General features: G+C 67.4%; 59 protein-coding genes and 1 other RNA gene (2 of these 60 cut by a window edge). 38 read left to right on the top strand and 22 right to left on the bottom strand.

Features of this window, described 5'->3' with window-relative positions:
* The 4 genes from G6N35_RS00460 to G6N35_RS00445 form a co-directional block, all read left to right on the top strand.
* Nucleotides 1-779 carry the 3' portion of an aldehyde dehydrogenase family protein gene (locus G6N35_RS00460; protein ID WP_163802313.1) on the top strand. Its footprint begins 691 nt before the window's first position, so 779 of the gene's 1,470 nt are visible here — the last part of the coding sequence; the start codon falls outside the window, past its left edge; it ends in the stop codon at nt 777-779.
* Nucleotides 776-1,891 carry a CaiB/BaiF CoA transferase family protein gene (locus G6N35_RS00455; RefSeq protein ID WP_163802312.1) on the top strand — a complete coding sequence of 372 codons (1,116 nt, stop codon included), beginning with the start codon at nt 776-778 and terminating at the stop codon, nt 1,889-1,891. The genes G6N35_RS00460 and G6N35_RS00455 overlap by 4 nt, the downstream gene beginning before the upstream one ends.
* A complete protein-coding gene (locus tag G6N35_RS00450) occupies nt 1,888-2,691 on the top strand; it encodes a gamma-glutamyl-gamma-aminobutyrate hydrolase family protein (RefSeq protein ID WP_163802311.1) in 804 nt (267 codons plus the stop codon). Before G6N35_RS00455 ends, G6N35_RS00450 begins: the two co-directional genes overlap by 4 nt.
* A gap of 109 nt (nt 2,692-2,800) precedes the next feature.
* A complete protein-coding gene (locus G6N35_RS00445; protein WP_163802310.1) occupies nt 2,801-4,321 on the top strand; it encodes a PucR family transcriptional regulator in 1,521 nt (506 codons plus the stop codon).
* Nucleotides 4,322-4,354: 33 nt separating this feature from the next.
* Here G6N35_RS00445 and G6N35_RS00440 read toward each other — a convergent pair whose 3' ends face one another.
* From G6N35_RS00440 to G6N35_RS00405, 8 genes are all read right to left on the bottom strand, one after another.
* Nucleotides 4,355-5,092 (bottom strand): gamma-glutamyl-gamma-aminobutyrate hydrolase family protein, encoded by a 738-nt coding sequence (locus tag G6N35_RS00440; protein WP_163802309.1) that lies wholly within the window; start codon nt 5,090-5,092, stop codon nt 4,355-4,357.
* Nucleotides 5,089-5,802: an ABC transporter substrate-binding protein gene (locus G6N35_RS00435; RefSeq protein WP_163802308.1), complete on the bottom strand. Its 714-nt coding sequence runs from the start codon at nt 5,800-5,802 to the stop codon at nt 5,089-5,091. The genes G6N35_RS00440 and G6N35_RS00435 overlap by 4 nt, the downstream gene beginning before the upstream one ends.
* Nucleotides 5,799-7,184: a glutamine synthetase family protein gene (locus G6N35_RS00430; RefSeq protein WP_163802307.1), complete on the bottom strand. Its 1,386-nt coding sequence runs from the start codon at nt 7,182-7,184 to the stop codon at nt 5,799-5,801. Before G6N35_RS00430 ends, G6N35_RS00435 begins: the two co-directional genes overlap by 4 nt.
* A gap of 25 nt (nt 7,185-7,209) precedes the next feature.
* Nucleotides 7,210-8,418 (bottom strand): NAD(P)/FAD-dependent oxidoreductase, encoded by a 1,209-nt coding sequence (locus tag G6N35_RS00425; RefSeq protein WP_163802306.1) that lies wholly within the window; start codon nt 8,416-8,418, stop codon nt 7,210-7,212.
* Nucleotides 8,418-8,606, bottom strand: coding sequence for a ferredoxin (locus tag G6N35_RS00420; RefSeq protein WP_163802305.1), 189 nt, complete (start codon nt 8,604-8,606; stop codon nt 8,418-8,420). The genes G6N35_RS00425 and G6N35_RS00420 overlap by 1 nt, the downstream gene beginning before the upstream one ends.
* Nucleotides 8,607-8,640: 34 nt before the next feature.
* A complete protein-coding gene (locus G6N35_RS00415; protein WP_163802304.1) occupies nt 8,641-9,843 on the bottom strand; it encodes a cytochrome P450 in 1,203 nt (400 codons plus the stop codon).
* A 66-nt stretch (nt 9,844-9,909) separates the two neighbouring features.
* A complete protein-coding gene (locus G6N35_RS00410; protein WP_163802303.1) occupies nt 9,910-10,668 on the bottom strand; it encodes a PDC sensor domain-containing protein in 759 nt (252 codons plus the stop codon).
* Entirely contained in the window at nt 10,665-11,405 is a 741-nt protein-coding gene (locus tag G6N35_RS00405; protein WP_246224151.1) for a FadR/GntR family transcriptional regulator, read from the bottom strand. The genes G6N35_RS00410 and G6N35_RS00405 overlap by 4 nt, the downstream gene beginning before the upstream one ends.
* Before the next feature lie 160 nt (nt 11,406-11,565).
* On the opposite strand from G6N35_RS00405, the gene G6N35_RS00400 reads away from it, so the two are divergent.
* Nucleotides 11,566-13,071, top strand: coding sequence for an APC family permease (locus G6N35_RS00400; RefSeq protein WP_163807378.1), 1,506 nt, complete (start codon nt 11,566-11,568; stop codon nt 13,069-13,071).
* A gap of 9 nt (nt 13,072-13,080) precedes the next feature.
* Here the strand turns inward: G6N35_RS00400 and G6N35_RS00395 are convergent, their stop codons facing one another.
* Nucleotides 13,081-13,692 carry a TetR/AcrR family transcriptional regulator gene (locus tag G6N35_RS00395; protein ID WP_163802301.1) on the bottom strand — a complete coding sequence of 204 codons (612 nt, stop codon included), beginning with the start codon at nt 13,690-13,692 and terminating at the stop codon, nt 13,081-13,083.
* 66 nt (nt 13,693-13,758) lie between these two features.
* Between G6N35_RS00395 and G6N35_RS00390 the strand changes: the two genes are divergently transcribed.
* The 3 genes from G6N35_RS00390 to G6N35_RS00380 all read left to right on the top strand — a co-directional run bounded on the left by G6N35_RS00390 (nt 13,759) and on the right by G6N35_RS00380 (nt 17,262).
* Nucleotides 13,759-14,484, top strand: coding sequence for a hypothetical protein (locus tag G6N35_RS00390; protein ID WP_407664497.1), 726 nt, complete (start codon nt 13,759-13,761; stop codon nt 14,482-14,484).
* A 4-nt stretch (nt 14,485-14,488) separates the two neighbouring features.
* Complete coding sequence (locus tag G6N35_RS00385) at nt 14,489-16,435, top strand: YhgE/Pip domain-containing protein (protein ID WP_163802300.1); 1,947 nt, start codon at nt 14,489-14,491, stop codon at nt 16,433-16,435.
* Between the two features lie 62 nt (nt 16,436-16,497).
* A complete protein-coding gene (locus tag G6N35_RS00380) occupies nt 16,498-17,262 on the top strand; it encodes an ABC transporter permease (protein WP_163802299.1) in 765 nt (254 codons plus the stop codon).
* Here G6N35_RS00380 and G6N35_RS00375 read toward each other — a convergent pair.
* The gene (locus G6N35_RS00375; RefSeq protein WP_163802298.1) at nt 17,195-19,210 is read right to left on the bottom strand and encodes a heavy metal translocating P-type ATPase; all 2,016 of its coding nucleotides are present in this window, start codon (nt 19,208-19,210) and stop codon (nt 17,195-17,197) included. The two genes, G6N35_RS00380 and G6N35_RS00375, sit on opposite strands and share 68 nt — an antisense overlap.
* An 89-nt stretch (nt 19,211-19,299) precedes the next feature.
* Between G6N35_RS00375 and G6N35_RS00370 the strand changes: the two genes are divergently transcribed.
* Entirely contained in the window at nt 19,300-19,626 is a 327-nt protein-coding gene (locus tag G6N35_RS00370) for an ArsR/SmtB family transcription factor (RefSeq protein WP_163802297.1), read from the top strand.
* A gap of 55 nt (nt 19,627-19,681) precedes the next feature.
* Here the strand turns inward: G6N35_RS00370 and ssrA are convergent.
* Nucleotides 19,682-20,050: a transfer-messenger RNA gene (ssrA, locus tag G6N35_RS00365) on the bottom strand.
* A 252-nt stretch (nt 20,051-20,302) separates the two neighbouring features.
* Here ssrA and G6N35_RS00360 point away from each other — a divergent pair.
* Genes G6N35_RS00360 through G6N35_RS00350 form a run of 3 tightly spaced genes read left to right on the top strand, consistent with a single transcriptional unit; the run spans nt 20,303 to nt 23,121 of the window.
* On the top strand, nt 20,303-20,851 hold the full coding sequence (locus G6N35_RS00360; RefSeq protein ID WP_163807376.1) for a TetR family transcriptional regulator: 549 nt from the start codon (nt 20,303-20,305) through the stop codon (nt 20,849-20,851).
* 9 nt (nt 20,852-20,860) lie between these two features.
* On the top strand, nt 20,861-21,943 hold the full coding sequence (locus G6N35_RS00355) for a DUF1214 domain-containing protein (RefSeq protein WP_163802296.1): 1,083 nt from the start codon (nt 20,861-20,863) through the stop codon (nt 21,941-21,943).
* Nucleotides 21,940-23,121, top strand: a complete 1,182-nt coding sequence (locus tag G6N35_RS00350) for a sulfotransferase family protein (protein ID WP_163802295.1) — start codon at nt 21,940-21,942, stop codon at nt 23,119-23,121. The genes G6N35_RS00355 and G6N35_RS00350 overlap by 4 nt, the downstream gene beginning before the upstream one ends.
* 10 nt (nt 23,122-23,131) lie before the next feature.
* Here the strand turns inward: G6N35_RS00350 and G6N35_RS00345 are convergent, their stop codons facing one another.
* From G6N35_RS00345 to prfB, 7 genes are read right to left on the bottom strand one after another with little or no spacing between them, the layout of a single operon-like run.
* Entirely contained in the window at nt 23,132-23,977 is an 846-nt protein-coding gene (locus tag G6N35_RS00345) for a DMT family transporter (protein WP_179967431.1), read from the bottom strand.
* A complete protein-coding gene (gene smpB, locus G6N35_RS00340; protein WP_163802294.1) occupies nt 23,974-24,480 on the bottom strand; it encodes an SsrA-binding protein SmpB in 507 nt (168 codons plus the stop codon). The genes G6N35_RS00345 and smpB overlap by 4 nt, the downstream gene beginning before the upstream one ends.
* A 2-nt stretch (nt 24,481-24,482) precedes the next feature.
* On the bottom strand, nt 24,483-25,379 hold the full coding sequence (ftsX, locus tag G6N35_RS00335; protein ID WP_163802293.1) for a permease-like cell division protein FtsX: 897 nt from the start codon (nt 25,377-25,379) through the stop codon (nt 24,483-24,485).
* Entirely contained in the window at nt 25,380-26,069 is a 690-nt protein-coding gene (ftsE, locus tag G6N35_RS00330) for a cell division ATP-binding protein FtsE (protein ID WP_163807374.1), read from the bottom strand.
* A 35-nt stretch (nt 26,070-26,104) separates the two neighbouring features.
* Nucleotides 26,105-26,596 (bottom strand): Rv3103c family proline-rich protein, encoded by a 492-nt coding sequence (locus tag G6N35_RS00325; protein WP_163802292.1) that lies wholly within the window; start codon nt 26,594-26,596, stop codon nt 26,105-26,107.
* The gene (locus G6N35_RS00320; protein ID WP_163802291.1) at nt 26,593-27,561 is read right to left on the bottom strand and encodes a mechanosensitive ion channel family protein; all 969 of its coding nucleotides are present in this window, start codon (nt 27,559-27,561) and stop codon (nt 26,593-26,595) included. The genes G6N35_RS00325 and G6N35_RS00320 overlap by 4 nt, the downstream gene beginning before the upstream one ends.
* Complete coding sequence (gene prfB / locus G6N35_RS00315; RefSeq protein ID WP_163802290.1) at nt 27,548-28,666, bottom strand: peptide chain release factor 2; 1,119 nt, start codon at nt 28,664-28,666, stop codon at nt 27,548-27,550. The genes G6N35_RS00320 and prfB overlap by 14 nt, the downstream gene beginning before the upstream one ends.
* Nucleotides 28,667-28,852: 186 nt before the next feature.
* Here prfB and G6N35_RS00310 point away from each other — a divergent pair, with 186 nt between their 5' ends.
* A complete protein-coding gene (locus tag G6N35_RS00310) occupies nt 28,853-30,217 on the top strand; it encodes an FAD-dependent oxidoreductase (protein WP_163802289.1) in 1,365 nt (454 codons plus the stop codon).
* A 9-nt stretch (nt 30,218-30,226) separates the two neighbouring features.
* Here G6N35_RS00310 and G6N35_RS00305 read toward each other — a convergent pair whose 3' ends face one another.
* Complete coding sequence (locus G6N35_RS00305; protein ID WP_246224148.1) at nt 30,227-31,399, bottom strand: MFS transporter; 1,173 nt, start codon at nt 31,397-31,399, stop codon at nt 30,227-30,229.
* Nucleotides 31,400-31,552: 153 nt separating this feature from the next.
* Here G6N35_RS00305 and G6N35_RS00300 point away from each other — a divergent pair, with 153 nt between their 5' ends.
* Nucleotides 31,553-32,104: a TetR/AcrR family transcriptional regulator gene (locus tag G6N35_RS00300; RefSeq protein WP_163802287.1), complete on the top strand. Its 552-nt coding sequence runs from the start codon at nt 31,553-31,555 to the stop codon at nt 32,102-32,104.
* On the opposite strand, the gene G6N35_RS00295 is transcribed toward G6N35_RS00300, so the two are convergent.
* Nucleotides 32,101-32,424, bottom strand: coding sequence for a hypothetical protein (locus G6N35_RS00295; protein ID WP_163802286.1), 324 nt, complete (start codon nt 32,422-32,424; stop codon nt 32,101-32,103). The genes G6N35_RS00300 and G6N35_RS00295 overlap by 4 nt on opposite strands.
* A gap of 23 nt (nt 32,425-32,447) precedes the next feature.
* Here G6N35_RS00295 and hisN point away from each other — a divergent pair, with 23 nt between their 5' ends.
* From hisN to G6N35_RS00280, 3 genes are all read left to right on the top strand, one after another.
* A complete protein-coding gene (hisN, locus tag G6N35_RS00290; RefSeq protein WP_163802285.1) occupies nt 32,448-33,242 on the top strand; it encodes a histidinol-phosphatase in 795 nt (264 codons plus the stop codon).
* A 92-nt stretch (nt 33,243-33,334) separates the two neighbouring features.
* Nucleotides 33,335-34,717, top strand: a complete 1,383-nt coding sequence (locus tag G6N35_RS00285) for an acyl-CoA dehydrogenase family protein (protein WP_163802284.1) — start codon at nt 33,335-33,337, stop codon at nt 34,715-34,717.
* A 28-nt stretch (nt 34,718-34,745) separates the two neighbouring features.
* Entirely contained in the window at nt 34,746-35,960 is a 1,215-nt protein-coding gene (locus G6N35_RS00280) for an acyl-CoA dehydrogenase family protein (protein WP_163802283.1), read from the top strand.
* On the opposite strand, the gene G6N35_RS00275 is transcribed toward G6N35_RS00280, so the two are convergent.
* Nucleotides 35,961-36,815 (bottom strand): oxidoreductase, encoded by an 855-nt coding sequence (locus G6N35_RS00275; RefSeq protein WP_163802282.1) that lies wholly within the window; start codon nt 36,813-36,815, stop codon nt 35,961-35,963. It abuts the gene before it with no gap.
* 166 nt (nt 36,816-36,981) lie between these two features.
* Here G6N35_RS00275 and G6N35_RS00270 point away from each other — a divergent pair, with 166 nt between their 5' ends.
* Nucleotides 36,982-37,350 (top strand): MarR family winged helix-turn-helix transcriptional regulator, encoded by a 369-nt coding sequence (locus G6N35_RS00270; protein WP_246224147.1) that lies wholly within the window; start codon nt 36,982-36,984, stop codon nt 37,348-37,350.
* Nucleotides 37,351-37,487: 137 nt separating this feature from the next.
* On the opposite strand, the gene G6N35_RS00265 is transcribed toward G6N35_RS00270, so the two are convergent.
* The gene (locus G6N35_RS00265) at nt 37,488-38,471 is read right to left on the bottom strand and encodes an esterase family protein (RefSeq protein ID WP_163802281.1); all 984 of its coding nucleotides are present in this window, start codon (nt 38,469-38,471) and stop codon (nt 37,488-37,490) included.
* A gap of 193 nt (nt 38,472-38,664) precedes the next feature.
* On the opposite strand from G6N35_RS00265, the gene G6N35_RS00260 reads away from it, so the two are divergent.
* From G6N35_RS00260 to nuoH, 20 genes are all read left to right on the top strand, one after another.
* Nucleotides 38,665-39,783, top strand: a complete 1,119-nt coding sequence (locus tag G6N35_RS00260; RefSeq protein WP_163802280.1) for a homogentisate 1,2-dioxygenase — start codon at nt 38,665-38,667, stop codon at nt 39,781-39,783.
* Nucleotides 39,783-40,967 carry an alpha/beta hydrolase family protein gene (locus G6N35_RS00255; RefSeq protein WP_163802279.1) on the top strand — a complete coding sequence of 395 codons (1,185 nt, stop codon included), beginning with the start codon at nt 39,783-39,785 and terminating at the stop codon, nt 40,965-40,967. The genes G6N35_RS00260 and G6N35_RS00255 overlap by 1 nt, the downstream gene beginning before the upstream one ends.
* 3 nt (nt 40,968-40,970) lie before the next feature.
* Entirely contained in the window at nt 40,971-42,209 is a 1,239-nt protein-coding gene (locus G6N35_RS00250; protein ID WP_163807372.1) for a CaiB/BaiF CoA transferase family protein, read from the top strand.
* Nucleotides 42,206-43,111: a hydroxymethylglutaryl-CoA lyase gene (locus tag G6N35_RS00245; RefSeq protein ID WP_163802278.1), complete on the top strand. Its 906-nt coding sequence runs from the start codon at nt 42,206-42,208 to the stop codon at nt 43,109-43,111. The genes G6N35_RS00250 and G6N35_RS00245 overlap by 4 nt, the downstream gene beginning before the upstream one ends.
* Nucleotides 43,108-43,479: an RNA-binding S4 domain-containing protein gene (locus G6N35_RS00240; protein WP_246224146.1), complete on the top strand. Its 372-nt coding sequence runs from the start codon at nt 43,108-43,110 to the stop codon at nt 43,477-43,479. Before G6N35_RS00245 ends, G6N35_RS00240 begins: the two co-directional genes overlap by 4 nt.
* Nucleotides 43,476-44,108, top strand: coding sequence for a TetR/AcrR family transcriptional regulator (locus tag G6N35_RS00235; protein ID WP_170313103.1), 633 nt, complete (start codon nt 43,476-43,478; stop codon nt 44,106-44,108). The genes G6N35_RS00240 and G6N35_RS00235 overlap by 4 nt, the downstream gene beginning before the upstream one ends.
* A gap of 17 nt (nt 44,109-44,125) precedes the next feature.
* The gene (locus tag G6N35_RS00230; protein ID WP_163802276.1) at nt 44,126-45,370 is read left to right on the top strand and encodes an acyl-CoA dehydrogenase family protein; all 1,245 of its coding nucleotides are present in this window, start codon (nt 44,126-44,128) and stop codon (nt 45,368-45,370) included.
* A 1-nt stretch (nt 45,371) separates the two neighbouring features.
* Nucleotides 45,372-46,343 carry a phosphotransferase family protein gene (locus tag G6N35_RS00225; RefSeq protein WP_220098500.1) on the top strand — a complete coding sequence of 324 codons (972 nt, stop codon included), beginning with the start codon at nt 45,372-45,374 and terminating at the stop codon, nt 46,341-46,343.
* Nucleotides 46,340-46,693, top strand: a complete 354-nt coding sequence (locus G6N35_RS27080) for a DUF6285 domain-containing protein (protein WP_220098499.1) — start codon at nt 46,340-46,342, stop codon at nt 46,691-46,693. Before G6N35_RS00225 ends, G6N35_RS27080 begins: the two co-directional genes overlap by 4 nt.
* Nucleotides 46,690-47,070: a nuclear transport factor 2 family protein gene (locus tag G6N35_RS00220; protein ID WP_163802275.1), complete on the top strand. Its 381-nt coding sequence runs from the start codon at nt 46,690-46,692 to the stop codon at nt 47,068-47,070. The genes G6N35_RS27080 and G6N35_RS00220 overlap by 4 nt, the downstream gene beginning before the upstream one ends.
* Nucleotides 47,071-47,086: 16 nt before the next feature.
* Nucleotides 47,087-47,605: a YceI family protein gene (locus tag G6N35_RS00215; protein ID WP_163802274.1), complete on the top strand. Its 519-nt coding sequence runs from the start codon at nt 47,087-47,089 to the stop codon at nt 47,603-47,605.
* Nucleotides 47,606-47,681: 76 nt separating this feature from the next.
* Nucleotides 47,682-48,086 carry an Rv3143 family two-component system response regulator gene (locus G6N35_RS00210; protein WP_246224145.1) on the top strand — a complete coding sequence of 135 codons (405 nt, stop codon included), beginning with the start codon at nt 47,682-47,684 and terminating at the stop codon, nt 48,084-48,086.
* 160 nt (nt 48,087-48,246) lie between these two features.
* Nucleotides 48,247-48,606: an NADH-quinone oxidoreductase subunit A gene (locus G6N35_RS00205; RefSeq protein WP_163802273.1), complete on the top strand. Its 360-nt coding sequence runs from the start codon at nt 48,247-48,249 to the stop codon at nt 48,604-48,606.
* Entirely contained in the window at nt 48,597-49,151 is a 555-nt protein-coding gene (locus tag G6N35_RS00200; RefSeq protein ID WP_163802272.1) for a NuoB/complex I 20 kDa subunit family protein, read from the top strand. The genes G6N35_RS00205 and G6N35_RS00200 overlap by 10 nt, the downstream gene beginning before the upstream one ends.
* Complete coding sequence (locus G6N35_RS00195) at nt 49,148-49,816, top strand: NADH-quinone oxidoreductase subunit C (RefSeq protein ID WP_163802271.1); 669 nt, start codon at nt 49,148-49,150, stop codon at nt 49,814-49,816. Before G6N35_RS00200 ends, G6N35_RS00195 begins: the two co-directional genes overlap by 4 nt.
* Complete coding sequence (gene nuoD, locus G6N35_RS00190) at nt 49,816-51,126, top strand: NADH dehydrogenase (quinone) subunit D (protein WP_163802270.1); 1,311 nt, start codon at nt 49,816-49,818, stop codon at nt 51,124-51,126. Before G6N35_RS00195 ends, nuoD begins: the two co-directional genes overlap by 1 nt.
* 7 nt (nt 51,127-51,133) lie before the next feature.
* Entirely contained in the window at nt 51,134-51,844 is a 711-nt protein-coding gene (nuoE, locus tag G6N35_RS00185; protein WP_163802269.1) for an NADH-quinone oxidoreductase subunit NuoE, read from the top strand.
* Nucleotides 51,844-53,154, top strand: a complete 1,311-nt coding sequence (gene nuoF / locus G6N35_RS00180; RefSeq protein WP_163802268.1) for an NADH-quinone oxidoreductase subunit NuoF — start codon at nt 51,844-51,846, stop codon at nt 53,152-53,154. Before nuoE ends, nuoF begins: the two co-directional genes overlap by 1 nt.
* Nucleotides 53,155-53,236: 82 nt before the next feature.
* Nucleotides 53,237-55,621 carry an NADH-quinone oxidoreductase subunit G gene (locus tag G6N35_RS00175; RefSeq protein WP_163802267.1) on the top strand — a complete coding sequence of 795 codons (2,385 nt, stop codon included), beginning with the start codon at nt 53,237-53,239 and terminating at the stop codon, nt 55,619-55,621.
* Nucleotides 55,618-56,543, top strand: the 5' portion of a protein-coding gene (gene nuoH / locus G6N35_RS00170) for an NADH-quinone oxidoreductase subunit NuoH (protein WP_163802266.1). It continues 316 nt past the right edge of the window; the window shows 926 of its 1,242 coding nt (coding positions 1-926); its start codon is at nt 55,618-55,620; the stop codon falls past the right edge of the window. Before G6N35_RS00175 ends, nuoH begins: the two co-directional genes overlap by 4 nt.

The following is a 56,543-nucleotide window of genomic DNA, read 5'->3' as shown; positions in this document are numbered from 1 at the left end:
CGACCGGTGTGGGTCGGCGCATCGCCGCCGCCGCGGCCGCTCGTGGCGTGCCCATGCAGGCCGAAATGGGCGGCAAGAACGCCGCCGTGGTGCTCGACGACGCCGACCTCGACCTCGCCCTCGAACAGGTCATGCTCGGGGCATTCCGCTCCACCGGCCAAAAGTGCACCGCCACTTCCCGATTGGTGGTCACCGAGGGCATCGCCGACCGCTTCCTGACCGCCCTGGCCGCCCGAGCCGACGCACTGGCGGTGGGTGACCCCACCGACGACGCGACGCAGATGGGCCCGGTCATCACCGGCGGGGCACGCACGAGCATCCAGACCGGCATCGACACCGCCGTCACCCACGGCGCCACGGTGCTCGCCGGTGGCACGCCCTACCGGGACGGACCACTGGCCGAGGGCTACTTCCTGGCACCGACCATCGTGGAGATCGCCGGCCCAGCCGACATCTGGACCGAGGAACTCTTCGGCCCGGTGATCGCCGTACGCCGAGCCACCAGTGCCGAGGAGGCGTTTGCACTGGCCAACGACAGTGAGTTCGGCTTGTCCGCAGCGGTATTCACCCAAGACCTCACCCGGGCCTTGCAGGCCGTCGACCACATCGACGTCGGCGTCCTGCACATCAACTCCGAGTCCGCCGGCGCCGACCCCCACGTCCCCTTCGGCGGCGCGAAGAAGAGCGGTCTGGGCCCTAAAGAACAGGGCCAGGCCGCCCGCGAATTCTTCACCCACACCACCACCGTCTACCTGCGCGGCGGGCAACCACAGTCATGACCGCCGCACTCGACGGGATCACCGTCATCGACTTCAGCCGGGTACTGGCCGGACCCTACGCCACCATGATGCTCGGTGACTTCGGTGCCGACGTCATCAAGATCGAGCGGCCCGGGGTCGGCGACGACACCCGGGAATGGGGACCGCCCTATGACTGTGACGGCGTCGCAACTTATTTCAACTCCGTCAACCGCAACAAGCGCTCGGTGGTACTCGATCTCACCGATCCCGGTGATGTCGCTGCTGTCCGCGAGATGGTGACTCGTGCCGACGTCGTCGTCGAGAATTTCCGGCCCGGCACCATGGAGAAACTCGGCCTCGGCTACGACGCACTGCGTGAACTCAAACCGGACCTGATCTACTGTGCCATTACCGGTTTCGGCCGAGACGGCGGAGCAGCCCTGCCGGGCTACGACCTGCTCGTCCAGGCTGTCGGTGGACTGATGAGCATCACCGGTCCGCAGCCCGGCCACCCCACGAAAGTCGGAGTCGCCGTCGTCGACGTCCTCGCCGGGATGCACGCGCTGACCGGCATCCTCGTTGCACTGGCCCATCGCGACCGTACCGGTGAAGGCCAGCGCGTCGACACCAGCCTGCTCTCAGTCCTGTTGTCCTCCCTGGTGAATCAAGCCTCGAGTTTCCTCGGTGCCGCAACGGTGCCGACCATCATGGGTAACCGCCATCCGAGCATCTCGCCGTATGAGACGTTCGAGACCGCCGACCGCCCGATCGCCCTGGCTGTCGGCAACGACAAGCAGTTCCGGCTGTTGGTCGGCGCCCTCGGGCTCACGGAACTGGCCGAGGACCCGCGATTCGCCACCAACGCCCTGCGGGTGCACCACAGCGACGAACTGCGCGCCCTGCTGGAGGCCGAACTCGCCAAGCGCGGCGCCGACCACTGGTATGACATCCTCACCTCGGTCGGGGTGCCCGCCGGACCCATCAACGACGTGGCCGAAGCGTTCGCCTTCGCCGACAAACTCGGCATCGCCGCCACCGTAGCCGTTCCCGGCAGCCGTACCCCGCAGGTGGCCAATCCCATCACGTTGTCGGCCACCCCGGTCGAATACCGCAGCGCACCACCGTGGTTGGGGCAGGACACCGCCGGATGAGCCGACCGGCACCCATCACCGAGGCCGAGGTCTCGCCCGCCGACCCCATCGTGGACCCCGCGGCACCATTGATCGGTGTCGTCGCACCGCTCAACTACCCCGGCATCGACGCGGAAGTGCGAGCACTCATCGTGGGGTTCGCGCGGACGGCGTTACGCACACTGACCGATCTGGGGGCGCGCTATCGCCTCGTCGATCCGACTGCCGAGACACGGCTTTCGCTCGACGACGACGTCCACGGGGTGCTGTTGCTCGGCGGTGGCGACTTCGACCCCACGCTGTATGGACACCATGAGGATGTTCCCCACCTCGCCGGGGTGGACCGGCGCTGCGACGAGCGCACCGTCGCGGCGATCCGGTGGGGACTTCGGCGGCGGCGTCCGGTGTTCGGCATCTGCCGGGGCGCGCAAGCGATCAACGTGGCCCAGGGCGGCACCCTGATCCCAGACCTCGGTCCGGACAGCCCTCACAAGGGCCACGGCGACGATCCGATCTTCGTCGACGACTCGGTCGCCGTCGAGCCCGGAACCCGGCTGTCGGGCATCCTGGGCCGCACCGACATCACGGTCCGCAATGGCCACCATCAGGCCGTCGGGACCGTCGCGCCCGGACTGCGCGTCGCTGCCCGCGGCACCGATGGCGTGATCGAAGCAGTCGAGCACTGCGATCCCGACATCTGGCTCCTCGGTGTCCAGTGGCACCCCGAGGATCCGCAGGGCTGCGCTGACGACCGCCGGGCGTTGTTCGCAGCGTTCCTCGCCCGGGTCGACGACGACCGTCGTACGGCCGGCGTCGGGTGAAACTCGCGCCGGTGCCCGGCTTGAGCAGGGCCTGGACCTAACCTGGTTCCATGAGCTGGTGTCTGCGCCCGGGCGATGAGCCGCCCCGCCAACGGCGAGCGGACAACTCATGGCGATGACGGTGCGCAGGCTCACGCACGACCCCGCCCTGGGATTGACATTGGTCGCGGGCCAGGACAACGCCGACCGCACCATCGGCTGGGCGCACGCCATCGAACTCGAGGATCCCACCCCCTACCTCACCGGTGGCGAGCTCGTGATGACCACCGGGATGAATGTCGGCACGACCGCCGAGGAACAGTTCGACTACCTTGCGCGGCTCTCGGCCGCCGGGATCACCGCGCTCGCTTTCGACACCGGTACCACCCACCGCTCGGTGCCACCGGGCATCATCGCCGCGGGCGACGCGCTGGGGCTGCCCGTCCTGAGTGTCCCCGCCCAGACACCCTTCATCGCCATCACCCGCGCCATCATCGACGACGTCACCGCCGATCAGCTGCGTTCGGTGCAGCGCGTCGTCGACCAGCAGGAGGTACTGGCCCGGGAGACACTACGAAGCGGCATCCCTGCCGTTGTCAGCTCCTTGAGCAAGATCCTGTCGGCCACCGTCGTCGTCATCGATGTCGACGGAAACACGCTCGCCGCCAACGGATCCGAATCAAAGCACATCGGCGAGATCACCGCCAGTCTGCTGACCGGTACCAAGCGGCTCCGGCACTCCAGCCGCGTGATCGCGGACGGCTCCGGGTATTGCACCATTCAGGCGTTGAAGGCGGCGGCGCCGTTGCGCGGATACCTCGCGGTCAAGACCGAACAGCCCCCGTCGCCGACGGAGCGCTTGCTGATCTCCCATGCGGTGTCCCTGATCTCGATCGAGATGGGCAAGCCGGCCAAGGTGATCGACGCCGAGTATCGGCTACGGGCGGCCGCCACCAGTGCTCTGCTGGCCGACCCTCCCATCGTCGACGACGCGGTTCTGAGGTACTTCCGGATTGACCCCGACGCCGCACTGGTGGTCCTGGCCGTCAGCGATACCGGCCCGATCATGCTTGCCGAGAAGCACGCCGCCCACGTGCTCGAATCCCGGGGGCGGCCGTATCTGATCAGCTCCCGAGCGGACGGGCTGATCATCGTGCTGCATGCCGCCGACACCCCGTCCGCCCCCGATCTTGTCGCGGCGATCGGCGATGAGTTGCACCGGCCACTGCGCAGCGGAATCAGCCAGCCAACCACGGTCGGCTCGCTCGCTACCGCGGTGCGCCAGGCCGGCATCGCCAGTTCGATGTGCAGCCCCGGCGATACGGTTCACTGCTTCGCAGACCTCGGGGTGTTCGATGTCATCCTGGGAACACGCGATGCCGACGAACTGCAGCTCATTGCGGCGCCCATCGCCGCACTGGTCGCCGACCACGACAACCTCAGCGGCACCGATAGTCTGCTGTCCACGCTGGAGGCATTCCTGCGACACAACGGGCACCTCGAGGCCGCGGCAGCCGAACTCGGCGTCCACCGTCACACGATGCGTAACCGTATCGCCAAGATCGGCCGACTCACCGGACGGGACCTGCACAGCGCCGACACCCGGGCACAACTCCTGCTGGCCATCCGGGCTCACGAGATGATGCCGTGACGACTCGCCGCAGGTGAGTGGCGACAGCAGGGGTCAGAAACACCCCACCGGCGCCGGCCACCGGAACCTTCTGCGGTCACGGGCGCGGGCGACCAGATCGGTGAAGAGAGCCGCGTCGGTGGCCGAGCTGGCGTGAAGATCCTCCGGGTGCCATTGCACCGCAACGATATTCGCCTCGCCGTGCTCGACGGCCTCGATGAGACCGTCGGGGGCGGTCGCGGCGACGGTCAATCCCCGTCCCAGCCGGTCGACGGCTTGGTGGTGGTAGGACGACACCTCGACGCTGTCCTGACCCACGACGGCGTGCAGCCGTGAGCCTGGGATCACCTGCACCCGGTGAAGTGCGTTGTGGTGTGGGGTACTCGTCTCGGCCACGTGCTGAACCAGCGTGCCGCCGAAGGCCACATTGAGCGCCTGCATGCCGCGACAGATGGCCAAGGTCGGCACGTGCATGTCGACCACCGCCTTGATGACGCCGAGATCGTAATCGTCTTGGAACGAGTCCGTCTCGACCGTCTCAGGCGCCGGCGATGCCCCATAGCGCTGCGGTTCGATGTCAGCGCCGCCGGGCAGCAGGACCGCGTCGAAAGCACTCAGCCGTGCCGGGAGTTCGGCACACGGGTCGGCAGCGCTGCCGTGGAGTATCGCGGGTTCGCCCCCGCTCGCCCACACCGCCTCACAGATCGCCTCAGCGGCCAGCGTGGCCGAGTAGCGCAGGATCGGAACGGTCGGCGCGCGGCGGCCGATCACCGCGACCAGTGGGCGCTTCATGCCGAGGGTCCACCCAGCGGATAGTCGAGGGTGGGCAACCACCGAGTCCACACCTCGCGCAGTTGTCCCGACTCGATGATCCGTGCGAGCGCGGTGTCGATCTCGGCCAGCACCTCCGGGCGGTCCTTGGCCACGCCGATGCCCCACCGGTTGGCCGTCCGGACCGTGAAGGCCAGCTCGTAGTCAGGGTGGTTGGCGCCCAGCGGCACGAACACGACATCGTCGTCGACAACCGCGTCGACATCCCCTGAGGCGAGCGCCGCCAGCATGTCTGCGTAGACATCGTCCGACCCGGCTCCGAACGCCACCGGGATCGCCCCGGTGAATGTCTCGGCCAGCGCCATGTTGGTGCTGTTCTCGATCGCCGCGACCCGGCGCCCCACCAGATCCGCTGGCCCGCGGATCCCGGCACCGCGACGGACCAGGACGCCTTCATGGAAGATCGCATAGGGACGGGTGAAGTCGACCTGGGAGAGTCGCTCGGCGGTGATCCCCTGCCCGCACAGGACGGCATCGGCATCGCCGCGCTGCACGGCCGGGATCATGTCGATCCACGGCACCATCACCCATTCGACGGGTAGCCCGAGTTCGGCTCCGAGCGCTTCGGCGACCGACGGCTCATAGCCCTGCCGCCCGTCCTTCGGGTTCCACAACGAAAACAGCGGTGGCGCTTCGGAATCCAGGCAGGCCAGCCTGAGTGTGCGCGTCACGGCAGATCATCCCAGTACATATCACGCTCCCAATCGGTGACGTAGCCGCAGAATCGGGCCCATTCGTCGGCGTGGAAATCGACGAGCAGCGCCGACAGATCCGCGCCGAGGGCGTCCCGCAACACCGTGTCGGCCTTGAAGGCGTCGATCGCCTCGCCCAGAGTCAGCGGCAATGCCGGGAACCGGGCGTCCTGCTCGGTGTCGTAGGACGACCCCACCGTGGGCTGGCCGGGATCGGTGCAATTCTTGATCCCGTCTTCGCAGGCGGCCAGGATCACCGCATGCGACAGGTAGGGGTTGACGGCGGCATCGGGCAATTTGTACTCCAGGCGCCCGTTCGCCGACAACCGCACCGTGCAGGTCTTGTTGTCCAGCCCCCAGTTGATACGTGATGGCGCGAATTGTCCGGCATCCCAATATCGTTTGTACGAATTGACCGTCGATCCGTTGACGAGCATGGCACCGGCGGAATGGGTCAGCAGGCCGCCGAGCGCGTGCTTGCCGACCTCGGTCAGGTGCAGTTCGGCCACGGCCGGGTCGGCCAGGACGTTGACGCCGTCGCGCCACAGGCTGAAGTTGTGGTGGCAGCCGTTGCCCATCATCCCCGTTGCCGGCTTCGGCATGAAGCTGGCCTCGATACCCAGCTCGCGCGCCACCTGCTTACAGATCTGCCGGTAGGTGACCAGCCGGTCAGCAGTGAGGTCGGCCCGGTCGAACATGAAGTTGAGTTCCACCTGGAACTCGTCCTCGTAGTCGCCTTCGATCATGTCCAGCCCCAGCGCTTGGGCGTACTGCACCACCTTCTTGACGATGGGGCGGTTCCGCTCGAGGTGCTCGATGTGGTAGGCCGGGCTCGATCCTGGCCGAAAGCGCGCCGCCAAACCCTCTCCCTGCCAGGTCATCTCGGGCTCGCACCCGGTCCGCAGTTCCAGGCCGGTCCGGTCGGTGAAACCCGAGTGCAGGCGTCGCAGCAGACCGCGGCTGTCGCAGGCGAACTCAGCGCCGGGGTTGAGCGGGAGGTGGTCGGGCTCATACAGCCGGCAGAACACCCGGGCGAAGCTGGTGTCCCAGGGAAGGACCGCGAAGGTGTCCAGATCGGGTATCGCGGTGTACTCGGGCGCATTCACCCCGCCGGCGAGCAGCACACCGGCCCGGGTGCCCTGCAGGTTGGCGATCGCCGTCTGATGTTGTTGCACACCCTTGACCGCGAGACGTTCGAAGTGCGCGGCCGGGGCCACCTTGCCGACCACCCGGCCGGTGATGGTGATCGCCTGGAAGTAGACGAACTCCACACCACGCTCGGCGATGGTCGACAGCGCCGCCTGGAGGTTGGGGTCTGTCGCATTCGCCTGGCGGTGCGCGTCCAGTGATGTTGTGGTCATCGGTTCCCCTTCACGGGTCGTGTTGTCATGCGTTGAGGTCCGCGACGGCGAACGCGTCGCGAAGCTGGTGGTGTCGGGCTGGGCTGAGGCACACTGCGACGGTGCCGACGTGGCGGGAACCGCGGTGATACGTCGCGACCACGCCGGCCGTCAGATCCTCGAGACGGCCCTCCTCGATGCACACCTCGTCACCGAGGCCCGGTGCACCGAAACCCTGCAGACGCAGATCGAGCTGGTTGCTCCAGAACGACGGAATCGGCGCAAACGGTTTGTCGCACTGGGCTTCCAGCAGGGTTGCCGCCGCCCGTTTGGCGGTGTCTGCGGGGATCGACCAGTGCTCGACGCGGCGGGCGACGTCGTCAAACAGCGGATTGGGGAACCGTGCGACGTCGCCAACGGCGACGACGTTCCCGGCGCCGCAGACCGCGAGGTGGTTGTCGGCGAGCGCCCCGTCGCTGAGATCAAGTCCCTGCCCCGCCAGCCACTCGACGTTGCAGTGGGATCCGATGGCCTCGACGACGACGTCGGCAGCCAACGTCTGGCCGGTGTCCAGGACCACACCCGATACGGTTTCCGCGCCGCACAACGCTGCGACCCCGGCTCCGATCACGAATTCGATTCCCGCAGCGCAGTGGTGGCGCCGCACTGCCTCGGCGAGCTCCGGCCCGAGGACGCGCTGCATCGGGGGCCCGGCCGGGTCCACCACCGTGACGTGGTGGCCGAGTACCCGCAATGTCGCGGCGACCTCGCATCCGATGAATCCCCCGCCGACCACAACGACGCGGCGCGGCCCGGCGAGCGCGGCACGCAGCTGCACGCAATCCTCGACGGTGCGCAGCACATGGCGCCCGCCATCCGGGCCGGGTACCGACAGCCGCCGCGGCCGCAGGCCGGTGGCGATGACGAGTCCGTCGTAATCCGCACTGCGTGCGTTGCGGTCGAAGAGCCGTTGCGCAGTAAGGTCCGCAGCCACGATAGAGGTGCCCAGGCGGAAGTCGACATCGCTGACGGTGGCTCGGCGGCGAAAGGCCAGCGCACCGGCAAGATCACCGGCTGATGGCCAATTGCCTTCAGCCAAAGCTTCTTTGGATAGCGGTGGCCGGTTGTATGGGAAGTGCCGTTCGGCCCCGAACACCGTGATCGGACCGGTGTGGCCGTGGGCCCGCAGCTGCTCGGCCGTACGAAGGCCGGCCAGTGAGCCGCCGACGACGGCGACGTGGCCTGCGGACTCCATCAGTCCTCGATGAGGATGGCCTGGGCCGGGCAGACATCGGCGGCCTCCTCGACGTTCTGGCGCTCGGAGTCCGGCGGATTGCCGTCGTACTCGAGCTTGCCGTCATCGTTCATCGCGAATACGAGCGGGGCTGCGATGGCACATTGGCCGTGGTCCTGGCATTTGACGAGATCGACGGTGACACGCATGGTGTGGTCCTTCCTTGGCGGTGACGAGGGGTGTTCAGACGGCTGGGGTGAAGCCGATAGGGAGCCGGATCGGGCCGGTGTTGCCGGAGTCGGGCAGCCAGCTGGCCCCGGGCAGTTCATACGGGTCGCGCATCCGGCGGGCCAGCAGGGGAAGCGCCTCACTCATGTCCGAGCGCGCCACGAAGTGGCCGAGGCAGTGATGGGCACCACCACCGAACCCGAAGTGCGGCTTGCGTTCTGCCGTGATGTCGAAGCCAGGGCTGAACACGCGCGGGTCGGTGCCAGCCGACTCGCTGTAGAGGTGGACGGTAGTACCGGCTTCGAGTGTGGCACCCTCGTATTCGAAGGTCTCCAGCACCTCACGAGTGACCCAGCGAACGGTGGGGTTCACCCGCATCACCTCCTCGACGGCCTTGCCACCGAGCTCGGGGCGTTCGGCCAGCAGCCGCCACTGATCGAGATTGGCCATGAAGCTCTGCATCGCCAGCCCGAGCTGATTTCGGGTGGTGTCGAAGCCACCGAATATCAACAGCACCAGGGCATCTCGCATCTCGGTGTCGCTGAGGCGGCCGTCCTCGGGACGGGAGGCGTTCACCATGGCGGTGACGAAATCCTCGCGCGGGTGGCGCCGGCGATCGGCGATCAGCGCGTCGCTGTACTCGTAGAGTCGCTGCAGCGCGGCTTCGATGAGTGCCAGGTCCGAGCGCAGCGTCACCCCCATGGCCAGGCCGATGGTGGACGCCTCGGAGGCGATGACCCGCCACTCGGACTCCGGCAGCCCCAGCATGATCGCGATGACCCGGGCGGCGTACGGTTCGGCGAACTCGCCGACGAACTCGCAGCGGTCCGGCTCGGTGAAGCCGTCGACGAGTTCGGTGGCAAGGGCCTGGAATCGCGGCACCAGCGACCCGATGAGCTTGGGCGAGAATGCGGGGTTCAACAGCCGACGCAGCCGGTGGTGCTCTTCGCCTTCCTTGTTCAGGATCCAGCTGTCCCACCAGCGCGCCAACGGCCCCTCGGTGACGCCGTTGTGGGCAGGCCAGGCGATGCTGCCCTGGCGCAGATTCGGGTGCTTGAGCAGACGATTGACCTGCTCGTAGCGCAGCACCGCGATGCCGTAGGGCGTCGTGGCGTACCAGCTGCGCTCACGGGCCTGGTGGACCTCGTCAGAGGTGATGGAAAACGCCGGATCGGCGACGTCGAAGGCCGGGACGGGCCCGACGGTCAAAGAAGACATGGGTGCTACCTCCACGAGTATGCGACACGGCGGTAGCCAAATACTCTAGAAGTAGATTCTTAATTGTCAATAGCTGCTCGGCAGCGACGTCCCTTCCGTTCCGGCCAGGGGCCACCCGACGGCCAGCGTCCAGCCCACACCCAGTGGGACCTCGACGACCTCGCGGAATGCCGATGGATCCGTGCGCGGACCTGCGACGGGAAGCGTCGACAACCGGGAACCGACCACCCACCTCGGGGTGTTGGCGGCGATCACCCGCCGCTCGGTGCTGACGATGACGACGTCCTCGGGACTCTGGCGAAGGATGCCGACCAGGCGGTGTTCCACCTCGCCGACCGCGAGATCAGCGCCCGCCACACCCAGGAAATCGCCGTCGGCGACCACCGGAATGGTCGCGGTGAGCGTGTACATATCCGAGCCGCTGTAGTCGACGTAGGGCCCGTAGGCGACCCGGGCCTGGCCGCGCTGGGCCAGCTGGTACCAGTCCATCTGCAGGTAGTCGTAGACGTCGATGCTCGCCGGATCGAAATTGAGCCGCAGCCGAGCGACCCGCTCGCCCTCCCGCTGCCACCAGGCCAGATAGCGCTCCCTGGCGTCCACCACCCACGGTGCGGCGATGAATCCCATCCCCCACGCCACCGGCTCCTCGCCGAGGAACTCCACGATCAGCCGTTGCAGGCCGCTCAGGTGCGCCTCGGTGAACGCTGCCCGCCGGGGCCGGGCACCCATCACCTCGGCAGCGAGCCGCTCCAGGCGCTGGTAGATCGGTTCCAGGGCAGCCGAGACACTCGCGGCCAGGCTGTGGGCCGTGCTGTCGGGACTCACGTCTCCGGTCCCGTCGTGGACAGGTCCAGATTGACCTGGGTGAGCCGGGCCAGCTGGCCCATGACGTGCTGTTCGGCCAGCCGCCGGGCATCGTCGGGGTTCTCCGCGGCGATCGCCGTCGCGATGGCGTGCATCTCCTCGACGTAGCGGGCGACGTCGACCTCCGGTTCGGCGGGTAGCCAGATGAGTCCGGCCACCTCGGCCTGCAGGGTGGCCTCACGCCGGGCCAGCCGGGCCGACTGGGAGGCGACCGCCACCTGGATGTGGAACCTGCTGTCGGCGCGGATGCGGTCCCCGAGTGTCCCCGCCGCGCCGAGTTGATCGGTGAGCGCGAACAGCCGGCGCACCGCGTACGGCGCCGCCCGTTCGGCAGCCAGCCGGGCGGCCTGCCCGGCGATCGCGGTGTGCTCGTCGAACAGGTCACGCACGTCCGAGGCACTCATGCGGCTCAGGCGCTGGATCAACTGGTCGACGGGCGGGCTGGCCGGCCGCCGGATGAACGAGCCACCGCTGCGGCCGCGCCGGGTCTCGACCAGCTGCTGCTCGCGCAGGGTCGCCAGCGCCTCGCGGACCGTCATCGGGGCCACCCCGAACTGCGCCGCCAGGTCGATCTCGACGGGCAGGCGCTCGCCGTCGTCGAGCAGGCCCAGGTGAATGGCCTCGGTGATCCGCTGGACGATCTCGTCGGCGCGACCGACCGATGCCTCCGAGGCGACAAGCGGCGACAACGACGACACGATGGCCTTTCTTCCCGGTCTTCCGGGGCCTGTCCTGCGGGCCTGACCTCGGCAATCTACCGCATTTCGAGGCAATATCGCCGTTCCTGTTGCGCTATAAACAATAGGACTGTAGTTTTCCGCCAAACACGAAGCCCGCATCACGGAAGTGAGCAGTCTCATGTCCAGCCCGATCTCCGAGCCCACGTCCACCGACGACGGCTACTACACCTTCCACGACCACGACGACGCCGCGCATCTGCATGCGCTCGGCTACCAGTCGGAGTTCAAACGGGATATGAGCCCGTGGGCCAACTTCTCGCTGGGGTTCACCTATCTGTCCCCTGTGGTCGGCGTGTACACGCTGTTCGCCTACGCCCTGGCCACCGGCGGCCCACCGATGATCTGGAGCTTCCTGATCGTCGGCGTGGGGCAGCTGCTCGTCGCACTGATCTTCAGTGAGATCGTCGCGCAGTACCCGGTCGCCGGCGGCGTCTACCCGTGGGCGCGCCGGCTGTGGGGCCGCCGCTACGCGTGGATGACCGGCTGGGTCTACATCGTCGCCCTGCTGGTGACCATCGCCTCGGTCGTCTACGGCGCCGGGCCCTACATCGCGGCGGCCTTCGGGATCGAAGCCACGGTGAACAACACCATCCTCTTCGCCCTCGGCCTGCTGGCCCTGGCCACCGTCATCAACTTCATGGGCACCAAAGTGCTTGCCACTGCGGCGATCCTGGGATTTACCGCCGAGATCCTCGGAGCGCTGGCCGTCGGCGGGTGGCTGCTCTTCGCCCACCGGGAGCACAACATCGGCATCATCTTCGACAGCTTCGGCACCGGCGGTGACGGCAACTATCTGTGGGCGTTCGCCGCCGCGGCACTGATCGGTGTCTATCAGTACTACGGTTTCGAGGCCTGTGGCGATGTCGCCGAAGAGGTCCCGAACCCGGGTCGGCTGATCCCGAAAGCCATGCGCCGGACCATCTACATCGGCGGTGCCGCAGCGACATTCGTCTGTCTGGCTCTGGTGCTGGCCGTCACCGACATCCCCGCGGTGATCGCCGGAACCGATACCGACCCGGTCGGTACGGTGCTCAACGAGGCGTTCGGCACCACCGGCGCCAGGATCGTGCTCTTCGTGGTGCTGATCTCCTTCCTGTCCTGTGCGATGAGCCTGCAGGCCGCGGCCAGCCGGCTGGCCTACTCCTACGGCCGCGACGACATGATCATGGGCAGCTCACTGCTCAAGAAGTTCTCCCCCACCCGCCATGTTCCGCCGTACGCACTGCTGCTCGCCGCTGCGGTGCCGGCCGTGATCGTCATCGGTTCGAAGTTCTCCACCGACGCCATCACCAAGATCATCAGCTTCGCCGCCTTCGGCATCTACCTTGCGTTCCAGATGGTCGTCTTCGCCGCGCTGCGCGCCCGGCTCAAGGGCTGGGTTCCCAGCGGCAAGTACACCCTGGGCAAGTGGGGTGTGGCGGTCAACGTCGCGGCATTGGTCTACGGCGTGACGGCGATGGTCAACATGGCGTGGCCGCGCACCCCCGACGCGCCCTGGTACGACAACTGGATCGTCGCCCTGTCAGCGGTGGTCGTTGTTGGAATCGGATTGGTGTACATGGTGATTCACCCGCTGCATGACCGCAGCACGGCGCCATACGACGATGCAATTCCGCGCCGCTGAAAGCCGCCGTCAGGCAGACAGTCCTTCGACAACAGCCAGTGCGGTGAGGTAGCGGACTTCCTCGGTGGCGGCCCGGTCGCTGAGGAACTGTCCTGACGCGCCGGCCTGGACGGCCATCATCGCCCGGGTGAAGACCTCGGGCGCGACGGTCATGGTCCGACCGGTCTTGGCGATCAGATCGACGAAGATCCCCTGCAGCCCTTCACGAAGCCGTTCGACCTGGGCATCGAGGGCCAGCGCGATCTCGGGTTGATGGGCGGCGCGAGCCACCAGCGCGGCATGCAGGGCGATGCGCGGCTGGTCGGCGACGCCGGCCTTGAGTAGTTGGCGCACCACCCGATCGGTGTTGAGGACGCCCCTGCTGCGCAGCAGGGGCTCGGCGGTACTCCGCAGCCTCTCGACGAGCCCGTCGTTCTGGTGTCCGTACACCTCGAAGAGCAGATCCTCCATGTCGTCATAACTGGAATAGAAGGCTCCGCGGGTATAGCCGGCCGCCCGGCACACTTCCTCGACACTGAACCACGTCCGGCCGCTGTCCCGGATGAGTTCATCGGTGGCCTCGATCAAACGGGCCCGGGTGTTGCTGCGCCGGCGGGTTTCCCGCGCCTCTGTGACCTTCACGACAAACTGTCCCTCAAACTCGATACATTCCGTATTGGATGCATATCGTATTGAATCATCCACTCGTTGAGACGGCAACCCCAGGAGGCCACCGTGAGCCCGCACGCTGCGGTCCACACTGCGCAGGTACATCCCGGCGCCGAGAGCGAGGCGACCATCGTGGCGCGGGGGTTGACGTTCGACGGTGAGCACGGCCCACTGTTCAGTGACGTCGACCTGGAGCTCGGCAGCGGCCTGCATGCGGTACGGATGCCGGGCGGTCACAGCCAGAAGGCGCTGCTGCTCACCCTGGCCGGTCGGCTCAAGCCGAGTTCCGGCACCGTCGCCGTCCTCGGTGCCACCGCGCCGCGGGCGATCCGGCGACACTGCGCCATCGCGGCCTTCGCCGACATCGACGATCTGGACGAGGCGGTCACGGTGGGCACGGTCCTGGCCGAGCAGCGCCGCTGGCTTGCTCCGCTGTTTCGCCGGCCGCGTGCGGATTCGGACCGCGACGTCCTGGCCGAGGTGTACGGCGACATCGCACGCCCCTCGGAGTCGGACTACGTCGGCGACCTCGGCGACCTGGAGACGTTCCTACTCCAAGTCGCGCTGGCGCAGTGCTCGGACCGGCCGATCCTGGTGGTCGGTGATCTCGAACAGGTCCGCGACAACGGCCGGCGAGTGCAGGCGGCACAGCGCCTGGGCGCGATCGCCGCCGACCGCCTCGTAGTGGTGGGCGTGACGAATTCGCTCGGTGATCAGGCACCCGAACATGACGTACACATCCCGAACATCACGGGAAAGGACTGAGCAGATGGTGGGCGGACTTGCCCTCGGGTCGGAGATCAAACGCTTCGCCCGCAATCGGATGACGCGGATCGCCGTCGTCATCCTCATGCTGATGCCGCTGACCTACGGCGCACTGTATCTGTGGGCGTACTGGGATCCCTTCGGCCATGTGAACAAACTGCCGGTGGCGCTGGTCAATTCGGACCGCGGCACCGAGGTGTCCGGCCAGTCGGTGAACGTCGGCGCCGAGATCGCCAAGAGCCTCACCGATGACAAGAGCCTGGACTGGCACCTGGTCGACGACGCCGACGCGCGTGACGGGGTCGCTCACGGCAGGTACTACTTCATGCTGGAACTGCCGCCGGACTTCAGTGCGGCGATCGCCTCCCCGACCACCGGCAATCCCCGCAAGGCGCAGCTGATCGCCGACTACAACGACGCGAACAACTACATCTCGTCGAGCATCGGCCGCACCGCCCTCGAGCAGGTGCTCAACGCCGTATCGACGCGGATCTCCGGGCAGGCGGTCAACCAGGTGCTGTCGGTGATCACCACGTCGGGCACCGGAATCAAGCAGGCAGCCGACGGAGCGAGCCAACTCTCCGCTGGCGCAGCCCAACTCGACACGGGAGCGGGTCAGCTGGCAGCCGGCCTCGACACCGCCCGCACCGGGTCCGCAGAGCTGACGGCCGGCTCCCGCAAGCTGTCGGACGGTATCAACAGCGCCACCGATCCCCTGCTGAAGATGACCAATCTGTTGGCCCAGATCGGCACCCAGAGCGATCAGGTCAACGGCCAGGTGCAGGACAGCTCGTCCGCACTGACCGAGGCATCGGCCGAACTCGACGCCATCACCGCAGCGCAGGACGCTGCCGCCCAGTCACTGACGTCGGTCATCGACAACCTCTCGGCCAACCAGGATCCGGTGTCGGCGATGGCCACCGCCACGCTGCGCGACACCCGCGACCAGCTGCTGGCCCACCAGCGGACCCCGGCCATCCAGGCCAAGCTGGACAAGGCGCGCGCCACCGCGAGCTCCGGCGGACCCGTCGGTACCGCACTGACCGACATCTCGACCAAGGGCAGGGAACTCACCGACAAACTCAACCAGCTCCGGGATGGTGCGCAGCAGGTGGCGTCCGGTAACGCGCAACTCAACGCCGGCATCGTCAAGCTCGATGACGGCGCCCGACAGCTGAAATCCGGAGCGGCGCAACTGAGTTCCGGGTCCAAGGAGCTGGCGACCAAGCTCACCGAGGGCGCGCAGCAGGTTCCAGACTGGACTCCCCAGCAGAAGGACGCCATCGCTACCGCGATCGGCGCCCCCGTTCAGCTGACGAGTTCTCATGAGAACTCGGCGCCGAACTTCGGCACCGGCATGGCGCCGTTCTTCCTCACCCTCGCGCTGTTCTTCGGTGCCATGCTGCTGTGGATGGCGTTCCGTCCGCTCCAGAACCGTGCCATCGCCGCCGAGATCAGCCCGATCCGTGTGACGCTGGCCAGTTACCTGCCCGCCGTGCTGATCGGGATTCCGCAGGCGGTGATCCTGTACGGCGTGGTGCGCTTCGCGCTGCATGTGCACGCCGAGCATCCGGTCGCGATGCTGGGCTTCATGATCCTGGCATCGTGCGCCTTCATCGCGGTGGCGCAGGCGATCAGCGCCCTGCTTGGCCCGGTACTGGGCAAGGTGCTGCTGATGACGCTGCTGATGGTCCAACTGGTCAGCGCCGGTGGACTCTACCCCGTCGAGACCACCAGCAGGCCATTCCAGGCGCTGCACCGGCTGGACCCGATGACCTACGGCGTCAACGGGTTACGGCAGCTGATCCTCGGCGGCATCGACGGCCGGCTGTGGCAGGCGTTGATCTTCATGGTCGCCCTGAGCTTGGGGTCGATTCTGCTGACCTCCCTGGCAGCGCGGCGAAACCAGTTGTGGAACCTCACCCGGCTGGTACCGAGCGTCAAGATGTAGTACTCGCCGAGTGACGAACTACATTGACGTTCAGGGATTCTTGACTGGAGGTCATCGATCGAATGCAGCTCACACCTCACCTGCTGGGCCCGGTCTTGATCGTGGTGTGCGCTCTGATGGTGCTTGCCGCCGCAGTTCTCTACTGGGCGTCCACCCTGGGTGCGGCGCTCACCGTGCCCAGGGCTGCGCTGCGCGCGGTCCTGCAATTGTCCGCGGCAGCCGCCGTGTTGGCCACGGCACTGAGAAATCTGTGGACATCAGGTCTGGTCCTGGTGGTCATGTTCGTCGCCGCCGCGGTCACGGCGGCGCGACGCAGCAGGTGCGACCGTTCCTGGCTGCTCGCGATAGCCCTGGCGGCGGGCATGGCGTCGGTCCTCCCACTGCTGCTCGGGTCCGGGCTGGTACCGATGAAGGGCACCGCGGTCGTGCCCGTCACCGGAATCATCCTGGGGAGCACGATGACCGCCACCGCGGTCGCGGCCCGCCGCGCTCTCGACATGCTGACAGTCCGAGCGGGTGAGGTCGAGGCCGCATTGAGTCTCGGGTTCGGCGATCGTGAGGCACGGATGGAGATCATCGGTGCTACCGCGACCGACGCGCTGCTGCCCAACTTGGACCAGACCAGAACCGTGGGGCTGGTGACGCTGCCGGGGGCTTTCGTCGGGGTATTGCTCAGCACGGGATCGGCAGCCCAGGCCGGCGCCGTGCAGATACTGATCCTGTTGGCCATACTGCTCTCGCAAACCAGCGCGGTCGTCGTCACGCTGGAGTTGATCGCACGCGGCACGATCTCGCGGTCACGCGAGATTCGTTCGGGGCAAACCTAGGCCAGGCTCGATCGCGCAGCAGCCGCAGTCCATTGAGACCGACCAGGACGGTGGAACCTTCGTGCCCTGCCACCCCGAGCGGCAGCGGCAGGTGGCCGACAAGATCCCAGACCACCAGGACGGCGATGAACGTGGCGGCGATGACGAGATTGGCGATGACGACGCGGCGGGCGCGACGAGCCAGCGTGAGCACCCCGGGCACGGCGGCCAGGTCATCGTGGGTGATGACAGCGTCGGCCGTCTCCAACGTCAGGTCAGAACCGTTACGGCCCATGGCCACGGCGACATGTGCGTGTGCCATCGCGGGGGCGTCGTTGATGCCATCGCCGACGAGCATCACCCGTGCGCCATCGTTCTGTAGTTGCCGCACAGCCGTCGACTTACCCTCGGGCAGCAGCCCGGCGCGGATATCCGTGATCCCCAGCTCCTCCCCGAGCAGTGCCGCCGCCCGGGCGTTGTCGCCGGTGAGCAGTAATGACGGCGTGCCGGTGAGACGGGCGAGCCGGTCAACGGTCTCAGCGGCGCCCGGACGGGGGTGATCAGCCAAACCCAGTACCGCGACACTGACTCCGTCGATCTGCACCACCACGGCGCTATTGCCATGGCGCTCAACATCATCGACGATCACACGCGCCGCATCGTCGTGATCGTCGAGCAAGGCGGGGCTGCCCACCTGCACGCGACAGCCGTCGAGGCGGGCACTGACGCCGCGGCCCGCTGTCGCGATGAAGTCGGTGGTGCCCGGGGCGAGCAGACCGCGTTGGCGGGCGGCCGCCACGATGGCACGGCCCAGCGGATGCTCGGAGTCGCGCTCGACTGCGGCGGCCATGGCCAGCACCGCTGCGTCGTCGTACCGGGTGCCGGATACCGTGCGCACGGTAGTCAACGTCGGTGTGCCCAGGGTCAAGGTACCGGTCTTGTCGAAGGCGACGCGTGTGACGGTGGCCAGCTTTTCGAGCACGACGGCTGACTTCACCAGGACGCCGTGGCGGCCGGCGTTGGCGATCGCCGCCAGCAGCGGCGGCATCGTCGAGAGCACCAGGGCGCAGGGCGAGGCGACGATCATGAACGTCATCGCCCGAAGCAGCGCCGACTGCAGATCGGCGCCGAATAGCAGTGGGATGACGAACAGTGCGACGGTGGCCGCGACCATGGCGACCGAATACCGCTGCTCGATCTTCTCGATGAACAACTGCGTGCGGGCCTTACTCGCGCTAGCCTGGGCGACCAGCGTGACGATGCGGGCGATCACGGTGTCAGCAGCTGGGCGCACAACCCGAACCCGCAGCGCGCCAGCACCATTCAGGGTGCCGGCGAAGACCTCGTCTCCAACCGCCTTGTCCACCGGCAGAGACTCGCCGGTGATGCTGGCTTGGTCCACGTCGCTGACGCCCTCAATGACCACGCAGTCACCGCCGATGCGCTCGCCCGGGCGGATCAGCAGAACGTCCCCGACTGCCAGGGCCTGCGCGTCCACCACTTCTTCGGCGCCGTCGGACAGAACGCGGGTGGCGGTCTCGGGCGTCAAACGCAGCAGGGATCGAACGGAGTCCTCGGTGCGTTTGGTCGCGACCGCCTCCAACGCCCCGGACGTGGCGAAGATGACGATCAGCAGTGCACCGTCGAAGACCTGCCCGATGGCCGCGGCACCTATGGCGGCAGCGACCATGAGCAGATCGACATCAAGACTCTTGTGCCGCAACGCCTTCAGCCCCACCAATCCGGGCTCCCAGCCCCCAGCGGCATAACAGGTCAGGTACAGCGTCCAGTACAGCCACGCTGGCGCGTCGGCGAGTTGGGCTAGCGCACCTGCACCGAACAGGACGGTGGCCAGCAGCGACCACCGCACCTCCGGCAGGGCCCACGCCGTGACCCGTGACCGGCGGCGGGCGACGCCGGCAGGTGCCGGTCCGGGGAGGCCGACGTGGGTGGCGGCGTCGACAGGCATTCCGCCACCATATGTGCGTATCCATGCATATAGCAATATTGCTGTACAAAATAGCAGTCAGTCAGCGGACTCATCGTTAGAATCGACCCGTGCACACGTCGCTGCCCGACTTTTCGATGCCCACCGACGATCAAGTCGGTCGCGCCGCGGAGGCGTTTCGCATGCTCAGCGACCCCACCCGCATCAAACTGCTGTGGGCCATCGGCCAAGGCGAGACCTCGGTGGCGTGCCTGGCGGAACTGGCCGGGGCCGCACCCGCGGTGGTGAGCCAGCACTTGGCGAAGCTTCGGCTGGCCGGCTTGGTGAGAGCCCGCCGCGAAGGCACATTCGTCTATTACTCCCCTGCCGACCCCGAGATCCTGCGACTGCTCGGGGCAGCATTGGCCGATGAACCGGCCGCGCAGGTAGAGCACTAGCCCCAAGCCGCTTCCCGAACAAAACAGGCCAGGCCTTTCGGCCTGGCCTGCTTCTCGGTGGAGCTGCCGGGAATTGAACCCGGGTCCTACGGCATTCCCTCGAGGCTTCTCCGTGCGCAGTTCGCTATGTCTCTACTTGGATCTCCTGCTCACGCGAACAAGTCAGGATGACGATCCCAGTCGCTGTTTGATGTCCCCATGGATTCCGCGACCGAACCCGTGGGTGGGTCCCTCTAGCTGATGCCAGGGTCCGGGCCGAGGGCGCTCCCGGTCTGACAGACACACCGTCGCTTAGGCAGCGAGGGCGTAGTCGCGCTGATGAGAATCGGCGCTTAATTGGTTGCAACGACGCTTACGGTGGTCATTTGCCTGCACCGGCACGCTTCCCTTGATTCGATGCGCGAAGTCGAAACCGTTCAGCCCCTCGCACCCCGGCCGACGTTCGACCGGACTCTCAATGGTACGCGGTAAGCAACCACGTCCCCAAGCACATTAATCCCGGCCACTGCCAGCCCCGCCCCAAGCCCCGCCGAGATCGACGTTGTGGCGGTCCTGACCTGCAATTCTCCGCCCAATTGTGGGTTTCGGCGAAAGAGACAACAGAAAGTGAGACTTTGTCTACAGTGCGACTGTGTCCAATCTTCGGGTGCGTAAACGACAACAGACCCGTGAGCGGATGGCCGCCGCGGCGGCCCAGCTGGTAATGCAGGACGGCCTGGCCGCGGTCAGCGCGGACCGCATCGCCGCCGAGGCCGAGGTCGCCCGCGCCACCTTCTTCCGGTACTTCGAGTCCAAGGAGTACGCCGTCGCCGAGGGCTTCACCGCCCGGTGGATCGCCGCGATCACCGACGCCGTACGCCGCCAGCCCGACCAGCTCTCCCCCACCGATGCGCTCCTGGGTGCGTTCGACGAACTCGCGGCGGGATTCGACCAGATCGACGGACAGATCGCCGAGATCGAGCGCCAGACCCGCGAGTCGCTGAGTCTGCGGGCCTGGACACTGCTGTGTTACCTCAGCTTCGAGGCGGCCATCGCCGAAGCCGTCGCCCCGCGCCTGCTCGATCTGACCGTCGACGACCCGCGGCCCCGGCTGATCGGGGCACTCACCATGGCCGCGGTTCGCATCTCGCTGGACGACTGGCTGCGCGACGGCGGCTCGCTGCATGACCGGATCTGTCGCGCCATCGCGTCGATGGCGCCTCAACCGATCGACGAGGAAAGGTAGCGGCTGGCCATGGGTGTCGAAAAATCCTTGGAGGCATGGTGTTTCGTTCGTAAGGTGCTCGACGACAGCACAGAGCAGATCAAGCAGGACGCCCGCGACGAACGCGAACTCCTGGAAGGCCTTCGGGTACTCAACCGGGTGACGGCCCTGTGTACCGAGCTCACCATCGACGCTGATCTCGACGACCCCCATTTCGTCCAGATGACCACCCCGCAGCGCTACGTCGGCGGCCCCAACCCGCACGGCACCTACCCGCTGGCCAGTATCAGCGGCGACCGCGCCTACCGAGTGACCGGCACCCGCGGCACGTCCACCTATCTCGGCATCCAGGTACTCGCCGGCACCGGCCTCAACCCGCGCCGGATGAGCAACTACGTCTCCGACCGCGACCTCGCGCTCGACGAGGACGGGCATTTCAGCCTGGTCTTCTCGGCCACCGCGCCCTCCGACGACGACCTCGCCGGAGCCACCTGGGTGCAGATTCCCGACGACGCCAGCTCGATCGTGGTGCGCGAGTACATCGCCGAAGCGACCACCGCAATTCCGGTCCAGCTGAGCATCGAACTACTCGGGCCGCCGCGGCGGCCGCAGCCGATCACCGATGACGTGTTCGCCGAACAGCTGACCGCCATGGACTGGATGATCGTCAAGCTGACCACCCTGCACCGCACCGTGCGACCAGACCTTCTCGACACGCCCAACGTACTGATCACTTCCGAATCCCAGGCGCTGGGCAGCGAGAACACCACCCCCGACAACCTCTACATGCTCGGCGTGTTCGACCTGCGACCCAACGAGTCGCTGCAACTCGAGTTCACCCCGCCCGAAACCCGTTACTGGGCAGTCACATTGGAGAGCCTGTGGCATGAATGCCCGGAGCCGTTGCGCACGTCGAGTTCGGTGACCAACAAGGGCGTGGACTCCGGCCCGGACGGCCTCATCCGGATCAACATCGGCGCGCAGGACACCGGTGACGGCTATTGGCTCGACACCGGCGGGCGCACACGGGGATTCGTCACGCTGCGCTGGCTCGACCAACCCACCGCCCCGGAGGTCAGCACCCGCCTCGTGGCGAAGGAGGCCGTGCGATGACCAGTGCGATCACCGCCCGCCTGGATGCCGACAAGCTGATCGAGCAGGCGTACGAACTAGCCGGCAGCGACGACTTCGGCGACGACGACGGGTGGCGCGAGAACCTGGACCGCCTGCTGGAAGCGTTCATCGAGGCCGACGACCTGTCTCCGATCGGCGTGGAGATTGCGGCAGCCGACGTCATCGCGCCGCTGCGCAACCGCCTGCAGATCACCGCGTGGCGCCGGGAGCATCCCGAGATCGCGCAGGAGAAGATCGAGCGCCCGATCATCATCCTGGGCCAGCCCCGCACTGGCACCACCATCCTCTACGACCTGTTGACCCAGGACCCCGACCTGCGGGCGCCGCTGACGTGGGAGGTCGACCAGCCCTTCCCGGTACCGCAGCCGCAGACCTACGAGACCGATCCGCGAATCGCCCAGACCGAGGCCGCTCTCGAGATCAGTGAGCAACTCAACCCGGGCTTCATGAAGTTCCATCCGATGAGTGCGCGCGGCGGCCAGGAATGCGTGCGGATCACCATGGGCACCTTCTGCAGCATGACCTACAGCACCCAGTACTTCCTGCCCGGCTACCAGCGTTGGCTGATGCACGAGGCCGATCACGCGGCCGCTTACCGATATCACCGGAAGTTCCTGCAGCACTTGCAGTCCGGCGTACCGGGTCAGTGGTTGCTGAAGAGCCCCGCGCATCTGTGGAATCTGGACAAGGTGCTGGCCGAGTACCCGGATGCGATCCTGGTGCAGACCCACCGCGATCCCCTGGTGGTGATCTCCTCGATCAGCGCCCTGATGGCGTACCTGCAGAAGCTGGCCAGCGACAATTCCACCGTGGCGCGGGTGGCCAGGCAGTGCGCCGAGGAGAACGTCCTCGGGCTCGAACGCCTGATGCAGTGGGTCGACGGTGGGCTGCCGGGCGCCGAGCGGATCATCCACGTCCGCTTCGCCGACTTCATGAAAGATCCGTTCGCGACGATCGGCGCGGTCTACGAGCGCATCGGCCGTGACCTCACCCCGCAGGCCGAGAAGCGGATGCGGGCGCATCTTTCGGCCAATCCCGGTGACGGCGGGGGCAATCGCTACACCTGGGCGGATACCGGCCTGGACGCCGGCGAATTGCGGGAGCGGTTCCGCGCCTATCAGGATCGCTTCGACGTCCCCAGCGAAACGCTGCGGTAGGGCTGTAGGGCTAGTGCACGGAGATCATCACCACGGCCGTCAGCGCCAGCACCATGCCCACCACCTGCCAGCGGGTGACCCGCTCACGTAGCACGACGATCGCCAGCAGCACCGTGGCCGCCGGGTACAACGCCATCAGCACCCCAGCCAGCGACAGCATGGAGGCCTGCAACGCCAACAGCATCGCCACATTGGCCCCGGTGTCCAGCAGCGCGGCCGCCACGGCCAGCCGAAGCGGAAGACCGTGCGGCGCACGGAAATTGCCCGTGAAGGCGGCCACCGCGAGCACGATCGCGGTGGCCGACAGCCGGGCGAAGAACAGCGGCCACAGCCCGGCCGCGGCCGGCGCCTGGTGGATCAACACGAAGTTCATCCCGAACGCCAGACCCGAGCCGACCGTCAGCCAGGCCACCGTCGTGGTGAACCGGTGCGGACTCACGTCCTCGTCGGTGGTCTCGCGGCTGACCAGCACGACGGCCAGCAGGGCAAGCACCGTGCCGGCTCCGGCCACCGCGCCGGGGCGCTCCCCCAGCGCCAGACCGACACCCACCGGAACAGCGGCCACCAGCACCGCGGTCAACGGTGAGACCACCGAGATCGGGCCCGACCCGAGCGCGGCGTAGAACCACCAGACCCCGAAGGCCTGGCTGACCCCGCACAACAGACCCCACACGATCGCCGGGGTGGACAACGTGCCGCCGACGACAGCCGCGAGCAATCCGAGCAGAACCATCGCAATCGGATACGAGACCAGCACGACCCGCAGGGCGGCCACCCGCCGGGAGGCGATACCGCCGACGAAATCGCTGACGCCGTACCCGATCGCCGAGGCCAGCGCCAGGAGGATCCCGATCAGGACATGCCCTTGGCGCGCCTGCCCAGTTCCCGAACCACCTCACGCTGCGCGTCGCGGCGGGCCATGTCCTGCCGTTTGTCGTGAGCTTGTTTACCGCGGGCCAGCGCCAGTTCGACCTTGACCTTGCCCTCGGTGAAGTACAGCGACAACGGCACCAGGGTCAGGTTGCCGTCGCGGATCTTGCCGACCAGTTGATCGATCTGCTTGCGGTGCAACAACAGTTTGCGGTTGCGGCGCGGTGCGTGGTTGGTCCAGGTGCCGTGGTGATACTCCGGGATGTGCAGGTTACGCAGCCAGATCTCACCGTCGTCGACGGTGGCGAAGGCGTCGGCCAGCGACGCCTGCCCCTCACGCAGGCTCTTGACCTCGGTGCCCTGCAGCACGACACCGGCTTCGTAGGTGTCGAGGATGGCGTAGTTATGGCGCGCCTTGCGGTTGGTGGCGACCACCTTCTTGCCACCCGGGACATCGCCTGCCTTGTTGGCCGGCGGCTTCTTGGACACCACTACCTCCGCACGTACAGGCGCAACGTGACGTAAGCGGTGATTCCGGACATCGCGACACCCAGCAGGACCAGCCACGGGGTGACGAAATACAGAATGTCCGCGTAGTTGACCTTCGCGATGAGGTTGGCTCGATAGAACTGGTCGAGAGCCTTCTCCAGGAACAGCGCCCGCACCACGATCAGGCCGCCGACCGCGAACACCACACCGATCAGCGCGGCGATCACCGCCTCGAGCAGGAACGGAAGCTGGGTGTACCAGCGGGTGGCACCGACCATGCGCATGATGCCGATCTCGGTGCGTCTGGTGTAGGCCGTGACTTGAACCATGTTGGCGATCAACAGAACCGCACCGATCGCTTGAACGACGGCCACGGCGAACGCCACGCTCGACAGCCCGTCGAGGACGGCGAACAACCGGTCGATGAGTTCCTTCTGGTTGAGCACGTTCAGCACGCCGGGCTGACCCTGCATCGCGGCGTCGAAGTCCTTGTGCTGCTCGGGATTGTCGAGCTTGACGATGAACGACGCCGGGAACGCGTCCTTGCTCGCCAGGTCCTTGAACTGAGGGTTCTTGGCGATCGCGTCGTTGTAGGCGTCGGCCTGGTTGAGGAAGCGCACCGACTTCACGTCGTCGCGGCCTTCGATCTTGGTGCGCAGCGCCTTGCACACGTCGCCGTCACAGGTCGGATCGTTGGCCGAGATGTCGTTGGTCAGGAACACCTGGCTCTCGACACGGTCGAGGTAGATGTGGCGGGACTGGTCGGCCAGTCGCAGCACCAGCAGGCCACCACCGAACAACCCCAGCGAGATCGCCGTGGTGACGATCATCGCCACGGTCATGGTGACGTTGCGGCGAAGTCCGGTGTAGACCTCGTTGATCAGGAAGCCGAAGCGCACTTAACGATCCATTCCGTAGACACCACGCTGCTCGTCGCGCACGAGCCGGCCCAGGGACAGCTCGACCACGCGCTGGCGCATGGAGTCGACGATGTGGTGGTCGTGGGTAGCCATCAACACCGTGGTGCCCGTCCGGTTGATCCGTTCGAGCAGGTCCATGATGTCCTTGCTGGTGTCGGGGTCGAGGTTTCCGGTGGGTTCGTCGGCGAGCAACACCAGGGGTCGGTTGACGAAGGCTCGGGCAATCGCCACGCGCTGCTGCTCACCGCCGGACAGTTCGGCGGGCAGCCGGTTGGCCTTGCCGGACAGGCCGACCATCTCCAGCACGTCGGGCACCACCTTGTTGATGGTGTCGGGCTTCTTGCCGATCACCTCCAGCGCGAAGGCGACGTTGTCGAAGACCGTCTTCTGCTGCAGCAGCCGGAAATCCTGGAACACGCAGCCGATCACCTGGCGCAGTTTCGGGATGTGCCGACCGGAGAGCTTGTTGACGTGGAACTTCGACACCTGGATCTCACCGGAGGTCGGCGTCTCCTCGGCGAGCAGCAGCCGCATGAACGTCGACTTGCCCGAGCCGGACGGACCGATGAGGAAGACGAACTCACCCTTGTCGATCTTGACGCTGACATTGTCGAGGGCTGGTCGAGCCGACGACTTGTACTGCTTGGAGACATGGTCAAGGGTGATCATCACGGCACGCCAGTGTAGCCCGCTGACAGCGTCGGCTACTGCGTCGGCGCGGCGGGCGTCGACATCGGCCCCTGCCCGGGCGCAGGTGACGGGGTGGGGCTCGGGCTGGGCGCGCCGGGTGCGGGCGGCACTCCGGGCAGCGCCGGGGTGGTCGCCGTCGGCGGTGTGGGCGACGTCGGGGTGGTCGGCGACGTCGGCGAGCTCGGAGTCTCCCCGGGCGATGTCGGCTCGGTGGCCGAGGTCGTCGTGGTCGGCGTCTCGCTGGTGGTCGTGGTGGTGGTCGTCGGCGTCTGGGTGCGCCGCTGGACGTCGGTGCGCGGCACCCAGGTGTAGGACGGATCGGGGATGAACCCGGGCGGAACGATCTGGGTGGCCGGGGCCTCGGGTTGGCTCTGCGGCTGGTAGGTCTCGTAGAGCCACCAGATGGCGATGAATGCGATCAGCAGCGCGGCGGTGGAGGTCCGCATGCGCCCGAAGATGTAGTTCGGCCAGCTGCGGCCCTCTTTGCGGCTCGGGATCAGCTTCACTTCTGCACCGGCCCCTGGGTTTCCTCGGCGCCGCCGGCGGTCGCCGGGTGCACCAGCGCCTCGACCATCGGTGCGCTGTCGCCGGGGCTGACGATGCCGGCCCGGTAGAGCGCGGCGATCACCAGCACGCGCAGCTTGCGGCCCACCTCGAACTGCTTACCGGGCAGCGTGCGCGCCACCATCCGCAGGTTCACGGTGTCGAGTTCGATGCTCTCCACACCCATCAGTTGTGGGGCGTCCAGCAGCAGGTCCTTGAGCCCGGGGTCGGCCATCGCGGTATCGGATACCCCGTGCAGCACCTGGTTCACCAGATTGAGGTCGGCGGTGGTCGGCACCGGGATGTCGATGACCGCCCGCGCCCAGTCCTTGGACAGGTTCTGGGTCTTGACGATCTGCCCGTTGGGGATCGTCAGCATCTCCCCCTCCGGCGATCGCAGCTTGGTCACCCGCAACGTGACGTCCTCGACCGTGCCGGTGGCCTCCTTGGCGATACCGGCCACGGTCAGCGACACCAGGTCACCGAAGCCGTACTGCTTCTCGGTGATGATGAAGAACCCCGACAGCAGGTCCTGCACGATGCGCTGGGCACCGAAACCCAGCGCCGCACCCAGCACGGCTGCCGGTGCGACCAACGAGCTCACCGGGATCGCCAGCACGTCGGTGACCTCGACGGCGACCATGACCGCCAGCAGGGCGATCGCGACGTAGGAGATCACCGAGGCGACGGCCTGGCGGTGTTTGGCGCTCTCGGAGCGCACCAGCGCGTCGCTTTCCCGGAAGTCGGCGTCGATGCGGCGGCTGATCCGCTGGGCGGCCCAGTTGATGAACCGCGCGGCCAGCAGCCCGCCGATGAGCAGCAGGGCGATCCGCAGCCCCCGGGTCAGGATCCATTCGCCGATGTCGCCATGCCAGAAGTCATGCCAACGCTGGGAGACGGAGATCGCCAGGAAGCTATTCGTCGTCATCTCGCCGGTTACGCCACCGGATCCCCGCCTCGAGGAACCCGTCGATGTCCCCATCCAGTACCGCCCCAGGATTGCCGACCTCGTATTCGGTACGCAGATCCTTGACCATTTGGTAGGGGTGCAGAACATAGGAGCGCATCTGGTTGCCCCAGGAACTGCCGCCGTCGCTCTTGAGGGCGTCCATCTCGGCGCGCTCTTCCAGACGCTTACGTTCTAGCAGTTTGGCTTGGAGCACGCGCATCGCGGAGACCTTGTTCTGCAGCTGCGACTTCTCGTTCTGGCAGGTCACCACGATACCGGTGGGGATGTGGGTGAGTCGAACAGCCGAGTCGGTGGTGTTGACCGACTGCCCGCCGGGTCCGCTGGAGCGGTAGACGTCGACGCGCAGGTCGGTTTCCGGGATCTCGATGTGGTCGGTGGTCTCCACGACCGGCAGCACCTCGACATCGGCGAACGACGTCTGACGCCGGTTCTGGTTGTCGAACGGGCTGATCCGCACCAGCCGGTGGGTGCCCTGCTCGACCGAGAGCGTGCCGTAGGCGTACGGGGCGTGCACGGCGAAGGTGGCGCTCTTGATCCCGGCCTCCTCGGCGTAGGACGTATCGAACACCTCGACCGGGTACTTGTGCTGCTCGGCCCAGCGGATGTACATCCGCATCAGCATCTCGGCCCAATCGGCGGCATCGACACCGCCCGCACCGGACCGAATGGTGACGACGGCCTCGCGCTCGTCGTACTCGCCGGACAGCAGGGTGCGCACTTCCATGGCCTCGACGTCGGCCTGCAGCGACTTCAGCTCGGCATCTGCCTCGGCCAGCGCATCGGCAGCTCCGGATCCCTCCTCTTCGGCGGCCATCTCGTAGAGCACCGGAAGGTCGTCGAGACGACTACGCAGACCCTCCACCCGGCGCAGCTCGCCCTGGGCGTGGGAGAGCTCGCTGGTGACCTTCTGAGCGTGGTTCTGGTCGTTCCACAGGTTCGGGTCGGCGGCCTCGTGTTCGAGCTTCTCGATCTTGGCGCGCAGCCCATCCACGTCGAGCACTCGCTCCACCGTGGTCAAGGTGGTGTCAAGGGCGGCGATGTCAGACTGTCGATCGAGGTCCACGGGTCCTCAGGTTACCGGCGGCGGCGCGTTGTGATCCACGGCGGTGTTCCGGGCAGTCGGCGGGCTGACGCGTTTACCATCACTGCTGTAACCAGGATGTGCGCCGCGCGACGTTGACGCGACGCTTCCCGACTGCGCCGCGCCAGCCCACTCGCGAGCAGTGCGGGCCGGACAGGAAGTTCGAAAATGCGTCCTTACTACGTCGCGATCGTCGGCGCAGGCCCTTCCGGATACTTCGCCGCGGCCTCGCTGCTGAAGTTCGCCGACGGGTCCGTCGCCGGCGGCGGACCCGACGTTCGGGTGGACATGCTGGAGATGTTGCCGACCCCGTGGGGGCTGGTGCGCTCGGGCGTGGCGCCGGACCACCCGAAGATCAAGTCGATCAGCAAGACGTTCGAGAAGACGTCCAGCGATCCTCGGTTCCGGTTCTTCGGCAACATCACCGTCGGCGAGGACGTCAGCGCGCAGGAGCTGACCGACCGCTACGACGCCGTGGTCTATGCGGTCGGCGCCCAGTCCGACCGGGCCCTGCACATCCCGGGTGAGGAACTGGCCGGAAGCGTCGCGGCCGTCGACTTCGTCGGCTGGTACAACGCCCATCCGCACTTCGAGGAGATGGCCCCGGACATCTCCGGCGGCCGCGCCGTCGTCGTCGGTGTCGGCAACGTCGCACTCGACGTCGCCCGGATTCTGGTCAGCGATCCCGCGGCGCTGGCCAACACCGACATCGCCGACCACGCCCTGAAGTGCCTGCACGACCGCGGCGTCGAGGAGGTGGTGATCCTGGGCCGGCGCGGTCCCCTGCAATCGACCTTCACCACCCTGGAGTTGCGTGAGCTCGGCGAGCTCGACGGGGTGGACGTAGTGGTGAACCCCGCCGACCTCGCCGATATCACCGACGAGGACGCCGAGGCGGCCGGCAAGCTGGCCCGGGCCAACATCAAGGTGCTGCGCGACTACGCCGAGGGCACCCGGCACGAGGGCAACCGCCGCATCGTGTTCCGGTTCCGCACCTCACCGATCGAGATCCTGGGCGACGATCGAGTCGAGTCAATCGTGTTGGGGCGCAACGAACTCGTCACCGATGACGGCCGGGTGGTGGCCAAGGACACCGGTGAGCGCGAGACGCTGCCCGTCGCGTTGGTGGTTCGCGCGGTGGGTTACCGCGGGGTGCCGGTGCCGGGCCTGCCGTTCGACGACCCCGCCGGCACCATCCCGCACGAGGAGGGCCGGATCACCGGGCGCGCCAACGAATACGTGGTCGGTTGGATCAAGCGGGGACCCTCCGGGGTGATCGGGTCCAACAAGAAGGACTCCGCGGACACCGTCGAGACGCTCGTCGCCGATCTGGCGGGCGCGGCGTTGCGTGACGTCGGCCCCGACCACGCCGACGACCTCGTCGCCTGGTTGGCCGAACGGCAGCCGCATCTGGTGACCGACGACCACTGGCAGGTCATCGACGCCCATGAACGCTCGGCCGGCGAACCGCACGGCCGGCCTCGGGTGAAGATCGCCAACGTCGCGGAGATGCTGCGCATCGGTCGCGGCTAGGACGATCGGCTACGCCGACGTGCTGGTGCGGCACAGCCGATCGTCGTCGGAGACCACGCTGGGTGTCACCGAGAGTCCGCTGACCGGTCCGGCGGCCCGAGCGATCAGCGGCGTGCACGCTGCCGCCAGGGCGAGGCCCGCGGAAGCCATGACCACTCCGAACGGTCCGGCGGCGTCGGCGACCACGCCGCCCAGCGCGGTACCCATCGCACCACCGACCAGAGCGCCGCTGTTGAGCCAGCCGAACGCTTCGGCGGCCGACTCCTCATCGGTCTCGTGCGAAACCATCACGTAGAGCGCCGCCAGCGCCGGGGCGAATCCCAGGCCCGAGCCGAACAGTGCGGCCAGCTGCAGCCAGTAGCTGTCGGCCAGGCCGAACATCACGGTGCCCAGCGCCACACCCATGAGGGCGAGCACCAACCCGCGCACGCCCAGGCGCCGATGGCCGAGCACCACGCCACCGATCAGCGAACCGACGCTGGCCGCGGCAAGTGCCATTCCGGCGGAGATTTTGTTCTCGCCGAACAGGGCCAGAACGCCGACCTCCAGCGCCATGAACGAGGCAACCAGCGCCAGGCTGGCCACCATCGCCAGGATCACCGACGGCTGGGTCAGGACCTTGCCGAACGCGGCGCCGCTGCGGGCGATCCGCGGCCGGAAACGGCGGGCGCTGAGCAGGAACCACAACGTTCCGACCACGGTGACGGCACCGGAGAACACCAGCGGGATCGACGTCGACACAGCCGAGGCCAGGAAGGTCGCGGCGACCGGGCCGACCACCCAGATCAACTCCTGGGCGGTGGTGTCGAGAGCGAACAGCGCCCGCAGACCGTCACCGGGCACCATCTGCGGGTAGAGGGCCCGGACAGCGGGCAGCAGCGGCGGCACCGAGGCGCCGACCAGGAAGCCCAGCGCCATGAGCACCGGTGCGGAGGCGTCGGCGAAGGCCAGCACGGCCATCGAGACGCCGTTGACCAGCGCCGCGGTCACCAGGATGGGCGTCATGCCCACCCGTCCGAGCAGACGGGCCGTCACGGGCATGGCCAGGGCCTCGCCGATACTGCACGCGGCGACCACAGCGCCACCGACCGCGTAGGACCCGGTCCGGTCCTGGACGTGCAACAGAATCGCCAGCGACAACAGACCCAGGGGCAGGCGCGCGAACAGCTGTGACGCGGTCACCCCCACCACACCTGGCACTCTGATGAGCTCCATGTAGGCCCGCACTGGTATCACTCCCTCACTCGTTCTGGATGCTCCAACTGTACCGTCCGGACGGTACAGTTGGAAACCGAATAACGCGGTACGCGTGGACGACGAATTAGACTTGCCGCGATGACGACCTCGCGCGAGCGCATTCTCGATGCGTACGCCGACGTGCTCACGGTCGACGGGGAACGTCATGCCACCCTCGAGGCGGTGGCCGCCCGGGCCGGGGTGTCCAAGGGCGGATTGCTCTATCACTTCCCCAGCAAGGACCAGCTCTCCGAGGCGTTGTGCGACCGTCTGGTCGCCCTGGCCGCCGACGACGTCGAGGCGATGCGGACCTCCGCCGACGGACCGGCCCGACACTACATCCGCACCTCACACTATGCCGACACCCCGCTGGACCGGACGTTCGTCGCGGTCGCACGCCTACAGCAGGCCGGTGACCCCAGAGCCCGCGCGGCGATCAGGCAGATCTCGGAACAGTGGCTCGACACCCTCGACGAGGCTCTCGGCGACCGCGACGCCGCCCGCGCGATCAAGCTGATCGGCGACGGCCTCTACCACAACGCGATGTCCAGCACGCTGGGCGGCCAGCACCCGCAGGCCGAGGTCGACGAAGGTCTGCTGGCCGTTATCGACCGGCTCAGCGGCGCGCGTTCGGAGGCCCCGAACCCCTAGTGCGGTTCGGCCGGTGCGAAGAACCAGTTGTCCGGATTCTTCGGCGAGTACACCACCGGGATGAGCTGGCCCATGGTCGGCCAGCTGTTCACGTCGACGGCCATCCGCTGATAGACCACATGCTCGTTGACGGTGGGACCGTTGATCACGCCGCTGATGGTGACGAACTGCTCCCCCTCGGCGTCGGGGCGCGGACTGACGCCGGTGACCAGCAGCGTCCCCTGCGCCATCTCCCCGCGGGGACCCCGGCGCATCAGGCGTGGCCCGAGAACCAGAACCAACGCCCCGATGATCAGCAGCAGCACCGCGAATTCCCACATGCCGCCATGGTAGGACTGCAGCCATGAGCGGCGAGGATGTGCAGGCAGACCTGACAGTGGCACTGGAACTGGCGAAGCGGGCCGATGCGATCACCCTGGACCGGTTCGGTGCGCTGGACCTGCGCGTCGACACAAAACCCGATCTGACCCCAGTGACCGACGCCGACGAGGCGGTCGAGGCCGACGTGCGGGCGGTGCTGGCCCAGCAGCGGCCCGACGATGCCGTCCTCGGCGAGGAATACGGCGGGACCGCAGCCTTTCAGGGCAGACAGTGGGTGATCGACCCGATCGACGGCACCAAGAACTTCGTGCGCGGTGTGCCCATCTGGGCCAGCCTCATCGCCCTGCTGGAGGACGGCGTTCCGGTGGTCGGCGTGGTGAGCGCCCCGGCCCTGGGACGGCGCTGGTGGGCGGGGCGCGGCCTGGGCGCCTACGCGGCCGCCGGCGAGGCGCAGCCGCGGCGGATCACGGTGTCGGGAGTCGCCGATCTGGCCTCGGCCAGCCTGTCGTTCTCGAGCCTGTCCGGGTGGGCCGATCTCGGGCTGCGGGAGAACTTCATCGGTCTGACCGATGCGGTGTGGCGGGTCCGCGGTTACGGCGACTTCCTGTCGTACTGCCTGGTGGCCGAGGGCGCGGTGGATATCGCCGCAGAACCCGAGGTCAAGCTGTGGGATCTGGCCCCGTTGGACATCCTGGTACGCGAGGCCGGCGGCCGGTTCACCAACCTCGCCGGCGCCGACGGCCCGCATGGCGGCAACGCGGTGGCGAGCAACGGACTGCTGCACGACGCGACGCTGTCGCAGCTGTCCGGCGTGTGAAATAGCTAACAGGATCTTCGTACCTTACTCCAGAGTAAGATACGGTGGCGTCAGCGTGATCAGCACCGCCCACCACCTATGAGGCTGCCGATATGACCAACACCCTTCCGTCCAAGCCGAAAAGCGCCCGCGCCCGCGACAGCGCCGTCGGCACCTACAAGCACAAGCGCTCTGCCACCGACATCGGCCTGGCGCTCATCACTCCCCTGCTGGGCCAGGAGTTCCTGGACCGCTACAACCTTCGCGATCCCCTCAACCGGGGTCTGAAGTACGGCGTCAAGCAGGCCTTCTCCACCGCCGGGGCCACCACCCGGCAGTTCAAGAAGATCCAGGGCCTGGGCAAAGAGCCCACCCGCCTGCGCCCGAGTGGGGCCGACTACTTCGACCTGACCCCCGACGACGACCAGAAGATGATCGTCGAGACGGTCCGTGAGTTCGCCGAAGAGATCCTCCGTCCGGCGGCTCACGACGCCGACGAGGCCGCCGCCTACCCCGCCGATCTGATCGCCAAGGCCGCCGAGCTGGGCATCACCGCGATCAACGTCCCGGAGGACTTCGACGGGATCGCCGAGCACCGCACCACGGTGACCAATGCCCTTGTGGCCGAGGCGCTTTCGTACGGTGACATGGGGCTGGCCCTGCCGATCCTGGCACCGGGCGGGGTGGCCTCGGCACTGACCCACTGGGGTAGCGCCGACCAGCAGGCCACCTATCTCAAGGAGTTCGCCGGCGAGAACGTGCCGCAGGCCTGTGTCGCGATCGCCGAGCCGCACGCGTTGTTCGATCCCACCGCGCTGAAGACCACCGCGGTGCGCACCCCCAGCGGCTACCGGCTCGACGGCGTCAAGTCGCTGGTGCCTGCCGCGGCGGAAGCCGAATTGTTCATCGTGGCAGCCCAACTCAACGGCAAGCCCGCGTTGTTCATTGTCGAGGCCTCGACCGCCGGGGTGACGGTGAAGGCGGACCGCAGCATGGGAATCCGGGCCGCGGCCCTCGGCCAGGTCGAACTGGACAAGGTCACCGTCCCGCTCTCGGCTCGCCTCGGCGAGGACGGCGCTGCTGACAGCGACTACTCGGAGGCCATCGCGCTCTCGCGGCTGGGCTGGGCCGCGCTGGCGGTAGGCACCTCGCACGCGGTGCTCGACTACGTGATCCCCTACGTCAAGGAGCGGGAAGCGTTCGGGGAACCCGTCGCCCGCCGCCAGGCGGTGGCGTTCATGTGTGCCAACATCGCCATCGAGCTCGACGGCCTGCGGCTGATCACCTGGCGGGGCGCCTCCCGCGCCGAGCAGGGTCTGCCGTTCGCCCGCGAGGCCGCCCTGGCCAAGAAATTCGGCTCCGACAAGGCCATGCAGATCGGGTTGGACGGCGTCCAGCTGCTCGGCGGCCACGGATACACCAAGGAACACCCGGTCGAGCGCTGGTACCGCGATCTGCGGGCCATCGGCGTCGCCGAGGGCGTCGTGGTGCTCTGAAGTCCTCTAACGAACGGAAAAGACTCTCATGGCAATCAATCTCGAAATGCCGCGCAAGCTGGAAGCCGTGATCGAGATGGCACACCAGGCCGCCGCGGAGATGCTTCGCCCGATCTCCCGCAAGTACGACCTCAACGAGCACGCCTACCCGGTCGAGCTCGACACCCTGGCGACCCTGTTCGAGGGGCTCTCCGAGGCCGACACGGTATCGTTCGCGGGCACTGACGCCTTCCGCGACAGCGATGCCGGGCCGAAGGGAAACGTCAACGGCGGCAACATGTCCGCGCTGTTGAACTCCTTGGAGATCTCCTGGGGTGATATCGCCCTGCTGCTCTCGGTGCCGCGCCAGGGCCTGGGCAACGCCGCGATCGCCGGGGTGGCCACCGACGAACAGCTGGAGCGACTCGGCAAGAACGTGTGGGCGGCGATGGCCATCACCGAACCATCGTTCGGCTCGGACTCCGCGGCCGTCTCGACGACAGCCGTACTCGACGGTGACGAGTATGTGATCAACGGCGAAAAGATCTACGTCACCGCAGGATCCCGGGCCAGCCATATCGTGGTGTGGGCGACGCTGGACAAGTCGAAGGGCCGCGCTGCGATCAAGTCCTTCATCGTGCCGCGGGAGTACCCGGGCGTCACCGTGGAGCGGCTCGAGCACAAGCTCGGCATCAAGGCCTCCGACACCGCCGCGATCCGCTTCGAGAACGTCCGCATCCCGAAGGACAACCTGCTCGGCAGCCCGGAGATCCAGGTCGAAAAGGGCTTCGCCGGGGTGATGGAGACCTTCGACAACACCCGTCCGATCGTCGCCGCCATGGCCGTCGGGGTGGCGCGCGCCGCCCTGGAGGAACTGCGCACCCTGCTGGCCGAGGCCGGCGTGGAGATCGACTATGACAAGCCGGCACACGCGCAGAGCGCGCCGGCGGCGGAGTTCCTGCGGATGGAGGCCGACTGGGAGGCCGGCTACCTGCTGACCGTGCGGTCGGCGTGGCAGGCCGACAACTCGATCCCGAACTCCAAGGAAGCCTCGATGGGCAAGGCCAAGGCCGCCAGGGTGGCCAGCGACATCACCCTCAAGGCAGTCGAAATGGCCGGAACCACAGGGTATTCCGAGCAGACACTGCTGGAGAAGTGGGCGCGCGACTCGAAGATCCTGGACATCTTCGAAGGCACCCAGCAGATTCAGCAGCTGGTGGTGGCCCGCCGGTTGCTCGGGTTGTCGTCCACCGAGCTGAAGTAGTCAGGCGACCGCGTTCAGTTCCTGGCGGGTTTGCTCGTCGAGTTCGATGTCGGCGACGGCCAGGTTCTCTTCGAGGTGGCCCAGCGAGGACGTGCCGGGGATCAGCAGCACGTTGTCGGCCACACCGAGCGTCCACGCCAGCGCAATCTGCGCCGGGGTGTAGCCGAGCCGCTGGGCGGTCTCCTCGATGAGCGGATGGGTCAGCACCGGATTGACCTCGGTGAAGGCCGAGCCCAGCGGGAAGAACGGCACGAACGCAATGTCGCGGGCGATGCACTCGTCGAGCACCGCCTGCGAAGAGCGGTCCACCAGGTTGAACGGGTTTTGCACGCAGACGATCTCGGTGATCTCCAAGGCGTGCAGCAGCTGCTCGTAGCTGACGTTGCTCAGCCCGACGCCGCCGATCAGGCCGTCATCGCGGGCGGTGACCATCGCGCCGATCTGGTCGGTGAACAGCTGACTGGGTTCGTCCTCGCCGAGCACCCGCAGGTTTACCGCGGCCAGGTGGTCGACGCCCAGGCTGCGGAGGTTCTCCTCGATGCCGGCGCGCAGCCGGTCTGGTTGGGCATCGGGCAGCCAGTCACCGGTGTCGTCGCGGCGCGCCCCCACCTTGCTGACCAAGGCCAGACCGCCCGGGTAGGGATGCAGCGCTTCGCGGATCAGTTCGTTGGCCACGTCCGGTCCGTAGAACTGCGCGGTGTCGATGTGGTCGACGCCCGCATCGACGGCGCGGCGCAGCACCGCCAGAGCCTCGTCGCGGTCCCGCGGCGGACCGAACACCCCCGGCCCCGGTAATTGCATGGCACCGAATCCGACGCGATGGACGTCGTAGCCGGCCAACGGAAAGCGTGTCATGGGAGTCTCCATCCGCCATTAAGAGTTGATGTCAAATGATTTGATATCAAACTATAGTGCCCAGCCGCTAAGCTCCTGTCAACACAGGAGGTGACTACCCATCGCTGACCACCGCCAACGCGCCACCGAGCTTGCCGATGCGTTCGGCCGCGCCAGCAAGACACTCGTGCGAGCCCTCGACGAGCGCCTGGGCGATCAAGGTGTGTCCACCCCGCGTTCCAAGGTTCTGTTCGAGGTGAGCAGGCGGGGCCCGGTCCGTCTCACGGACCTGGCGCGTGTGGTCGGCATCACCCAGGGCACCGCGTCCACCCTCATCGAGGCATTGGCCCGCGAAGGTCTCATCGAGCGGCAAGCCGACGACTCCGACCGGCGCGTGACCCTGCTGCAGACCACCGCCGCCGGACAACGCCAGGCCGAAGCCTGGGCAGCCGCCTACAGCAGCGCCGCGGAAGAAGTGTTTGCCGTCCTATCGGGCGCAGAGCAGGTGATGCTCACCGAGCTGTTGCATCGCCTGGCCGACTCGATCGACGGCTGAGTCCCGCGACAGTAACGCCACGGCGGTCGATCGGGCCGTGCAGCGCCGTGAGGTTACTGTCGGCGAACCGCCAACCGCCCGGAAACACAGAAGCGGGCCGCCGGCTGATGCCGACGGCCCGCTCCTTGTCAGTTGTCTCAGGCAGCGCCGAGAACGCGCTGCAGATCCGGCTTCATGGCCTGCAGTTCGCGACCCCAGTACGCCCAGCTGTGGGTGCCGTTATCCGGGAAGTTGAACACACCGTTGGTGCCACCGGCCGCGAGGTAGTTGTCGCGGAAGGTGATGTTCGTCCGGATGGTCAGGCTCTCGAGGAACGTGGCCGGGACGTCGCCGCCACCGAGCTCGTTCGGCTTGCCGTTGCCGCAGTAGACCCAGATGCGGGTGCCGTTGGCGACGATCTTGGGGATCTGGACCATCGGGTCGTTGCGCTGCCACGCGTTGTTCGGATCGCCGGTGGGCAGCCACATGTCGTCAGCCTTGAAGCCGCCGGCGTCACCCATCGAGATGTTGATCAGGAACGGCCACCAGCCCTCGGAGGGGTTGAGGAAGCCGGACAGCGATGCGGCGTAGACGAACTGCTGCGGGTGGTAGACCGACAGGATCAGCGACGCGGAGCCCGCCATCGACAGACCGACGGCGGCGTTACCGGTCGGCTTGACGCTCTTGTTGGCCTGCAGCCACTGGGGCAGTTCCTGCGTCAGGAAGGTTTCCCACTTGTAGGTCTGGCAGCCGGTCTTGCTGCACGCGGGCCGGTACCAGTCCGCGTAGAAGCTGGATTGGCCGCCGACGGGCATCACGATCGACAGGCCCGAGTCGAGGTACCACTCGAAGGCCTGGGTGTTGATGTCCCAGCCGTTGTAGTCGTCCTGGGCCCGCAGACCGTCCAGCAGGTAGACCGCCGGAGAGTTGGCGCCACCACTCTGGAACTGGATGCGGATGGTGTGGCCCATACCGGCCGAGGGCACGTCCAGGTACTCCACCGGCAGACCGGGGCGCGAGAACGCTCCCGCCGTAGCCGATCCGCCCACCAGACCGACCAGGCCCGGCAGCGCCGCCGTCACAACGGCAGCGATCGCGAATCGACGCGGCCACCCGCGCACCTTGTCGAACAGGGATTTCACCAATCCACCCCAGCTTTCTATGACCCCGGCTTGTTGGGACTGCACAGACGAGTAAAACACGTCGTCGGGAAGCAGTGAAAGTCGGCGGCGTGGCGCTTTCGCGTTTCGGCTCTTGTCAGCGCGTCAAACGAAAACTAATGTCACTTTTAGTTTTCTGCCTGACCGCACCCCCTCGCCCACCTCGGGAGATTCCATGGAATCGTTCACCCACCTGCGCAAAGGTAAGACTCCGCACCGGGTCCACGCCGATCTCGACGGCCTGAAGGACGACGAGCTGGGCCGGGGTGGATTCACCGGACGGACGGCCAATATCTATCGGCGCCACGATCCCACCGAATTTCGGGCCGCAGGCCCGTTACGACCTGTGGATGTGCTGGCAAGTGAACTCACACCCACCGACGCCACCGACCCGGCCGGCACGCCCCTGTTGTTGTTCTCCAACGCCGACTGCCGCATCTTCCTCAGCCGCCGCAGTCACGCCATGCCGTTTCACGTCCGCTACGTCGACGGTGACCTGCTGTGCTTCGTCCACGAGGGTTCCGGGCGCCTGGAGACCGAGTTCGGGCCGCTGGACTACCGCGCGGGCGACTGGATCTATCTCCCGAAGGCGTGCACGTGGCGACAGGCGCCAGCCTCGAAGACAGACCCAGCCCCCAGCACATTGCTGATGATCGAGGCGGCCGACGAGTTCCGCGTGCCGCCGCCGGGCCCGCTGGGCCGGCACTGGCCGTTCGACCCGGCCCAGGCCGTCATCCCCGAGCCGGAGGCGATCGAGAACGACGGCCACGACAACTATGAGGTGCGGCTCTATCACCGGCCGATCGACGACGTGCAGACGACAACACTGATCTACCCGCACCATCCGATCGACGTCGAAGGCTGGCGCGGCGACAACTACGCCTTCACCTTCCACATCGACGACTACAACGTCATCACCTCCGACAGCGTCCACCTGCCACCGATGGTGCACCTCTTCATGGAGGCCACCGGTGTCTACGTGTGCAACTTCCTGCCCAAGCCGGCCGAGACCGTCCCGGGCACCGAGCGCACACCCTGGTATCACCGCAACGTCGACTTCGACGAGATCGCCTTCTTCCACGGCGGCTCGCTCTATGGCATCCCGATGCCGCCCGGATTGATCAGCCACGCCCCGCAGGGCGTGCACCACGGCGCTCCGGAGAAGGCCCGCGAGCGCGCCCGCCGCAAGTTCGACGAGTACGCCCACGTCGACTGGCAGGTCATCGCCATCGACACCCGCCGGCGACTGGTGCCGTCCGCTGAGGTGCTGGCCAACGATCTGGGGCAGCACTGATGGCGACTCCGGTGCAGCGGGCCTACGAGCGGATCCCGTATCTGATTGCCTACCAGAATGATTCGGGCGTCCGCGACGTCTACGGCGGTGTCGCCGAGCTGGTCGTGCTGGAAAGCTATCTGCTCAAGCCGACGACGCCCTCAGATACCGTGCTGGTGTTCATGCACCCGATCGGTGGCGGCGCCTACCTGCCGATGATCAATGCCCTGGCCCGGGCCGGCCACCACGTCATCTACTGCAACAGCCGGTTCCGCGGCACCGACTCCGCGCTGCTGATGGAGAAGGTGGTCCAGGACCTCGGCGAGGCGATCAAGGACGCCAAGAATCGGCTGGGCTACACCAAGGTGGTGCTGGCCGGCTGGAGCGGCGGTGGCTCGCTGTCGCTGTTCTATCAGCAGCAGGCCCAGAATCCGACGGTCACCGCCAGCCCGTCCGGCGACGGCCCCGATCTGACCACGCTGGGCTTGATCCCCGCGGACGGCATCATGCTGCTGGCCGCGCACATCAGCAGGCACGGCACGCTGACGGAGTGGCTGGACGCCTCGATCCTCGACGAGTCCGACCCGTCCCGGCGGGATCCCGAGCTCGATCTCTACGACCCGGACAACCCCAACCAGCCGCCCTACACCCAGGAGTTCCTCGAGCGCTACCGGCAGGCGCAGATCGATCGCAACCGCCGAATCACCGCGTGGGTCAAGGGCAAACTGGCCGGGCTGAAACGCAGCGGCCGGCCGGATGAGGAGTTCGGCTTCGTCGTGCACGGCACCATGGCCGATCCTCGCTGGCTGGACCCGACCGTCGACCCCAACGACCGCACCCCCGGCACCTGTTATCTGGGCGATCCCGCCGTGGTGAACATGAGTCCGGTGGGGTTGGCCCGGTTCTGCTCGCTGCGCAGCTGGCTGTCGCAGTGGAGTTATGACGATGCCCACGGTGACGGTGTGGAATGCGGCCGCGACCTCGCCGTCCCCGCGTTGGTCATCGGCAATCTGGCCGACGACGCCTGCACACCGAGTCACACCCGCCGGCTGTTCGAGGCCATCGGACATCCGGACAAGGAGATGTACGAGATCGCCGGGGCCAACCACTACTACTCCGGACCCGACCAGCGTGAGACGCTGGCCAAGGCGGTCAGCGTGGTGACCGATTGGCTGGTGCGGCACGATTTCGCGAAGGCGGACTAGGTGATACCTGAGCGCAGGACGAAGAGTCGGAACACCACCCCACCGAAAGGTGCGCTCGACGGTATCCGGGTCATCGAGGTGGGCACTCTCATCTCGGGCCCGTTCGCGGGCCGACTACTCGGCGACATGGGCGCCGACGTCATCAAGATCGAACCGCCCGGCTCCCCCGACCCGCTGCGCACCTGGGGGCAGGCCGAGGTCGACGGCCACCATTTCTTCTGGACGGTGCACGCCCGCAACAAGAGGGCCGTCACCCTGAACCTGCGGGAGCCCCGCGGCCGGGAACTGTTCCTCAAGCTGGTGGAGCGCTCGGACATCATCGTGGAGAACTTCCGGCCCGGCACCCTGGAGAAGTGGGGGCTCGGGTACGACGTTCTGCGCCACCACAACAAGGGCATCATCCTGGTCCGGGTCTCCGGCTACGGCCAGACCGGACCCGACGCCGACAAGGCGGGATACGCCTCGGTCGCCGAGGCGGCCAGCGGCCTGCGGCACATGAACGGCTTTCCCGGCGGGCCGCCGCCGCGGCTGGCCCTGTCGCTCGGCGACAGCCTGGCCGGGATGTTCGCCGCCCAGGGCGCCCTGGCCGCGCTGTACCGGCGCACCGTCACCGGCGAGGGCCAAGTGGTCGACACCGCGCTCACCGAAGCCTGCCTGGCCGTCCAGGAATCGACGATCCCGGACTACGACATGGGCGGAGTGGTGCGAGGACCGTCCGGCACCCGGCTGGAAGGCATTGCGCCATCGAACATCTACCGCAGCGCCGACGGCAGCTGGGTGGTGATCGCGGCCAATCAGGACACGGTGTTCCGCCGATTGTGCGCCGCCATGGGTCAGCCGGAACTGGCGACCGACAGCCGCTTCGTCGACCATGGCGCCCGCGGTCGCAACCAGGACGAGCTGGACAAGATCATCGGCGACTGGGCCGCGCAGCGGCAGCCCGACGACATCATCGAGACGCTGAGCGACGCCGGGGTGATCAGCGGACCGATCAACACCGTCGCCGAGGTGGTGCGCGACCCCCAGCTGCAGGCCCGCGGCATGCTGGTCGAGCATTACGACGAGGGCATCGGCCGAAATGTGTTGGGCCCCGGCGTTATCCCGGTGCTGTCCGAGACGCCGGGCGGCGTGCGCAATGCCGGACCGGCCAAGCCCGGCCAGCACAACGGCGAGGTATACGGAGACCTGTTGGGGCTCAAGGCTTCAGAGATCGCCGACCTCGAGTTTCAGGGGGTACTGTGAGCGAGCTGCCCGCACACGTCACCATCCGCGAGGTCGCACTGCGCGACGGCCTGCAGATCGAGGCGCCGATTCCCTTGAGCGCCAAGCTGGATCTGCTCGCCGCGATCGCGGCCACCGGTGTCCGCGAGGTGGAGGCCACCGCCTTCGTCTCCCCCACCAAGGTTCCCGCACTGGCCGACGCCCCCGAGTTGGCCGCTCGGCTGTCGGACTACCCCGACATCGAGTTCTCCGCGCTGGTGGCCAGCCCCAACGGCGCGAAGCGAGCCATCGCGGCGGGTCTGCGCTCCCTGGAGTACGTGGTGTCGGCCGCCGACGGGCACAGCCGCGCCAACGTGGGGCGCAGCAGCGCGGAGGCCACCGAGCAGATCGCCGAGATCGTCGCGATCGCCCATCCCTGCGAAGTCACCGTCGAGGTGATCATCGCCACCGCATGGGACTGCCCGTTCGACGGGCCGACGCCACCGCAGCGGGTGCTCGACATCGTCGACGCCGCATGCGATTACGGTGCCGACCGGCTGGCGATCGCCGACACGATCGGCACGACGACACCCGGCCGGGTCACCGCACTGGTGCATCAGGTCCGGCCACGGATCGGGGATCTGCCCCTGGGTGCGCACTTCCACAACACCCGCGGGGCCGGCCTGGCCAGTGCCTACGCCGCCGTCGCCGCCGGAGTGACCCGGCTGGATTCCTCGGTCGGCGGCCTGGGTGGCTGCCCGTTCGCCCCCGGCGCCAGTGGCAATATCGCCACCGAAGATCTCGCTTACCTGTTGCGGGACAGCGGTATCGACACCGGCGTCGACCTGACGGCCGCCATCGCAGCGGCCCGGGTGGCGCGGGACGCCGTCGGGCATGAATTGCCCAGCGCGCTGTTACGCGCCGGAGACCGGATTCTGTCGTGACGGCGGTGTCGACCCGGGTGGACCGCTGGCTGTGGTCGGTCCGGCTGGCCAAGACCCGGCCGGACGCCGCCGCCGCGTGCCGAGGTGGGCATGTCCGCATCAACGACCGGTTGGCCAAGCCGTCGTCCCTGGTGTCCCCCGGTGACGAGGTGCGCGCCCTGATCGGCAGTACGGCTCGGATCGTCGTCGTGACACGGGTGATCCAGAAGCGGGTCGGGGCCGCGGACGCGGTGACCTGTTATCTCGATCGCACGCCGGCGCCACCGCCGGTATCAGCCGTGCCGGTGGCCGCCCGTGACCGCGGTTCGGGCCGGCCCACCAAGCGTGAGCGCCGCGTTCTGGACAAATGGCGCGCGGGCCTGCGGTGACACGGCCTACCACGGCCGCGCGAACACTGAGTAGCAAGGGCCGCCAGACTCAGCAGGCCATCGAGCACGCTGCTCGAACGTTGTTCGCCGAACGCGGTTTCCACGGAACCACGCTGTCCGACATCACCTCCGCGGCGGGCAAGTCCCCGGCGGTGTTCTACCGCTATTTCGTCGATAAGGAAGACCTGTTGGCGGCGCTGGCCGAAGAGTTCCTGCATGACGTGGTGCTGCCGTCGGGCCTGCGGGTACACCTTCCGGAGTCCCCGCGGGACGACGGCTTCTTTCACGCGGTGGTCCGGGCGTACTGGGAGATGTTCAAGCCGAACATCGGGATCATGGTGGGCATCGACCAACTGTCCGCCACCGACCCACGGTTCGCGGCCCTGCAGAACCAGTTTCGCCAGTTCGGCATCGACATCGTCGCGGCCTCCGTGCGGCGCGCCCAGGAGCAGGGCCACGCCGCAACGCTGAATGCCGACCACACCGCGCTGGCGATCGCGCTGCTGTTCGAACAGTTCACCACCGCGTGCCTGCGTCCGGACACCGCTGGCCTGGGGCTTCGGCTCACCGACGCCGAGGCTATCGCGACCTTGTCCACCATTTGGCAGAAGACCCTCTACGGACCCTGAAGAGCAAGGAGATCACTGTGGATTTCGAACTGCCCGAACATCTTCCGCCGCTACTGGCCGAAATGGACGAGTTCATCGAGGCCGAGATCAAGCCTCTCGAACGCGAGCACATGCAGTACTTCGACCAGCGTCGCGAGTTCGCCCGCACTGACATCGACAACGGCGGCGTCCCGCGACGGGAATGGGAGGACCTGCTCGACGAGATGCGCCGACGAGCCGACAAGGCGGGCTGGTTGCGGTATGGGCTGCCGTCGAAGTTCGGCGGTCGTGACGGCAGCAACCTGGACATGGCGGTGATCCGGGAACACCTGGCGCACAAGGGTCTCGGGCTGCACAACGACCTTCAGGACGAGTCGTCCATCGTGGGTAACTTCCCCCAGGTCATCATGATGGACCGGTTCGGTACCGACGCGCAGAAGAGGGACTGGATCGAGGCCATGCTGACCGGCACCCGCTCCATGGCCTTCGGACTGACCGAACCGGCCCACGGCTCGGATGCCACCTGGCTGGAGACAACGGCCGAGCGCGATGGAAACGACTGGGTGATCAACGGCACCAAGAGGTGGAACACCGGCGTGCACCGCGCCACCCACGATCTGGTGTTCGCCCGCACCTCCGGGGACCCCGGGCAGGCCCGCGGTATCACTGCGTTCCTGGTTCCCTGCGACGCAGAGGGCTTCGAGGTCCCCTTCTATTGGTGGACGTTCAACATGCCCAGCGACCACGCCGAGGTGGAGCTGCGCGATGTGCGGGTTCCCGCCGACGCGATCCTCGGCCCCGTCGACCACGGCCTCGAAGTGGCCCAAACCTTCCTGCACGAGAACAGGATCCGGCAGGCCGCGAGCAGTCTCGGCGCCGCCCAGTACTGCATCGACCGCGCTGTCGAATATGCCGGACAGCGGGTCACGTTCGGCAAGCCGCTGTCGGTGAACCAGGCCATCCAGTGGCCGCTGGTGGAGCTGCAGACCGAGGCGCAGATGGTCCGGTTGCTCGTCCGCTATGCCGCCTGGGAACTGGACCGCAACCACCACCTGGAGGTCTCCGACAAGGTGTCGATGGCCAATTACCGGGCCAATCGTCTGGTGTGCGAGGCCGCCGACCGGGCCATGCAGGTCCATGGCGGGATCGGCTACAGCCGCCACGAACCGTTCGAGCACATCTATCGTCACCACCGGCGCTACCGGATCACCGAGGGCGCCGAGGAGATCCAGATGCGCCGGGTGGCCCAGCGGATGTTCAAGTTCGGCAAGCCGGCCCGCTGACATGGCCGCCGAACAGCTCGCCGCCGACCTGACGGCCGTGCTACGCCCGCTGTTGGGTGACGCCACCGAGGTGGTGAACCTGACGGCGCTCACCGGCGGGGCCAGCCGCACCACGTGGTCGTTCCAGGCCCGGACCGGATCGACCCGCCGCCGGCTGATCCTGCGGACGGGGTCACCCGACGACGTGCATGCGGGGATGGAACTCGAGGCCGCGGTGCAGGCGTCGGCGGCTGCGGCGGGTGCACCAGTACCCACCGTGCTGACGGCCTCCGATTCTGCTGCCGCACTGGGCAATCCGTTCCTGATCTGTGACGAGATCGCCGGTGAGACCATCGTGCGGCGCATCCAGCGGGCTCTGGACGACGACGGCAGGAACGCCCTGCTGCACCAGTGCGCGGCCGCCCTTGCCGCGATCCACCGGGCCCGCACCGACGCCCCTGGGCTGGCCGTGCAGGACCAGCTCGATGAATGGCGCCGTCGCCTGGACGACATGGGCGACACCACAGCCACATTCGAATGGGCATTCCGCTGGCTGGCCGACAACCGCCCACCACGCTCCCCCGCGGTGTTGGTGCACGGCGACTACCGGATGGGCAACCTCATCATCGACGGTTCCACCCTGGCCGCCGTGCTGGACTGGGAACTGGTGCATATCGGCGAGGTCTACGAGGACCTGGCCTGGTTCTGCATCCGCGCCTGGCGGTTTGGTGCACCGGCCCGTCTGGCCGCCGGGGGCCTGGGCGGCATCGACGAGTTCATCGCGGCCTACGAGGCGGCCGGTGGGCCCGTCGTCGACCGGGACGCCCTGCGTTGGTGGTTGGTCTTGGCGACACTGCGGTGGGGGGTGATCTGCCGGTTTCAGGCCGAACGCCACCTGTCTGGACACACCCGGTCGGTGGAGCTGGCCGCAATCGGCCGACGAGTGTGTGAAACCGAGTGGGACGTCCTGGATCTGCTGGAGGGTGTGTCATGAGTGGGCTCAACGGACGGCCCACCGCCGCCGAATTGGTCGCCGCCGTCGCCGAGTTCCTCGAAGGTGACGTGCGGGCCAACACCACCGGGTCGGTCAATTTCCACGCTCTGGTGGCTGCCAACGCACTGCGCACCGTCGAACGCGAACTACTCGACGACACCGCGGACCAACCGCTGAGCGCACTGGCCCGAATCGGCTACCCCGACGAGAGCGCACTGGCCGCGGCGATCCGCTCCGGTGACCTCGATGGCCGCGCCGATGAGGTGCTGCGGTGTCTGCGGGCACTCGTGGGACACCGGCTGGCCATCGCCCATCCCGGGTACGACGGCGCCGACGCCGGGCTGTCATGAGCAAGGACCCGATTCTCGAGGTCGCCGACCGGTTGTTCGCCGCGATCGAACGCGGCGATATCGCCGCGCTGACGGCGATGTGGGCCGACGACGTGATGGTGTGGCGGCAGGGCGGCGGCCGGGAACGCGACAAGTCGCGCGCACTCGCCGTCATCGAGTGGTTGGTCGATGCGACCGCGCGGCGGCGCTACGAGGTGCTGGACCGCCAGGTGTTCGACGGCGGGTTCGTCCAGCAGCACCTCCTGCACGTCACCACCGCTCGGGGCGCGGAAGTGGCGCTGCGGGCGTGTCTCGTGATCAAGTTGAGCGAGCATGGCTTGATCCGGCGGATCGACGAGTACCTCGACCCCGCCGAACTGAACCCGTTGTTGGCGTGATTCACCCGGAGGCGACATGACCGTCCTGCAATCGTTGACCGAGACTCCGGGCATCTGGACGCTGGATCCAGCGCGTTCGACGCTGCGCTTCAGCAACAAGACCTTCTGGGGGCTGGTGAACGTCAAGGGCGAATTCACCGATGTGAGCGGTCAGGGTGAGATCGCGCCGAACGGCGCGGTATCCGGTCATCTCGAGGTGCCGGTGGCGTCGCTGCGCACCGGCATCGGCAAACGCGACCACCACCTCCGCTCGGCCGACTTCTTCGACGCCGACGCGCATCCCACCCTGCGTGTCGTGGTCACCGGCGCCGAACCGACCGATACCGACGCCGTCGACCTGCGCGCCGAGATCACGGTGCGCGGCACCACCGCGCCGCTGCCGTTGACCGCGACCCTCGACCGTGTGGGCGACGACGCTGTGCGGGTGACCGCACAGACCACCGTCGACCGCACCAGGTTCGGCGTGGGTGGCACGCAACTGGGCATGCTGCCGGTCACCACGACCCTGACGGCCGATCTCGTCTTCACCCAATAGTGATTTCGGCGCGGTTGTCGTTGCCTAGCGACGACAACCGCGCCGAAATCACCGGATTCGCAGTAGCATCGGCGGCGTGTCCGGCTCCGTCGCGCGGCCCCTCAGTGTCCTGGTGTACAGCAGCAATGCCCGCACCCGGGAGCAGGTGCGGCTGGCGCTGGGCAAGCGGGTGCACCCCGAACTGCCGGAGCTCACCTACACCGATGTCGCCACCGGTCCGATGGTGGTGGCGCTGATGGACCGTGGCGGATTCGACCTCGTCATCCTCGACGGGGAGGCCGCCCCGGTCGGCGGGCTGGGTCTGGCCAAGCAGCTCAAGGACGAACTCGACCACTGTCCTCCGGTGCTGGTGCTGACCGGCCGTCCGGATGATGCCTGGCTGGCCAACTGGTCGCGAGCCGAGGCTGCGGTGCCGCATCCGATCGACCCGATCCGGCTCGGCGAGGCGGTCGTGGGTTTGCTGCGCGCGCCAGTCCAGTAACCCGAACGCCAATTCAACTGTCGCCCTTGCCGTCTCGATCGAGGCGGACCGCGCTCAGTTCTTGAAGTCATCCTAACGAAAACGTGTAGACCCACGTCACAAGATCGCTACGCTGTGTCTTACCTCACATCGACACCTCGAGCGAGGAGTGGCAAGCGGTATGAGTCTTTACACACCCATCCTGGTGCTGGGAGCCATTGCGGCGGGTTTCGCGGTGGTGTCGGTGGTCATCGCCCTGGTGATCGGTCCCCGGCGGTTCAACCGAGCCAAACTCGAGGCCTACGAATGCGGTATCGAACCGGTCGCCGGTGACGCGAGCGGACAGCGGTTCCCGATCAAGTACTACCTGACGGCAATGCTGTTCATCGTCTTCGACATCGAGATCGTCTTCCTCTACCCGTGGGCGGTGGCGTTCGACCAGCTGGGCACCTTTGCGCTGGTGGAGATGCTGATCTTCATGGCGACGGTGTTCGTGGCCTACGGGTACGTGTGGCGGCGGGGCGGCCTGGAATGGGACTAGAGGAGCAGCTGCCCGGCGGCATCCTGCTGTCGACGGTGGAAAAAGTCGCCGGGTTCGTCCGCAAGGGATCGCTGTGGCCGGCGACGTTCGGGCTGGCGTGCTGTGCGATCGAGATGATGGCGACGGCCGGCCCGCGGTTCGACATCGCCCGGTTCGGGATGGAGCGGTTCTCGGCCACTCCGCGGCAGGCCGATCTGATGATCGTGGCGGGGCGGGTGAGCCAGAAGATGGCTCCGGTGCTGCGACAGGTGTACGACCAGATGGCCGAACCGAAATGGGTGTTGGCGATGGGTGTGTGCGCCTCCAGCGGGGGGATGTTCAACAACTACGCGGTGGTACAGGGCGTGGATCACATCGTGCCCGTCGACATCTACCTGCCGGGTTGTCCGCCGCGACCGGAAATGCTGCTGCACGCGATCCTGACGCTGCACGCCAAGATCGCCGAGATGCCGCTGGGGGTGCACCGCGAGGAGGTGGTCGCCGCCGCCGAGCAGGCCGCGCTGTCGGTGACTCCGACCATCGAGCTCAAGGGTCTGCTGCGGTGAGCGACCCCGAGAAAGAAGTCATCGGCGTGCGCCGCGGCATGTTCGGGATCAACGGCAGCGGCGACACCTCCGGGTACGGCCGTCTGGTCCGGGAGGTCGCCCTTCCGGGCAGCACACCACGCCCGTACGGCGGCTACTTCGACGAGGTTGTCGACCGACTCGCCGCCGTCCTCGGTGCCGATACGTTCGGGGCCGCCGTCGAGCGCGTCGTGGTGTTCGGCGACCAGTTGACGTTGGACATCGAACGCCGGCACCTGCCCGCTGTGGCAGCCGCATTGCGCGATGACGAAGCGCTGCGGTTCGAGTTGTGTTGCGGGGTTTCGGGTGTGCACTATCCGCAGGACTCGGGCCGGGAGTTGCACGCCTTCTATCCGTTGATGTCGATCACGCACAACCGGCGGGTGCATCTGGAGGTGGCCTGCCCGGACGCCGATCCCCATATCCCGTCGCTGTTTTCGGTGTATCCGACCTGCGATTGGCATGAACGCGAGACCTACGACTTCTTCGGGATCGTGTTCGACGGCCATCCCGGGCTGACACGCATCGAGATGCCCGACGACTGGGTGGGCCACCCACAGCGCAAGGACTATCCGCTGGGCGGAATCCCGGTGGAATACCACGGCGCCCAGATTCCCCCACCCGACGAACGCAGGTCGTATCACTGATGAGCGCATCTATCGACGACGGTGACGGCGTGGTCGTCCTGGGCGGTCAGGACTGGGACGAGTTGGTGGCCGCCGCACGCTCGGGTGAGGCCGGTGAGCGGATCGTGGTCAACATGGGTCCGCAGCACCCGTCGACACACGGGGTGTTGCGGCTGATCCTGGAGATCGAGGGCGAGACGGTCACCGAAGCCCGGTGCGGGATCGGCTATCTGCACACCGGGATCGAGAAGAATCTGGAGTACCGGACCTGGACCCAGGGCGTGACGTTCGTGACCCGGATGGACTATCTGTCGCCGTTCTTCAACGAGACGGCGTATTGCCTTGGGGTGGAACGTCTTCTGGGCATCACCGACGATATTCCCGAGCGGGCGACGGTGATCCGGGTGCTGCTGATGGAACTCAACCGGATTTCCTCGCATCTGGTGGCGCTGGCCACCGGTGGTATGGAGCTGGGCGCGATGTCGCCGATGTTCTTCGGCTTCCGCGATCGCGACCTGATCCTGTCGTTCTTCGAGGCGGTGACCGGGCTACGGATGAACAATGCCTACATCCGGCCCGGCGGGGTGGCCGCGGACCTGCCCGAGGACGCCGAGAGCCGGCTCGCCGAATTGCTGGCCGTGCTGCCGGGCCACCTCGACGAGCTCGGCGACCTGCTCACCGAAAGTTATATCTGGAAGGCCCGCACCCAGGGCATCGGCTATCTGGATCTGACCGGTTGCATGGCGCTGGGCATCACCGGGCCGGTGCTGCGCTCCACCGGTCTGCCGCACGACCTGCGCAAGTCCCAGCCGTACTGCGGCTACGACAGCTACGACTTCGACGTCATCACCGATACCGGTGCCGACTGCTACGGGCGGTATCTGATCCGGGTCAAGGAGATGTACGAGTCGATCAAGATCGTGCGCCAATGTCTGGACCGGCTGGAGCCGGGACCGGTGATGATCACCGACAAGAAGCTCGCCTGGCCGGCGGATCTCAAGCTGGGCCCCGACGGGCTCGGTAACTCCCCCGCGCACATCGCCAAGATCATGGGCACCTCGATGGAAGGCCTGATCCACCACTTCAAGCTGGTCACCGAGGGCTTCCGCGTCCCGGCCGGGCAGGTCTACACCGCGGTGGAATCCCCGCGCGGGGAGCTCGGCGTGCACATGGTCTCCGACGGCGGAACCCGACCCTATCGCGTGCACTACCGCGACCCGTCGTTCACCAATCTGCAAGCGGTGGCGGCGATGTGCGAGGGCGGCATGGTCGCCGACGTGATCGCCGCGGTGGCCTCGATCGACCCGGTGATGGGAGGCGTGGACAGGTGAGAGCCCGATGAGCGTCGATCTCGTACTGGGCCCGCGGCCGGACGAATCCGGTCCGCCGATCGGCGGGCGCGACGCCTATCCAGCCGAGGTCACCGAGCGGCTGGCTACCGATGCGGCGAGCATCATCGGCCGATACCCGCAGCCGCGCTCGGCGCTCCTGCCCCTGCTGCATCTGGTGCAGTCCGAGGATGGATACCTCACCAAGGCAGGAATCGCGTTCTGTGCCAGTCAATTAGGGCTCACCGATGCCGAGGTGAGCGCGGTGGCCACCTTCTACTCGATGTACCGGCGCACCCCGACCGGTGACTACCTGGTCGGGGTGTGCACCAACACGCTGTGCGCGATCATGGGCGGCGACGCCATCCTCGAGGCGCTGGAAACCGAGCTGGCGATCCATCCGGGGCAGACCACGTCCGACGGCCGCATCACCTTGGAACACATCGAATGCAACGCCGCCTGCGACTACGCCCCGGTGGTGATGGTCAACTGGGAGTTCTTCGACCACCAAACGCCATCTAGTGCAAGGGATCTTGTTCAGGCGCTGCGGGACGGCCAGACCGTCACGCCCACCCGGGGTGCCGCGCTGTGCCCATTCCGGCAGACCGCACGCACGCTGGCCGGCGTCGGCCCCGATGTCACCGACACCAGCCTGCCCGGTGACGCCACGCTTGCCGGTCTGCGGGTCGCCCAGGCGTTGAGTGAGGACGGAGAGGGCTGATGCTGACGCCGGTACTGAGCCGCTTCTGGGATGAACCCGAGCCGTGGACGCTGGAGACTTATTTGCGGCACGACGGCTACCGCGCGTTGCGCACCGCCCTGGAGATGAAGCCCGACGACGTGATCGCCACGATCAAGGAGTCCGGTCTGCGCGGCCGCGGCGGTGCGGGCTTTCCCACCGGCACCAAGTGGTCTTTCATTCCCCAGGATGCCACCGGCGCCGGGGCCAAACCGAAATATCTGGTGATCAACGCCGACGAGTCCGAACCCGGCACCTGCAAGGACATTCCGCTGCTGTTCACCACCCCGCACTTTCTGGTGGAGGGGGCCATCATCGCGGCGTACGCAATCCGCGCCCGGCACGCCTTCATCTATGTGCGCGGTGAGGTGGTGCCGGTCTTGCGCCGCCTGCAGAACGCTGTGGCCGAGGCCTACCGGGCGGGCTATCTGGGCACCGACATCCTGGGCTCGGGCGTCGACCTGGACCTGATCGTGCACGCCGGCGCAGGGGCCTACATCTGCGGTGAGGAAACCGCATTGCTGGACTCCCTGGAGGGCCGGCGCGGTCAGCCCCGGCTTCGTCCGCCGTTTCCCGCCGTGGCAGGTCTGTATGCCAGCCCCACCGTCGTCAACAATGTCGAGTCGATCGCCAGCGTGCCGCCGATCCTGCACAACGGGGTGGACTGGTTCAAGTCGATGGGCACCGAGAAGTCGCCGGGCTTCACGCTGTATTCACTGTCCGGGCATGTCACCCGGCCCGGCCAGTACGAGGCCGCGCTGGGCATCACACTGCGCGAACTACTCGACTACGCCGGGGGTGTCCGCGCCGGTCACGAACTGAAGTTCTGGACCCCGGGCGGGTCGTCGACGCCGTTGCTCACCGCCGAACACCTCGACGTGCCCCTCGATTACGAGGGCATGGCCTCGGTGGGGTCGATGCTGGGCACCAAGGCACTGCAGATCTTCGACGAGACCACCTGCGTGGTGCGGGCGGTCCGGCGCTGGACCCAGTTCTACGCCCACGAATCCTGCGGCAAGTGCACCCCGTGCCGGGAAGGCACGTACTGGCTGGCCCAGATCTACGAACGGCTGGAGACCGGCCGCGGCACCGAGGAGGACATCGACAAGTTGCTCGACATCTCCGACACCATCTTCGGAAAGTCGTTCTGCGCGTTGGGCGATGGCGCCGCTTCGCCGATCATGTCGTCGATCAGGTACTTCCGCGACGAGTACGAGGCACACCTGGAGGGCAGCTGCCCGTTCGACCCGTATGCCTCGATGCTGGCCGCACCGGAAGGGGTGGGAGCATGACGTGCGCGTGCATTGAGTGTGCGCTGAGGGCGCGATTTCGGCCTATCTCCCACCCTGGACGCACACTCAACGGGAGGCGGCGATGACGCAGGCCCCGGAAACCCAGGTGCCGGCAACTCCGCCGGTCGAGATGGTGAGCCTGGTGATCGACGACGTCGAGGTGTCGGTTCCCAAGGGCACCTTGGTGATTCGGGCGGCCGAGCTGCTCGGCGTGCAGATCCCGCGGTTCTGCGACCATCCCCTGCTCGATCCGGTCGGTGCCTGCCGGCAGTGCCTGGTCGAGGTCGAGGGCCAGCGCAAGCCGATGGCCTCGTGCACCACCACTGTCAGCGACGGCATGGTGGTGCGCACCCAGTTCACCTCGGCGGCAGCCGACAAGGCCCAGCACGGGGTGATGGAACTGCTGCTGATCAACCACCCGCTGGACTGCCCGGTCTGCGACAAGGGCGGGGAATGCCCGCTGCAGAACCAGGCCATGTCCAATGGCCGGTCCGAGACCCGCTTCACCGATATCAAACGAACCTTTCCCAAACCGATCAACCTGTCCAGCCAGGTACTGCTGGACCGGGAGCGCTGTGTGCTGTGCGCACGCTGCACCCGGTTCGCCAACCAGATCGCCGGCGATCCGTTCATCGAGCTGCTCGAGCGCGGAGCGCTGCAGCAGGTCGGCATCGCCCCCGGTGAGGCGTTCGACTCGTACTTCAGCGGCAATACCGTCCAGATCTGCCCGGTGGGCGCGCTGACCGGAACCGCCTATCGATTCCGGGCCCGCCCGTTCGACCTGGTGTCGAGCCCGAGTGTCTGTGAGCACTGCGCGTCGGGCTGTTCGCAGCGCACCGACCATCGCCGCGGCGTGGTGCTGCGCCGGCTGGCCGGTGACGACCCCGAGGTCAACGAGGAATGGAACTGCGACAAGGGCCGCTGGGCCTTCACCTACACCGGGGTCGGCGACCGGATCGCCACTCCCCTGGTGCGCGACGACGACGGTAGCCTTCGCCCAGCGTCGTGGTCGGAGGCCATCGCCACCGCTGTGGCCGGACTGACCGCCGGACGCACCGGGGTTCTGGTCGGCGGCCGGGCCACCACCGAGGACGCCTACGCCTACGCCAAGTTCGCTCGAATGGTCCTGCGCACCAACGATATCGACATGCGCAGCCGTCCTCACTCCGCGGAAGAGGCCCAGTTCCTGGCTGCGCATGTAGCGGGCAGGCGCACGGTGAGCTACGCCGACCTGGAAGCGGCACCGGTGGTGCTGCTGGTGGGGCTGGAGCCCGAGGAGGAGTCGCCGATCGTGTTCCTGCGGCTGCGCAAGGCAGTCCGCAAGCGGGGACTTCAGGTGGTGACGATCGCGCCGCTGGCCTCCCGTGGCTCGGTGAAGCTTGCTGCGCGCGTCATCCCGACCGCGCCGGGTACTGAGGCCCAGGCCCTCGACAGCCTGGATGACGCCCTGCTCACCCAGCCCGGGGCCATCATGCTGGTCGGCGAACGGCTGGCCACCAGCCCGGGTGCGCTGTCGGCCGCGGCACGGGTGGCCCAGCGCAGCGGCGCCCGGCTGGCCTGGGTGCCGCGGCGCGCCGGGGAACGCGGCGGGCTGGACGCCGGCTGCCTGCCCAACCTGCTCCCCGGCGGCCGGCCCGTAGCGGACTCCGCAGCTCGCGAACAGCTCACGGCCGCTTGGCATATCGACGCCATCGCCGCCGAAGCCGGACGGGACACCGACGCCATCCTCACCGCCGCCGCCGACGGTCACCTCGATGCGCTGCTGATCGGCGGCGTCGAACCGGCCGACATGTCCGACCCGCACGCCGCACTCGCCGCCATCGAGGCAGCAGGCTTCGTGGTGAGCCTGGAACAGCGGGAATCTGCGGTCACCGCGCTGGCCGATGTGGTGTTCCCGGTCGCGCCGGTCGCGGAGAAGGCGGGTTCGTTCACCAACTGGGAAGGCCGGATCCGACCGTTCGACCCAGCGCTCGCCTCCAACGCGTTCTCCGATCTGCGGGTTCTGCAGACCATGGCCGACGAACTCGGCGCCGACCTCGGCTTCCGCACCGCCGATCAGGCCCGCGCCGAGCTGCTCGGCCTCGGCGTCTGGGACGGTGAGCGGGCCGCCGTCCCGCAGGTGCCACCCACGCCCGCGCCGACCCTGGACAGCGGCGAAGCGGTGCTGGCCGGTTGGCGGATGTTGTTGGACGACGGTCGTTTACAAGACGGTGAGCCGTATCTGGCGGGGACGGCACGGCCGCCGGTGGTGCGGTTGTCGGCGGCCACCGCGGCGGGTATCGGTGCTGGCGAGGGCGAACCGGTCAGCGTGTCCAGCGGGCGCGGCGCGATCACCCTGCCGCTGGCGATCACCGAGATGCCGGACGGGGTGGTGTGGCTGCCGCTGCGCTCCCCCGGCAGCGCGGTGCACGAACAGCTGGCGGTGACCACCGGCGCGGTGGTCCAGATCGAGCGGGAGGCACAGTGAGGTATCCCGATCCGGCGGTCTTCGGCCACGATCCGTGGTGGCTGATCCTGGGCAAGGCGTTGGCGATCTTCGTGTTCCTGTTGCTGACGGTCCTGGTGGCCATCCTGGCCGAACGCAAGATCCTGGGCCGCATGCAGCTGCGCTACGGCCCCAACCGAGTGGGCCCCTTCGGCCTGTTGCAGTCGCTGGCCGACGGCATCAAACTGGCCCTCAAGGAGGGGCTTACCCCAGCCGGCGTGGACAAGCCGATCTATCTTCTGGCACCGATCATTTCGGTCATCCCCGCCATCACGGCGTTCGCGGTGATCCCGATGGGTCCGGTGGTGTCGGTGTTCGGCCACCGCACCCCGCTGCAGCTGACCGACCTGCCGGTGGCGGTGCTCTACATCCTGGCCGTCACCTCGATCGGGGTGTACGGCATCGTGCTGGCAGGCTGGGCGTCGGGCTCGACCTATCCGCTGCTGGGCGGGCTGCGGTCCAGTGCCCAGGTGGTGTCCTACGAGATCGCGATGGCGCTGTCATTCGCCGCGGTGTTCGTCTATTCGGGCACCATGTCGACCTCCGGGATCGTCGCTGCCCAGGAGAAGACCTGGTACGTCTTCCTGCTGCTGCCGTCATTCGCGGTGTATGTCACCGCGATGGTCGGCGAGACCAACCGGGCGCCGTTCGATCTCCCCGAAGCCGAGGGTGAGCTGGTCGGCGGGTTCCATACCGAGTACAGCTCGTTGAAATTCGCGATGTTCATGCTCGCCGAGTACGTCAACATGACCACCGTCTCGGCGCTGGCGACCACCCTGTTCCTGGGCGGCTGGCATGCGCCGTGGCCGCTGAGCCTGATCGGTGGCGCCAACACCGGGTGGTGGCCGCTGTTGTGGTTCGTGGCCAAGGTGTGGACGTTCCTGTTCGTGTTCATGTGGTTGCG

This window comes from Mycolicibacterium anyangense (genome assembly GCF_010731855.1).
Taxonomy (GTDB): Bacteria; Actinomycetota; Actinomycetes; order Mycobacteriales; family Mycobacteriaceae; genus Mycobacterium; species Mycobacterium anyangense.
This window is presented reverse-complemented; position numbering and strand designations above follow the sequence as displayed.

What these genes read in the sequence shown, in the direction of transcription:
- G6N35_RS00455 (WP_163802312.1), top strand. Translation starts at nt 776, where the DNA reads ATGACCGCCGCACTCGACGGGATCACCGTCATCGACTTCAGCCGGGTA.
- G6N35_RS00450 (WP_163802311.1), top strand. Translation starts at nt 1,888, where the DNA reads ATGAGCCGACCGGCACCCATCACCGAGGCCGAGGTCTCGCCCGCCGAC.
- G6N35_RS00445 (WP_163802310.1), top strand. Translation starts at nt 2,801, where the DNA reads ATGGCGATGACGGTGCGCAGGCTCACGCACGACCCCGCCCTGGGATTG.
- G6N35_RS00440 (WP_163802309.1), bottom strand. Translation starts at nt 5,092, where the DNA reads ATGAAGCGCCCACTGGTCGCGGTGATCGGCCGCCGCGCGCCGACCGTT.
- G6N35_RS00430 (WP_163802307.1), bottom strand. Translation starts at nt 7,184, where the DNA reads ATGACCACAACATCACTGGACGCGCACCGCCAGGCGAATGCGACAGAC.
- G6N35_RS00425 (WP_163802306.1), bottom strand. Translation starts at nt 8,418, where the DNA reads ATGGAGTCCGCAGGCCACGTCGCCGTCGTCGGCGGCTCACTGGCCGGC.
- G6N35_RS00420 (WP_163802305.1), bottom strand. Translation starts at nt 8,606, where the DNA reads ATGCGTGTCACCGTCGATCTCGTCAAATGCCAGGACCACGGCCAATGT.
- G6N35_RS00415 (WP_163802304.1), bottom strand. Translation starts at nt 9,843, where the DNA reads ATGTCTTCTTTGACCGTCGGGCCCGTCCCGGCCTTCGACGTCGCCGAT.
- G6N35_RS00400 (WP_163807378.1), top strand. Translation starts at nt 11,566, where the DNA reads ATGTCCAGCCCGATCTCCGAGCCCACGTCCACCGACGACGGCTACTAC.
- G6N35_RS00385 (WP_163802300.1), top strand. Translation starts at nt 14,489, where the DNA reads ATGGTGGGCGGACTTGCCCTCGGGTCGGAGATCAAACGCTTCGCCCGC.
- G6N35_RS00380 (WP_163802299.1), top strand. Translation starts at nt 16,498, where the DNA reads ATGCAGCTCACACCTCACCTGCTGGGCCCGGTCTTGATCGTGGTGTGC.
- G6N35_RS00375 (WP_163802298.1), bottom strand. Translation starts at nt 19,210, where the DNA reads ATGCCTGTCGACGCCGCCACCCACGTCGGCCTCCCCGGACCGGCACCT.
- G6N35_RS00360 (WP_163807376.1), top strand. Translation starts at nt 20,303, where the DNA reads ATGGCCGCCGCGGCGGCCCAGCTGGTAATGCAGGACGGCCTGGCCGCG.
- G6N35_RS00355 (WP_163802296.1), top strand. Translation starts at nt 20,861, where the DNA reads ATGGGTGTCGAAAAATCCTTGGAGGCATGGTGTTTCGTTCGTAAGGTG.
- G6N35_RS00350 (WP_163802295.1), top strand. Translation starts at nt 21,940, where the DNA reads ATGACCAGTGCGATCACCGCCCGCCTGGATGCCGACAAGCTGATCGAG.
- ftsE (WP_163807374.1), bottom strand. Translation starts at nt 26,069, where the DNA reads ATGATCACCCTTGACCATGTCTCCAAGCAGTACAAGTCGTCGGCTCGA.
- G6N35_RS00320 (WP_163802291.1), bottom strand. Translation starts at nt 27,561, where the DNA reads ATGACGACGAATAGCTTCCTGGCGATCTCCGTCTCCCAGCGTTGGCAT.
- G6N35_RS00310 (WP_163802289.1), top strand. Translation starts at nt 28,853, where the DNA reads ATGCGTCCTTACTACGTCGCGATCGTCGGCGCAGGCCCTTCCGGATAC.
- G6N35_RS00300 (WP_163802287.1), top strand. Translation starts at nt 31,553, where the DNA reads ATGACGACCTCGCGCGAGCGCATTCTCGATGCGTACGCCGACGTGCTC.
- G6N35_RS00295 (WP_163802286.1), bottom strand. Translation starts at nt 32,424, where the DNA reads ATGTGGGAATTCGCGGTGCTGCTGCTGATCATCGGGGCGTTGGTTCTG.
- hisN (WP_163802285.1), top strand. Translation starts at nt 32,448, where the DNA reads ATGAGCGGCGAGGATGTGCAGGCAGACCTGACAGTGGCACTGGAACTG.
- G6N35_RS00285 (WP_163802284.1), top strand. Translation starts at nt 33,335, where the DNA reads ATGACCAACACCCTTCCGTCCAAGCCGAAAAGCGCCCGCGCCCGCGAC.
- G6N35_RS00280 (WP_163802283.1), top strand. Translation starts at nt 34,746, where the DNA reads ATGGCAATCAATCTCGAAATGCCGCGCAAGCTGGAAGCCGTGATCGAG.
- G6N35_RS00275 (WP_163802282.1), bottom strand. Translation starts at nt 36,815, where the DNA reads ATGACACGCTTTCCGTTGGCCGGCTACGACGTCCATCGCGTCGGATTC.
- G6N35_RS00260 (WP_163802280.1), top strand. Translation starts at nt 38,665, where the DNA reads ATGGAATCGTTCACCCACCTGCGCAAAGGTAAGACTCCGCACCGGGTC.
- G6N35_RS00255 (WP_163802279.1), top strand. Translation starts at nt 39,783, where the DNA reads ATGGCGACTCCGGTGCAGCGGGCCTACGAGCGGATCCCGTATCTGATT.
- G6N35_RS00225 (WP_220098500.1), top strand. Translation starts at nt 45,372, where the DNA reads ATGGCCGCCGAACAGCTCGCCGCCGACCTGACGGCCGTGCTACGCCCG.
- G6N35_RS27080 (WP_220098499.1), top strand. Translation starts at nt 46,340, where the DNA reads ATGAGTGGGCTCAACGGACGGCCCACCGCCGCCGAATTGGTCGCCGCC.
- G6N35_RS00220 (WP_163802275.1), top strand. Translation starts at nt 46,690, where the DNA reads ATGAGCAAGGACCCGATTCTCGAGGTCGCCGACCGGTTGTTCGCCGCG.
- G6N35_RS00215 (WP_163802274.1), top strand. Translation starts at nt 47,087, where the DNA reads ATGACCGTCCTGCAATCGTTGACCGAGACTCCGGGCATCTGGACGCTG.
- G6N35_RS00205 (WP_163802273.1), top strand. Translation starts at nt 48,247, where the DNA reads ATGAGTCTTTACACACCCATCCTGGTGCTGGGAGCCATTGCGGCGGGT.
- G6N35_RS00200 (WP_163802272.1), top strand. Translation starts at nt 48,597, where the DNA reads ATGGGACTAGAGGAGCAGCTGCCCGGCGGCATCCTGCTGTCGACGGTG.
- nuoD (WP_163802270.1), top strand. Translation starts at nt 49,816, where the DNA reads ATGAGCGCATCTATCGACGACGGTGACGGCGTGGTCGTCCTGGGCGGT.
- nuoE (WP_163802269.1), top strand. Translation starts at nt 51,134, where the DNA reads ATGAGCGTCGATCTCGTACTGGGCCCGCGGCCGGACGAATCCGGTCCG.
- nuoF (WP_163802268.1), top strand. Translation starts at nt 51,844, where the DNA reads ATGCTGACGCCGGTACTGAGCCGCTTCTGGGATGAACCCGAGCCGTGG.
- G6N35_RS00175 (WP_163802267.1), top strand. Translation starts at nt 53,237, where the DNA reads ATGACGCAGGCCCCGGAAACCCAGGTGCCGGCAACTCCGCCGGTCGAG.